The sequence below is a fragment of the Pseudoalteromonas sp. R3 genome (genome assembly GCF_004014715.1).
Lineage (GTDB): Bacteria > Pseudomonadota > Gammaproteobacteria > Enterobacterales > Alteromonadaceae > Pseudoalteromonas.
In genome coordinates this window covers 1,268,773-1,326,443 of the sequence record NZ_CP034835.1, presented here as the reverse complement: position 1 = coordinate 1,326,443, position 57,671 = coordinate 1,268,773, and the positions used below count along the sequence as shown (strand labels likewise).

Sequence of the window (57,671 nt, the reverse complement as noted above, 5' to 3'; positions counted from 1 at the left end):
CGTTGAGGAATTAATTACAACTAAGCAAATTAATGCCGGCTTAGAACTGCTAAACAAGCAGTATGACAAACGGCTAAAGGATGCGAAACACACAGTGAAGAGCATTCGAAAAAACAAGATCCGCTTCTTTGGCTGTTTTCTGGGCAAAAGACTGGTCGCAGTGTTTGGCTTGATACATCATTTCAGTATCCGGGAAAGCTGTTATGGACACCTGTTTGGACAAGATGAGCATGCACTCAGATATGTTGCAACCGTTGGCCAACTGGCTTCTATCAATCAGATCCGACCAAATACGCTATACAGTATTTTATTCGATACTGCACAACGACTGGGGATAAGCAAGCTTTATGCAATAATAACTGAGCATGAACCTTTCTATACGGATAATTTAGATGCTACAATTCATAAACAAAATTGCGACATACACGTGGGTTCTGACGTACCAGTGACAGCAATTAGTATGGATTGCCAGACGCTGGGCAAAGCTGCAGCCAGATTTATCCGCCGAAGCCCAAGTGCCACATTTAAATACTATGAAGGAAGCATGGCAACGTTAGTGAGAGAAACATGCAACAGTGATGCTGTCTGGGGGCCCTATCAGCGCTCCTTCACTGAAATTATTACCAGTGTGCAACAAGAGGTGTATCTGGATGTTGCAGAGCAACTCGACGGCCCTGTGTTGGATGTAGGCTGCGGCCCGGCAAACTTGCTTAAGTTTATACCAAACAGGCAGCTAGAGTATCACGGCATAGATCAAAACCCGTTGATGGTGCTGGGAGCGCAAACCCGGATCAACGAACTGGGTTTTACCCAGGCCTGTGCAGAGCAAGGACGGACTGAGCAGTTTTATGTGTCGGGGTTTGGTGTTAAAACCCTATGCTCTATCAATAGCTTATATGCTGCGCAGTATCCCTATGAGCAGCTTAAGCACTTGGCCAATCAGCTAAAAAAAGGGGGGACTTTATGGTTGGCAAATCCAAACCCAAATATGACAGAGGAAAAAATGGCCCAGTTGCTGGCAAATGAAAAAGGTCGCTGGGGACAGCACCCCTTGTTCGATGAATTTTGCAATAAAAACATCGAACTCGTTAAGACCTTCGGCGCGCACTTTTTCCCGCTGGAAGACTTGTGTGAATGGTTAACGTCATTGGGATTAGAGATTAAAACCCAAAGCAGTGATTATTTTGATGGCGCGGTAAACCTGATCCAGGCAGTCAAACAATAAAACCAAACCGGGCGGCTCTGCCGCCCTTTTTCAGTTCGGAAGTTAGTTTTGAAACAAGGCACGTTTTTACAAGATCTCCTCATGGCAACAGACACGCAAACGTGTCTTAAGAAGTTCTCTGAAGCAATCAGACTATTTGGCTTTGAGTCTGGCTTTTATTGTTTTGTGCCTAACTCCGCGCTTCATCCGGACGCTGAAAATCAACCCATCATAGAATTAACCGATCCCGCCAGAGCCAATTTTTTGCACCATTACAGTGCCGAAAACCTGATTGCCAATGACTTTATTTTCCATGCAGCCTTATCGGGTTATCGTAACCCCTTACCCTGGTGGCACGAAGCTCAGAGCAGGAACGTCAGCGCTGTTGAACGCAATGTTATTGAGGTGCCCCGTTATGACTACGATATACATAACGGACTGACTATTCCGGTTATGCAAGATCAACGCGGCTTTGCCTGCGTGACCGTTTTCTCCGACCTTAGCGACAGCCGCTTTACGCTTTTCCTTAACGAAGACCTCAATGCACTGACTCTGCTGGCCAATGCACTGCATGCGAAGTTGTTTTCAGATAATCAATTTATGACCATGTTATTCAACCGGATAGTCTCCATCAACCCGACAGAGCAGCAAGTGTTTCGCCACCTGATCTCAGGAAAACCAATGAAACAAATCGAGGATCACACCGGGATCAGCTACCGCTATGCCACTAAGGTACTTGATAAGTTTCGTAAAAAACACGGTAATATCAGTAAAGACCAACTGCTCTACAGCCTCGGCCATTTTTTCTTTTAGGCCTGCCACGTCACAGGCCCGCATTGTGTTGTATGCAGAACATTACTGGCTGTAGCTGTGCACCGATTCGCGCCCGACCCACCCCGTTTTTGAACGACACTCACCCGATAATACCCGTACCTGTTGCCAGGTCGATTCAGAACTCAGTATTTCCACTTCACTGCCTGCCAGTGCATAGCATACCGGCTCGGCAGTGAACTCGGCCTTATCCATGAGTAAGCTCACACCACTTGCCGGGTTCGCCAGATAGGAATCTGACACGCTGCAATTTTGCTGCTCGGGTAAATATAGCCCTTCAAACCAGACCCAGTACCGTGTCTGCTCAGGGCCTTCTTCGTCAATAGCAATTTGATACCAGCCAGGAACGGGCACGGTAGAATCTTCGGAAATAACCCGGGTAAGGGTCGCCTCAGTGCCGGCCTCCAGCTCAACATAAAACTCTGAGGACAAATCTGGCACCTCATAGGCCTTGATCCGGCTGCGACTGAACGCCTTATCGGGATGATCGCCTACAATCACCACGTCACGACATAACTCGCTAACGCTTAACAAAAAGCTCAGCCCGGGCATAAAACTTGGCTGGTAAAACGTATACAACTGTTGCTGCTCGACTTTCAGCGCAGCGGTATTGATGCCAACCTCCAGCATAGAGGACGACGCATCAAATGCGACATTATCTGGCGTAAAAGGGGTCAGTGACGCCGCTTCATTGTAAACGGCTGGGCCAGTATAGAATGCCAGATTCAACTTCCCCCCGGCCATCGCCTGAGAGTCTATAAAGGGCTTGAAGCTGTCGTCATGATCTATGGTCGTCGTCACAGCGAGTTGCTGAATGGATTTGTCGTTCAATAACTCAGGCTCGCGGGCTTTTAGGCTCTGCCCACGATACAGTGCATTGTGGTAGATTTCCTCCTGCCAGTCTTGCGCCCCCAGCTCGATGCTCACGCGAGTCAGCGCTCTGGCTAAATCTTCCCCCAGTCGCACCGACATATCTGCATCCACTGCAAAATCAGGGCTCTCTCCGCCTGCCAGATAGTGTTTTAACTGATAATTATGATTGGCTGCCTGAAGGTGTGATTGTGCAGAGAACTCGATGTCCAGCACCGAAAAAGAGCGTAATAGCAGTTTCGGCATAATGTAGCCATTAAGCTCAACACTGGCCTGAGTTGCAAAGCTATCCGGATTGTTCAGGTTATGGGTAAAGCGGCTGCTAAGCGTAGTGGTAACCGGCAAAGTATTACACTGGCTGCCACACTCTACCCCCAGATGGAGCTGGCCAGATAAATCGAGCTGGTTAACTACATTGATATCAGCCGTTGCTGAGGCTGCCCCGCCCACGCCAAATGCCAGTTGCACTCTGGGACTGATCAGCCTAAGCAAAGACGCATTTAATAACGGGATTTTAAAAGAGCGCGTCAGGAAATGGCAGGAAAAGTCCCCGTCTACCTGGCCATGTAGACTAAACTGGTTATGAAACCGCAGACCAAGCTCTCCCAGTAGTTCGGCCCTGAAATGACTATGCCTGAGACGAATAATGCTCCTGAGCGTTTTCTTTTCAACCGAAAAGCGCTGCTCCCCTGACCATGAAAATTGCTTACCATAAGACGATTCACACTGGGTAGAGATGGCCGGTGTAGCCGTTTTTTGCGCATCCGAGGTTTGCTGGGCAGCTCGGCTTTGCCCATCTGTTGCCGTAAAGGTTATGGTAAACCCCTGTTCATCTTCAATAATTTCGGCTTCTTCGCCAAAAGCCTCGCGCAGTATCTCTTTATCCAGTTCAAACGCCACTTCATCCTGGTAGTCCAGGTTTTCAATGGCATCGCTCAGCGGTACAGCATCGAGTACTATCTGTTCACCCGACTGTTCCGTTTGTTCGCCAACCCGACCCAAAAAGGGGGTTTCTCCCAAGTTCACCCACAGCTCACCCGGTTTAGCCTCTATGCCAGCCGTTGTATTTATGACGATTTTCCCCAGGTCATCTTGATGCAAAACCTCAGTAACAGCGCTATCGTCAATAAGCTGAACGTCGGATTTAAAGCCATAGCTATGCACCTGTACCGACGGCGACCGCACCTGCCCCCAGTAAGCAACAATGCTGGCGGTGCCCGTGCCGCCAAGACTGGTAATAGTGCCGCTACTATCAACAGCAATCAGCGACTCATCTGACACCTCATAACTCAGTGTCACTTCCTCCATGGGTTTGCCTTGCGCATCGTACACCTTAAATTCAAGCACAGCGCTTTGATCAGCATAATGCAACTGGATCTCTGGTTGCACAGGTGCTATCTGCGCAACCTGTTGAGACACTTTATCTACAGGCTGTTGAGCCTCGTTATCTGCCGGCTGCTGAGCCTCGGGTTGCTCACCAGAGCCACCACACCCCACCAGCATGCACAATAACAATGCACTTAATCCCTGTTTCATATTTCACCCCACTGTTTGGTTAAAACATCATGATGAAACAGATTTTGCCAAGCTCAAGGGTAGAAATTTCCACCCTGTTCAGATTCTGTTAAGCGATCCACAATCCATTGTGAAACTAACAAACACATAGAGGGAATCATGGAAACCTTATACACATCACATACTTTCAAAGTACAACGTGTACTGACTTTCGTTTTTGCACTGCTGGTTTTGTCCCAGCTGGTAGCCTGCTCTGCAATGCAAACAGCGGTAAAAAAACGAGACCTGCGAGTCGAAACCAAAATGAGCGACTCAATCTTTCTCGATCCCGTCGGCAGCGAAAAACGCACAGTCTTTTTACAACTGCGTAATACCTCAGATAAGCAGGAGCTCAGTATTGCTGAGGAAGTACGCAGCGCAATCAGCAGCAAGGGATATAAAATTGTCTCAGACCCGGACAAAGCCCATTTCTGGATCCAGGCCAATATTTTAAAAGCCGGCAGAACCACGGCTGATGAATCCCGCGGGATCCTCGCGCAAGGTTACGGGGGCGCGTTAGCCGGTGCTATGGTGGGTGCACAGTTTGGCGGTGGTCGTGGACAGGCAGCTGCCGGCATTTTAGGTGCCACAGCAGGCTTTGTCGCCGATGCCATGGTGGAAGACGTGTATTACAACATAGTCACCGACTTACAGGTCTCAGAGCGCGCCAAACAAGGCGTGGAAGTACAGGAAAACAACCAGGCCAAGCTCAAACAGGGGAATTCAGGCTACAAAGCGGTTACCTCCAATGAGGTGACCGACCGCAAAAAATATCAAACCCGCGTGATCTCTACCGCGAACAAAATGAACCTGGAATTTGCCGAAGCTCGCCCCAAGCTCATTGAAGGGCTGGTTAACTCAATCTCAGGATTACTCTGATAACCAAATAAACCAAGAGTTTATGTCCCTAAGCCGTACGCTGACTCCATGTAGTGCGGCTTATTTCACAACAATAATAACCTTTGCTCCGCAATGTTTTGCAGCACAAAAACATCAAACAGGAGATTTGATATGAAACAACTACTGCTGGTTGTCGCCGATACCAACATTAAGCTTATCGCGCAAACACTCAGTGCACTCAGGCACCGTGGACAACACATAGACACGTTAAAAGTGATCACCACCTTGCGAGGCTATCATGCCCTTCACGAAGCCGCATCCGATGGCGCACTGGCCGATCAGCTCCAGCTTGGCCCGGTTGAATTTGACCTGGCCGACATACAAGTGATCAGTGACGAACACGGCCAGGCGATGAGTGAACCCACCACCGCAGCTCAGCACGATGCTATGGCCGATTTTATCACCCGAGCTATTCAAAGCGAATGCACCATAGCAAGCCAGCAGGTGCATGCTTCTCTGAGCGGCGCACGCAAAACACTGACCTTTTTTATGGGTTATGCCATGAGCCTGTTTGCCCGCCTTGGCGACACGCTCAGCCATATATTACCGGGCAACACCGGCGATCCTGCCCCGGCTTTGGTCACCATACCTTTTGTCCGCATGCGCGATGAATTACCGGCCGCTTTGCTGGATCAACACACCAGTTATCAGGATGTAGTACAAAGTCTGAATACCGTTAAAAATGAGCATCTGTTGGTACTCGCTCCCCAAACACACAGCGTTCAGCTCGGCGAGCTCATTACCCGGCTAAGACCCATAGATCTGACCTTTTATATCTGGTTTATCAAACAGCAAATACAGCAACAGGGGAGCGTGCGGGCACCCGTTCGCAATCAACCGGAGCCTGAATATGCCAACACCTTTATTGAGGAATATCGAACCCTGGTTGACTGGCTCAGGGCAGACGAGGTGGAAGCCGAATTGAGGGCCAAGACGTTTTGTCACGACACAGGCTTTGGCATGGACGCCAATTTTTTTTCGGAGCGAAAATCGCGAATAAAGCGCAGTTTTTTAAGTGGCTTTGGCAAACAGCTTAGCGAACAAATTGCCATCACACTCTGTGCCAAACAAGGTCATCACCGGCGATACAAAGTGCCCCTGTCCTTATCACGCATTACCACTCAGTCTTAGGAGCTTGTTATGAATTACTTTGTCAGCCGCCATGCCGGAGCGATTGCCTGGGCAGAGCAGCACCTGTCCATCGACCATTTTCTGACCCACCTGGTGCCGGATATGCTGGTAGCGGGTGACAAAGTCTATGGTACGCTGCCCGTGCACCTGGTTGCTCAAATCAACCTCAGAGGTGGCGAGTATTACCACTTAACACTGGACCTGCCGGAACATTTACGTGGTCAGGAACTCAGTGCCAAAGAACTGGAACGCTTTGCCGTGCGGGTGCAGCTTTATCGCGTCTGCGACCCTTACTCATTCTGGTATCAAAAACACCTGCTCAGGATCCGGCAGACGCTGAGAACGCTGAGCCAGAGCATGCAGCGCTTTTACCTGCAATCGCTATCAGTGCGACGTTTAACCGCCTTTATGTTTGCTATGATCTCGCTGATCTGCATCGCCTGGCTGGGCGATCAGAGCTACTTTTTGTATCAGCAACTGGCCACCCCTGCCACCACGGCGGCATTCGACAGCCAGGCCAGTATAGTGAGCCTGCTCATCTTACTGATAAGCTCGGCGCTGAGCGCCTATCTGGGGTTCAGTTTTATCAAAGTGCGCCATCTGAACAGAACCCATGCCCTGCCAAGGTGCGAGGCGTTGATCCTCACCGCTTCGCCTCTGGGCGGCGGCTACCGCCTGACGTTTAACGACAGACAGTGCGAGCTGTCGCATCCGGACGGTGCAGAATCCTTAACACTGACCTCAAACCTGGCACATGACATTGAGGCCATCACCCGGTTTAAAACCCAACACGGGATCAGAGCCCCCTTTAACTGGCAGCAGGCGCTACGCGCAATACTGGCACACCACCCGACACTGCGCCATGTCGTGCTGATCTGCTCAGAACAACTGCACATCAGTCAGGATGGTAAGACACCTCATGCCGAACTGCTGGCAGCGCTGTTGCGGCATTATGTGGATCGCGAACACTGTCAGGTTGAAGTTGCCAGAGGGCGCTTAGATAAAGACTCCATTGCCAGTTATTACACTGAGATTGAACACCAGATCAACCGCCTGCAGGCCCTTGGCATATCGGAGCGCGCAATCTGTATTGATAACACAGCAGGCCAGGTGCCCGCGAGTATGGGCGCCTGTCTGGCCACGTTACACAACCAATGTCATGTCCAGTACTTTAACAACCAAGGTATCCCCCAGAGCTACCAGGTTACATTTAAACAAATCGACGCCTAGGAGGGCCATTGCAAACCCCTATTGGATGGCGGATACTCGCTTAACACCCGCACAGCGTTACCATAACGCAGGCGGGTGGTGATACTTTGCCAGCTCCGTTAAAAGGAGATTAATGCCCCTGATATTGTAATGACGTATTACGCCAAGTGAGGGATATGCAATGCCACCAGGCAAACACAAGAGAAGGAAACACCATGACGCATCCAACCAGTACCACACTGCTGGCCGTTACCGGACTGGCACCCCAGGTGATCACTGAAACCCTGTACGGGATAGCGCAGAGCCAGCTCGACTGGCCACACAAGATTGTGATCATCACCACTAAAAAGGGAAAACAGGCCGCTATCAAAGGCCTGCTCACCCCACGGCCAGATGGCACGCCGGGCCAGCTTAAACAGTTATGCGACGAACTTGGTAAACCCCCAGTTTACCTGACTGAAGACAACATACTGGCCGTATCGGATGCGGATAAGCAGGCAATGGACGACACCCGCAGCGAAGCCGATCAGCAGGCACTGGCCAATTTTATTGTTAAAGAAGTCGCGAAACTGTGCAGCGACCCAGACACCCGGCTGCATACCTCTATTGCTGGCGGGCGCAAAACCATGACCTTTTACCTGGGCTACGCTATGAGTATTTTTGGCCGCCCCTTTGACCGGCTCAGCCATGTACTGGTCTCAGAACAATACGAATACCTGCCCGACTTTTACTTTCCCACCAGCGCATCAAAACTGATTGAAAACCGCAATGGCGAGCAGTTCGACTGCCGGGATGCACAAGTCACCCTCTCGGAAATCCCGTTCGTCAGCCTGCGCAGCCTGTTCTCGCCTGCGCAGATCCAGCTGTTTAATGATATGGACTATGCCGATCTGGTCGCTCAGGTACAACTGGCCACCAATCCGGACAGCATCAACCTGACGCTTTATGCACACTTCAACGATGCCTGTTTAATGATCAATGACTTTAAAGTCGACTTTAGTGACAACCTGATGGAATACGTCTTCTTACTGATGTGTGCACATCAGGGAGAACAAAGCGAGATAAAACGCCCCTCAGCAGTCAATATCAAAGCAGATCCAGAGCTGCCGCAAAAACTGGCTGACAACTTTTTAAAAGCACTGGCATTGTTTGTCACCGACACCGACTATCGTGACAGCATGTCACCTGCCAACAAAGTAAACGCACTCACTCAAAATGACGCTGTCTGCAAAAAATTTACCCACAAAACGCTGAATGATTTAGTAAACAAGGGCATGACACTCTCCATGTTCGACAGTCGCAGGAATGATTTAAAAACCATACTGCAACGCCAGCTACCAATGACACTGGTTAATATTATTCTGCCACACCCAAATACCGATAGCGGCGGCGAAACCTCAGAAAAGCGCACCCAGGGTAGCTTCTATCGCATCCCCTTCATCATTATCGGATCCGGATAGAAACCAAGGCGCGTTATTAACCGACAATATCCACACGCTTACATATCTGCCAAAACCACACATACCGGCCATGCGCCGGTAAACCTGGTCAGCAAACCGCAGCTCCCTCAACAAATGCACTAACCCAAAGCTAAATCATCGCTATCACCAGCGCGAATCGCTGTTTTTGACGGTGCCTCACGTTCAAATGAGTCTTAATCCCCTATCAAATGGGGAGTGTCCAACCAGAGAATACAGGCTATTCAAGGAAGATGGGAAGGGTCTTAATCCCCTATCAAACGGGGAGTATCCAATAGCCTGTTCAAATGCCATTCCAAGTGGCACTTTTAGTCTTAATCCCCTCTCGCTCGGGGGTGCAGTTAAACAGTTCAATAATGTGCACATTGATTCGTCCGTGAAGCGCCAAGTGGCGCGTTCGCGAGAATCGGCGTCCATTGCCTCGCGCTTACACCTGGGAATATCAAACTGTAGGTAACAACCGTAGCCTCTTTGGCTTCTTGTCTTAATCCCCTATCAAACGGGAAGCATCCAACCGAGTTACTCCATAAATGGAGGAACTTTCCAAAAGTCTTAATCCCCTATCAAACGGGGAGTATCCAGTAGGTCAATAATGTGCACATTGACTCGTCCATGAAGCGCTAACCTGTTCGGCAATCCAAGGCCTCACCTTCGAGCCTGAAAAAGCGGTGCTTTTTCCGGGCGACTCTCAGCCTATCAAACGGGGAGTATCCAAACAAATTGACCTGACCCCATCTGCACAGTGGTTTGATGTCTTAATCCCCTATCAAACGGGGAGTATCCAAACAGATGGGAAGTTTAATCAAGAAGCCGCGGGAGTGGTCTTAATCCCCTATCAAACGGAGAGTATCCAAACAAACAGCTTATCATGAAATGGGCCACGCTTGGTTGCCTTAATCCCCTATCAAACTGGGAGTATTCAATAGTTCAATAATGTGCGCATTGATTCGTCCATGAAGCAGTATCCAGTTCCACCATCCAAGGCCTCACCTTCGAGCCTGAAAAAGCGGTGCTTTTTCCGGGCGGCTCTCAGCCTATCGGGGAGCGTCCACACACAGAGCCAGAAGTTTCAGCAGCTAAACCAATTGTCTTAATCCCCATTAAACGGGGAGTATCCAAACAAAGAAGTCCCGCCCCGGAGAAACCTACCGATAAGTCTTAATCCCCCATCAAACGGGGAGTATCCAAACCCTTACTTTCAGAGGCCTTGCCAGCCGTGGGCTCGGGCGGTGGGTAAGTCACTAGTATTGTTCAGTTTGTCAGTTAGTACCAATTGCCAAACCTTCGCACTGAACCAAATACCCCTCCTCTGTCATGCCGGACTTGATCCGGTATCTGCTTACAGGCAAAGAGATGTTCGGTTGAGACTGCCAGTCTAATCACAAAACTATTTCCGAGTTGCTTGCTTGTAGACTCCGCAGCGAGTGCGGAATGACTGTGAATGGTTGGTAATCACGATCCACAAGCAGGGAGTATCCAAACAATAAAGCTTTTGCTGTATACAGTAAAAACATTCGGTCTTAATCCCCTATCAAACGGGGAGCATCCAACCACTGCATTTGGTATGACCTGGAGTGCATTCATCGGTCTTAACCCCCTATCAAACGGGGAGCATCCAACCGGTTATTATCGTGTTGGGAGCCTGATAATGAAGTCTTAATCCCTATCAAACGGGGAGCATCCAACCTGAAAAGTTCAAGCACCATAGCTCTAACCTTTTTTGTCTTAATCCCCTATCAAACGGGGAGCACCCAACCAGAGGATGGCTTTGGGGTAGACACTAGTGGAAATGTCTTAATCCCCTATCAAACGGGGAGCATCCAACCAGAGAGCAGTTGGTAAGCATTTAAACAAAGCTTAGTCTTAATCCCCTATCAAACGGGGAGCATCCAACCAAGTGCACGAAATGCCTCAAAAACAAATAGCATCTGTCTTAATCCCCTATCAAACGGGGAGCATCCAACCGGCTTACTGGAATTCATGCGGCGAGCCGCTGAAGGTCTTAATCCCCTATCAAACGGGGAGCATCCAACCGGGACTCGATGTGGACTTGAAGCGTGGTACCGTGTCTTAATCCCCTATCAAACGGGGAGCATCCAACCAATAATTATTGCTTGGTTCGGTGGAGTAGAACATTGTCTTAATCCCCTATCAAACGGGGAGCATCCAACCCCTTACTTCCAGAGGCCTTGCCAGCCGTGGGCTCGGGCGGTGGATAAGTCACTAGTATTGTTCAGTTTGTCAGTAAGTGTCAATATCTTACAAAAAAATTGCGAGATTACTTACATCAATAATATATTTATAATTAACTTTCAATAAGTTGCATTATTGCCCAAAAAACCAACCCTGTCAGTACCGATGAGTTCGTCATATTCTTATCCACTTTTCTAACTATCCAATTGAAATTGATAAAAAATAATGATGACAATCTACAGCTTATTCTTTCCACTATCCTTTGGAACGATTGATTTGTGGATATCCGTAATGACTTACCCACTTCAGATACATAAACATTTGTCAGGTTTATGAGCTGATGCCGAGTAATCAGATTTGATTATTAATTCTGTAGATAACTTTTTACCCTGCTTGAGTTATTCAGTTAATGGCTTAACGGTGGTAGCAAATATCCGATAGGTCAGCGATGTGCACTTTGATTCGCCCATGAAGCGCTAAGTGGCGCGTTCGCCAGGATCGGCCATCCAAAGCCTCACCTTCGAGCCTGAAAAAGCGGTACTTTTTCCGGGCGGCCCTCAGCCTATCAAACGGGGAGTATCCAAACATAGAAGAGCTACTCTCTCATTCGTCAGGTATAGCGTCTTAATCCCCTATCAAACGGGGAATGTCCAATAGTTCAACAATGTGCACATTGATTCGTCCATGAAGCGCCAAGTGGCTCGTTCGCCAGAATCGGCGTCCATTGCCTCGCGCTTACACCCGGGAATATCAAACTGTAGGTAACAACCGCAGTCTCTTTGGCTTCTTGTCTTAATCCCCTATCAACCGGGGAGCGTCCAAACGAAAGAAAGTCAATTGGTAAAACCAAGAAAAGAGGTCTTAATCCCCTCTCGGGCGGGGAATGCAGTTAAACAGTTTGATAGTGTGCAGGTAATTCATCCATGAAGCTATAACCAGTTCGCCCATCCAGTGCTTCACCTTCGAGCCTGAAAAAGCGGTGCTTTTTCCGAGCGGCGTTCACCCTATCAAACGGGGAGCATCCAAACATTAATAGCTTACATAGAAGAGCTGGATAAGATCAGTCTTAATCCCCTATCAACCGGGGAGTATCCAAACTTCGAAAAAGGCTTCAACACCAAGCTACCTAATAAGTCTTAATCCCCTATCAAACGGGGAGTGTAGTGGTCAATGTAGTGGCATAGTTTAACTGCAGAAGAGTGGGGTCTCAATCCCCTCTCGTGCGGGGAACGCAGCCGGCATACCTATCACAAAAAACGATGACGTCATGTCTCAATCCCCTCTCGTGCGGGGAACGCAGCCACTATCGGTTATATATTGGCGATTATATTGTGGGTCTCAATCCCCTCTCGTGCGGGGAACGCAGCGGTCTGCTCCTCAGCCAACATGTCACAAGGCCAGAAACCTGCTTTTGCGCTAACCTCGGTCAATTTTGACCAAAGCAGACGCATTCTGCATATCAAAATTACACAATATGATAATAACCATGAGCTTACATGAGCGCTAACCTCCCGGGGTTTTAGTGAGAACCACAGGTTAGCGCAAATGGAGTTGTCTGAAGGTAGATTCCGCATCAAGTGCGGAATGACGGTGAGTGGTTAGCAAGCACTGTGTAAAAAGCTGGATAGTCAAACGGGGTGTATCTAAACCTTCGCCAAACACATGATACGCTTATTGCCTTATCGTCTTAATCCCCTATCAAACGGGGAGTATCCAAACCATACATGGCTAACAAGAATGGTTTCAATCAAAAGCGAAATGACAGACACCCAACCAAAAACTTGTCTGTCATACTCCCCTCGCCTATGCTTTTCATCTGATCCAAGGATAAGGACGAAGCAAATGCCAGCGGCACGGAAAAGCCAGGTCAGTTTGGTTGACACAAAATACTACCATTGCATCTCTCGCTGCGTAAGGCGTGCCTTTTTATGCGGCGAAGACCCATTAACAGGCCAATCTTATGAACATCGCCGAGGATGGGTTGAAGAAAAACTACTTCTGCTGGCAAGTATTTTCTGCATTGATATTTGCGCTTACGCTGTGATGAGCAACCATACTCACATTGTTATGTATGTGGACGATAAAAAAGCCAATCGATTGCATGACAAAGCTATCGTCATACGCTGGCACAAGTTGTTTAAGGGAAATTGGCTGACACACTAATTCGTGGAAGGTAACGAACTCACTCCATCCGAACGTATTATGCTCGACGATATTATCGACAAATACCGCGAAAGACTGGCCAGTATTAGCTGGTTTATGCGCGTACTGAACGAAGACATTGCTCGTCGTGCGAATAAAGAAGATTGCTGTACAGGTCGGTTCTGGGAAGGCCGGTTTAAGTCTCAGGCATTGCTCGATGAAGCTGCCCTTGCCGCCTGCATGGCCTACGTTGACCTGAACCCTATCCGGGCCAAAATGGCCGCCACACCGGAAACTTCTGAGTTCACCAGTATCAAAAAACGCATTGAACACGCACAGCATGGCAAACAACCAAATAGCCTTCTGCGCTTTGCTGGCAACCCAAGGCAGGATATGCCCAAAGGATTACCCTTTGAGCTTAAATACTATATTGAGCTGGTTGAGCTAACAGGCCGATGCATTCGTGCAGACAAGCGAGGTCATATCTGCGATGCCCACCCTATCCTCACCAGATTGCAAATAGAGCCTGAAAACTGGCTAAAACTCACCACACGATTTACCAAAGTGTTCCACGGTGCAGTCGGCAGACAGCAAGCCGTGACTGAATACTGTGAGCACCTGCAAAAAAAGCGACGACCCAATCTGGCTAATTGTGAGCGCTTATTGGGGTAGAACAAGCCATTATCTGAATTACATATGATGACTGCCGCGCTCTGGCAGAGCTTAATACCAATTTGATTAAATTTATGATCTAATATCAAAATCCAATTTTCATCGTTGTGATAGTGATTTTGCAGCCCTCTGAATTTATTAAGCTCTCCAAACAGACTAAAGACCCAAGAAAGAAAGTGCGTATACTCGCACTGGCTCATTTCTTTGAAGGTAAATCTCGCTATCAGATTGCTGAATATTTAAAGGTCAGTCGTACTAGCGTAAACAAATGGGTCAAAGACTATCTCGATTATGGATTAGAGGGCCTGGAAGACCTGCCTCGCTCGGGCCGTCCTTGCAAACTGGATGGTGCACAACTGAAGCAGCTTAAAGCATATGTACTCGACTCTATAGACCGCACGGAAGGTGGTCGGCTAACATTAGAAGATATTCAGCAGTATATATCTGAGTCTTTTCACATTGAGTACGAGTTATCAGCTGTTCACAGATTGTTGAAAAGACAAAACTTCTCATGGATCAGCAGCCGGTCAATCCACCCTAAAGGAAACCAGGCTCACCAAGAAGCTTTTAAAAAACTTCGAGCTGGAAACGATCCTTCACACCCCGGGACACCTGCTTCCTGAACGCATTGATGTGTGGTTTCAGGACGAAGCACGATTTGGTCAGCAAACTTCGACAACAAAAGTTTGGGCTGAAAAAGGCTCACGTCCAAGAGTTGTAAAGCAGCAACAATTCGAATATGCCTATCTATTTGGTGCAGTGTGTCCAAAAACTGGTGAAACAGAAGCACTCATCTCACCTATAGTGAATAAAGAAGTCATGTATTCTCACCTGGAGCAAATATCACAAAGGACTCAACCAGGAAGAATGGCTGTGGTCGTCATGGATCGCGCAGCCTGGCACTTCAAAGATGGTTTGGTAAAAGGCCTGGAGAATGTAGTGATCATTAGGCTGCCACCTTATTCTCCAGAGTTAAACCCCATAGAACAAGTGTGGAGTTGGCTCAGACAACATAAGTTATCAAACAGAACCTTTGCAAACTACGATGACATTCTGGATCAGGTCAGCGAAGCATGGAATGCGTTTATCTCATGTGCTGACAGGGTGAAATCATTGTGCTTCAGGGACTGGATAAATCTGACCAGTTAATTAGTCAAAATGGTATAACCATGCTCAAAAACACCAAATAACTACTGTTTCAGCTGGAGTTACTCATCCGTACAATCTGACTACTGAAACTTTTCGCTTTTTATTCGCAGAAGCAATCGTATTCATAGTCAATGGACCGGTAACTAGAACAAGTAAGGCTGGGTGTCTTTGTTTTTGTGTTTTTCTTTGTTTTTGTGTTTTTCTTTGTTTTTGTGTTTTTTCCGCGGGGAATGCAGCCGTATCGAGTGGGAGCACGTTGTCTCAGCGTGGGTCTCAATCCCCTCTCGCGCGGGGAATGCAGCATGAGTAATTTGATGACTGAAAAAAATAACCAGAGTCTCAATCCCCTCTCGTGCGGGGAATGCAGCTATATCATGGAGATCCTGACAGGTTGCGCAGTGTGTCTCAATACCCTCTCGCGCGGGGAATACAGCATTCTGCACTATTTGGCCTAATTCTTTATGGATGTCTCAATCCCCTGAAGTTGATAACAAATAACGATGACAATCTACAGCTTATTCTTTCCACTATCCTTTGGAACGATTGATTTGTGGATAGCCGTAATGACTTATTCACTTCAGATACATAAACATTTGTCAGGTTTATGAGCTGATGCCGAGTAATCAGATTTGATTATTAATTCTGTAGATAACTTTTTACCCTGCTTGAGTTATTCAGTTAATGGCTTAACGGTGGTAGCAAATATCCTATAGGTCAGCGATGTGCACTTTGATTCGCCCATGAAGCGCTAAGTGGCGCGTTCGCCAGGTTCGGCCATCCAAAGCCTCACCTTCGAGCCGGAAAAAGCAGTGCTTTTTCCGGGCGGCTCTCAGCCTATCAAACGGGGAGCATCCAACCAGTTCAACACTTTGAAGGCTACAGTTTTAAAATTGTCTTAATCCCCTATCAAACTGGGAGTATTCAATAGTTCAATAATGTGCACATTGATTCGTCCATGAAACAGTAAGTGGTGCGTTCGCCAGAATCGGCCGTCCAGGGCCTCACCTTCGAGCCTGAAAAAGCGGTGCTTTTTCCGGGCGGCTCTCAGCCTATCAAACGGGGAGCATCCAACCCCTTACTTCCAGAGGCCTTGCCAGCCGTGGGCTCGGGCGGTGGATAAGTCACTAGTATTGTTCAGTTTGTCATTAAGTGTCAATATCTTACAAAAAAATTGCGAGATTACTTACATCAATAATATATTTATAATTAACTTTCAATAAGTTGTATTATTGCCCAAAAAGCCAACCCTGTCAGTACCGATGAGTTTGTCATATTCTTATCCACTTTTCTAACTATCCAATTGAAATTGATAAAAAATAATGATGACAATCTACAGCTTATTCTTTCCACTATCCTTTTGAACGATTGATTTGTGGATAGCCGTAATGACTTACTCACTTCAGATACATAAACATTTGTCAGGTTTATGAGCTGATGCCGAGTAATCAGATTTGATTATTAATTCTGTAGATAACTTTTTACCCTGCTTGAGTTATTCAGTTAATGGCTTAACGGTGGTAGCAAATATCCGATAGGTCAGCGATGTGCACTTTGATTCGCCCATGAAGCGCTAAGTGGCGCGTTCGCCAGGATCGGCCATCCAAAGCCTCACCTTCGAGCCTGAAAAAGCGGTGCTTTTTCCGGGCGGCTCTCAGCCTATCAAACGGGGAGCATCCAACCAGAAACAGTAGAGGCAACTGAACGGTATATCTTTGGTCTTAATCCCCTATCAACCGGGGAGCATCCAGTAGGTCAATAATGTGCACATTGATTTATCCATGAAGCGCTAACCAGTTCGGCCATCCAGGGCCTCACCTTCGAGCCGGAAAAAGCAGTGCTTTTTCCGGGCGGCTCTCAGCCTATCAAACGAGGAGCATCCAACAAAAAAACTTGTGATAGCGGTGATAAAATTCAGTGTCTTAATCCCCTATCAAACAGGGAGCATCCAACCAGAATTTGTTTTTCTTTTAGTTCTGTTGTTTAAAGTCTTAATCCCCTATCAAACGGGGAGCATCCAAACCCTTGCTTTCAGAGTTCTTGCCAGCCGTGGGCTCGGACGGTGGATAAGTAGTAAGTATTATTCAGTTTGTCAATCATTATCAATTGCCAAACCTCAGCACAAAACCAAATACTCCGCCTCTGTCATACCAGACCTGATCCGGTATCTACTTACAGGCAAATAGAATGTTCGGTTGAGACAGCCAGTCCAATCACAACGCTATTTCCGAGTTGCTTGCTGGTAAATTCCGCAGCGAGTGCGGAATGACTGTGAATGGTTGGTAATCACGATCCAAAAGCATGGAGTATCCAAACAATAAAGCTTTTGCTGTATACAGTAAAAACATTCGGTCTTAATCCCCTATCAAGCGGGGAATGCAGCAAGCGCCGGTTGTCGGTGACTACATCGTCAGGCGTCTCAATCCCCTCTCGCACGGGGAATGCAGCGTGCGAGATTCGGCTACCCAGCGCTGGCACCTGGTCTCAATCCCCTCTCGCGCGGGGAATGCAGCCCATTTTTTTTCGATAATCGCCGCCCACTCATGGTCTCAATCCCCTCTCGCGCGGGGAATGCAGCACCCAACGCTTTCCTACTCTCAATACATGATAATGTCTCAATCCCCTCTCGCGCGGGGAATGCAGCGCTGGAGCAGGCCTATACCAATCACCTGGAAAATGTCTCAATCCCCTCTCGCGCGGGGAATGCAGCGGCCTGCTCCTCAGCCCATATATCACAAGGCCAGAAACCTGCTTTTGCGCTAACCTCGGTCAAATTTGACCAAAGCAGACGCAATCTGCATATCAAAGTTACACAATATCATAATAAACATAAGCTTACACGAGCGCTAACCTCCCGGGGTTTTCGTGAGAACCACAGGTTAGCGCAAACGGCGTTGTCTGAAGGTAGATTCCGCATCAAGTGCGGAATGACGGTGAGTGGTTGATCATCACTGTGCACAAAACTGGATAGTCACGAGGGAAGTATCCAATAGGTCTGTAATGTGCAGGTAATTCGTCCATGAAGCGCTAACCTGTTCGGCCATCCAAGGCCTCACCTTCGAGCCTGAAAAAGCGGTGCTTTTTCCGGGCGGCTCTCAGCCTATCAAACGGGGAGCATCCAAACCACCTGTCTCAGGGACTTTCAATACTGAGTTTAGTAAGTCTTAATCCCCTATCAAACGGGGAGTATCCAGTAGGTCAATAATGTGCACATTGATTCATCCATGAAGCAGTAAGTGGTGCATTCGCCAGAATCGGCCATCCAAGGCCTCACCTTCGAGCCTGAAAAAGCGGTGCTTTTCCCGGGCGGCTCTCAGCCTATCAAACGGGGAGTATCCAAACCCTTACTTTCTGAGGCCTTGCCAGCCGTGGACTCGGACAGTGGATAAGTCGCTAGTATTATTCAGTTTGTCAGTCCTTACCAATTGCCAAGCCTCTGCATCGAATCAAACTCCCACACCGCCGTCATACCGGACTTGATCCGGTATCTGTTTACGGGCAAATAGATGTTCGGTTGCGACTGCTAGTCTAATCACAACGCTATTTCCGAGTTGCTTGTTGGTAGATTCCGCAGCGAGTGCGGAATGACTGTGAATGGTTGGTAATCACGTTGCACAAAAGCAAGGGAGTATCCAAACAATAAAGCTTTTGCGGTATACAGTAAAAACATTCGGTCTTAATCCCCTATCAAACGGGGAGTATCCAAACTAACAGACATAACGCAATTCGACTGGCTGGTAGCGTCTTAATCCCCTATTAAACGGGGAGTATCCAAACTTAAACGCCGATACTCTCTAAGCCAAAAAGAGGTCTTAATCCCCTATCAAACGGGGAGTATCCAAACATACACCTGAAGAGGATAAGCAGTTCTTAAGACAGTCTTAATCCCCTATCAAACGGGGAGTATCCAAACTGGTATTGGTAAGATAAACATCAATTAAACGGACTACTACAACTGGCAAAGGCCACACAGCAACAATGAAATGATCGCGCCAGCTGCTGCGGAAGAAAAACTTTATTTACTGTCCGGGATTAGTTGACCACTACACAGCGAAGACCGTTGAAAGCTGGTTGTACGAAAAAACGTCTCAATCCCCTCTCGTGCGGGGAACGCAGCGGTCTGCTCCACAACCTATATATCACAAGGCCAGAAACCTGCTTTTGCGCTAACCTCCCGGGGTTTTCGTGAGAACCACAGGTTAGCGCAAACGGCGTTGTCTGAAGGTAGATTTCGCATCAAGTGCGGAATGACGGTGAGTGGTTGGCAAGCACTGTGTAAAAAGCTGGATAGTCAAACGGGGAGTATCCAACCAGACGATGTCTTTCGTAATGTTCTAAATAGCGGAGTGTCTTAACCCCCTATCAAACGGGGAGTATCCAAGCATGTCTCCGTACTTTTTAATTCAGGTTTATTTGTCTTAACCCCCTATCAAGCGGGGAATATCAAGTAGGTCAGTAATGTGCACATTGATTCGTCCATGAAGCGCTAACCTAGCTCAAACAGGACCCAAATAAGCGCATGCTGCGTATCTAAACCATACAATGTAATAATAAACATTAACTTACAAGAACGCTAACCCACCCGGGTTTTCGTGAGAACCAAGGGTTAGCGCAAAAAGGTATTGTATGCAGATAAACTCAGTTTCGAGTGCAATATGCACTGCTGAGGTGTTGTTCTGTTTAAGCTGTATACACCATATCAACTGAAAGTCTTCGAGACGAAGACTATGAAGAAGACCAAGACGAGTCTTAACTCCCTATCAAACGGGAATATCCAAACAATAAACACCTTGTTGCCCCAGTTAAGAAAAAGTCGTCTTAATCCCCTCGCGTGCGGGGAATGCAGCAAACTCTGTAGCAAAGGCGTTTCTTGGCTAAAAAGTCTCAATCCCCTCTCGTACGGGAAACGCAGCCGTAATTATCGAGATATGCCAGATGTGCCATGTTGTCTTAACCCCCTATCAACCGGGGAGCGTCCAACCGTAATAGATCAAAATTGGTCAAGAATCGCTGATGTCTTAATCCCCTATCAACCGGGGAGCATCCAAACTCTTATCCGACATACTGTCACGAATACCCAGAAACGTCTTAATCCCCTCTCGTGCGGGGAATACAGCCAATGATGACACGTTAGCCAAACGTTCAATTAGCAGAGGAGTGGAAAGCGACTCAAAAGTCTGAACCCCCTATCAAACGGGGAGTACAGCCGGTATGGCGCTGGTTATCGCGTTCATGGGGAGGTCTCAATCCCCTCTCGTGCGGGGAGCACAGCGTATACGTCGAATCAGATTGGTTTAGGGACGGTGTCTCAATCCCCTCTCGCGCGGGGAATGCAGCCGTATTTACACAACACACTGGTTTGAACGAGATGTCTCAATCCCCTCTCGCGCGGGGAATGCAGCTATCTCAATGCTGTCGGCGCCCACACCCAATAAATGTCTCAATCCCCTCTCGCGCGGGGAATGCAGCGGGTCAAGAACCTAAATAATGGTGAGGACCGTGATGTCTCAATCCCCTCTCGCGCGGGGAATACAGCAGTCTGCTCTAAAGCCCTTATATTACGAAGCCATAAACAGACTTTTGCGCTAACCTCGGTCAGTTTTGACCAAAGCAGACGCATTCTGCATATCAAAATTACACAATATGATAATAAACATGAACTTACTCGAGCGCTAACTTCCCGGGGTTTTCGTGAAAACCACAGGTTAGCGCAAACGGCGTTGTCTGAAGGTAGATTCCGCATCAAGTGCGGAATGACGGTGAGTAGTAGGCAATCATTGTGCACAAAGCAAAATGGTCAAACGGGGAGTATCCAAACTCGCGTTATATGCCTTTGTTGATGGTACCACTAACGTCTTAATCCCCTATAAAACGGGGAGCATCCAAACCCTTCCTTTCAGAATTCTTGCCTGCCGTGGGCTCGGGCGGTGGATAAATCACTAGTATTATTCAGTTTGTCAGTCCTTACCAATTGCCAAACCTCTGCACCGAATCAAACTCCCACACCGCCGTCATACCGGACTTGATCCGGTATCTGCTTACAAGCAAATAGATGTTCGGTTGCGACTGCCAGCCTAATCACAACGCTATTTCCGAGTTGCTTGTTGGTAGATTCCGCAGCGAGTGCGGAATGACTGTGAATGGTTGGTAATCACGATCCAAAAGCAGGGAGTATCCAAACAATAAAGCTTTTGCTGTATACAGTAAAAACATTCGGTCTTAATCCCCTATCAAGCGGGGAATGTCCAAATAGTTCAATAATGTGCACATTGATTCGTCCATGAAGTGCCAAGTGGCGCGTTCGCCAGAATCGGCGTCCATTGCCTCGCGCTTACACCTGAGAATATCAAACTGTAGGTAACAATCGTAGCCTCTTTGGCTTCTTGTCTCAATCCCCTCTCGCGCGGGGAATGCAGCAACATACCCCACCTGTTTTAGTTCCAGCGGTGTGTCTCAATCCCCTCTCGCGCGGGGAATGCAGCGGCAATTCTTTTTGACCTATAGCAACTGAACTGGTCTCAATCCCCTCTCGCGCGGGGAATGCAGCATTGCGACCAGCATTATTACGCAGAACGAAAGGTGTCTCAATCCCCTCTCGCGCGGGGAATGCAGCGGACTGCTCCTCAGCCCAAATATTACAAGGCCTAAAGCCGACTTTTGCGCTAACCTCGCTCAAAACCAACCCAAGCAGCAGCTCTCTAAGCAGCCAACTTCCATAATCTCACAATAAACATGAGCTTATACGAGCGCTAACCTCCCGGGGTTTTAGTGAGAACCACAGGTTAGCGCAAACGGCGTTGTCTGACGGTAGATTCCGCATCAAGTGCGGAATGACGATGAGTCGTTGGTCATTACGGTGCTCGAAGCTGGATAGTTAAACGGGGAGCGTCCAATGGGTCAGTAATGTGCACTTTGATTCGTCCATGAAGCGCTAAGTTGTGCGTTCGCCAGAATCGACCATCCAAGGCCTCACCGTCGAGCCTGAAAACGCAGTGCTTTTTCCGGGCGGCTCTCAGCCTATCAAACGGGGAGTATCCTAATGAAGATGGTAAAATCTGTATGGACGCGTTCAATCCATCTTAATCCCAGAAACAGGGATCACCAGGCCCTGCTTTCACAGCTTTGGGCCGGGTGACAATCCAATTTCCAAATTGTTAAAGAGCGTTGCGCCTTGGCGCTTATTCAAATGCTTATCAGGCGATTAACCGATAGCGGCCGAGGCCGAAGGTGGTTTTGCCGCCGATGCCGATGAGCTCGCCCAGTTGCAGCCAGGGGATGGCGTCGGCTATTTCGCCGCAGTAGCTGGATTGGCCTTTCATGCCGCCGAATGGGATCTGCGCCTGTTGTTTGTTTGAAAAACGCTGCCAGTTTTCAAAATACATAAAATCGCTGTGTTCATGCTGACCCAGCACCGGGAGTGACTGGTGTAACCCTTGCAGCAAAGTGTTGTCGTCACATAACCAGAAGCGGGTCAGCAAGGTCAGCCGCCGTTTTATTTGCTGGCACAAAATGGCCAGCGGTGGCGACTTGCGCAGCTGTTGTTGTGCCACTTTGAGCCTTAACGGGGTCACAAATTCCAGTGCCACTTCCTGAGAAAACCCGCTATCTATTGGCGTGAGCCAGCTGCCGAGGACGGATGGCTGAATGCCCGGTTTAAGCCCGCTGGGTGTTTGGCTGGCCACACTCAGTAGTTGTACCTGAGTACGGGCCTTGCCCAGCCCGAGGCGGCAGCCCGCCTGTAAGGCATCAACTATTCGCTCTGCCAGCTGGCATACCTCTGCGAACAAATACAGGGTAAAGTGGATAAGCTCGCCTTTACGCCAGTGACTGCGCTGATCATCTTCAACCACCACCGAGTAAGGTTTGGGCTGGCCTTCGGCATGTTCACCAAAGAGCACAAAAAAGGCATGCTCATCATGGCTTTTTAATGCCTGGCCCAGCCAGCCGTGCCACATACTGCCTTTAAATACCGGCAATTCGCAATCAGCCCCCAGCCTAAACGTCAGGCGCAGAGGTAAAATGGTAAAGTGCCCGGCTACCGCGTTCAGAGAGGCATTCATGTACTTTGCTCCACAAATTGCTGCGCCGCTTTGAGTCTTCTTTGATAGTCCCGTTGCTTTTTTTTCCCTACATTCAGGTAATCAGAGACATCTTCGTCACTGGCGATCGCTATCAGTTCCTGCGCGGCAATCAATGACATCTCGCCCTCAACAACTTGGCCCAGCAGCTCAAAAATCTTGCTATTTAAGCTAGGTCGTACATGTCTCTCCACCGTTTTGAGTGTTTCTCTCAGCGCCAGTACATCATCTAACCCTCGCTGATCTCCGCTTGAAGACTGCAACTGGGTGATTCTGTCGGCCTCTCGCTGACTTTCAAGTGCTTCATCACGCTCCCTTTCATAACGCTTTGACTTTAAGAGCTTATCTTTAAACCAAGTACTGGCTTGGGTCTTTTTATCGACCAGCTCACAGAGTCGGCCTTTGGCAAAACTCGCCGAGCCGGTGTCACTGACCTGAGTCGACTCCATCCGCCCTAACAGTTCGTCATTCACTGTCAACCCAGGTAGTGACGCCTTACTGTTCTGGATCTGTCTGTACTGACTGTCTTTCGCTTTTTGTTCATAAGGGATATAACGCAGGTTCCGCTGAGTATGCAGTGTCGGGTTTGCCATCGCCAGCAGGTGCTGTATCTGCGGGCTGTGCGTCCAGCTTTGCGTGTCTTGCTGTGGATGTCGTGCATTCATATGCTGTTCAAACCCATCTATTAGTGCCTCGGGCGATGCGCTTTGCTCCGCATAAGCATTATTCAGGGTCAGATCTTGTATTTTAACAAGGCCCGCTCCCAAGCTCCGACCATGTCCTAACTGATGGTATACATCCGCTTGCTTGCCAAACTTAATGGTCCACAACAGCGCCCCCAACTCCTCAGGGAGCAGGTTATGAAACACAATCCGGCCCCGAAATTGTGTGCCTACCGCTACAAATTCGAGCTGACTTTGTACCTCAGTGTTTTCCTCTTCATCTGCTGACTTTGGCCCGGTGTAGTTAGAGCTGAACCCAGGCTGGGCCACATAGCGCTTCCAGCCAGATAAGCGCGCGTACTTAGCGTTGTAATCTATGTACTCATTACTGCCTTCTTTTGTTCAACATAAGTTGCTAAAAAGCTCGGCTTTGGGCCACCCAGGGTCACCACAGGTGACATTTCGCTCTTGGTTTTATTAGCTAGCCTTGCATCCGAAAAGCTGATCCGGCTTTTCAGACTGAGTCCTTTGTCTCTGAGTGTGCCAAACATGCATTCTGCCAGGTCAAATACATGCTCGCTCAAGGCATCTTTCTGCCAGTTTTGGGCCAAACTATGAAAATCGTGCTGATACATTAACCGGGGCATTCTGGCCAACCCCAGTGATTTCAGTGTTTTCCCTTGTTTATCGAGCAAAGCAAACACCGGCATCCCAAACTCTGCATGGGCATGCTTTTGCAAATAGTTCACCTGCTTTTCATCGTGGCTTTTAAAACACTTCTGAACCAGCTCTTCCAAAATGCTATCAGCTACGGATACCGGCCTATGCTCTCCGTAAAAACAATAACTAAAATCATAATCTATCGGGTCCGCTCTGGTTGCATCAAAAACCCGATGATTACAAAACACCATATGCGCCTTGTATTTACCTTCTTTCAGATCGTCCGCCCAGTAAAAGTCTTTGCCCTTAATGGTTTTCTTATAGGGCGTAACAAAAACCTCCTTTGTCAGTGGAAACTTGCCATATTTAACGGTTGCTGGTTCTTCGTTCTTCAGCGCCACCCCCAACTGGGATTGAATAAGTCCGTGTCTGACCTTAGCAAACTGGCACAGGTGTAATTGCCACTTTTGCCTGTCGGTATCAAACCGCAACCAGGCTGCTTCGACTTTGCTTTTTTTGCTGACCGTGTCCAAATATTCGCTGTGGCTAGACACATCGCGATAGGACAGGTGGCTATTATCCACCTGTCCAAACTTTCCAAAGCTGGCGATTTCCAGCACGCTGCGCAGCATCCCTTTAATACTGCTGCCGGGGATGATCGGGTTGTTCTGAGGATCTCTGGCCCATTTTACCCCGGTCGGGGCGTTGTCTTGTTTTACGTGTTCCTGACCAACGCACAGGGGCGTTTGGTTCACCAGCGTATAATCAATGGTGCCGCTCAGGCCGTTCTCAAACGGCACGTCGTGGCTCACCAGATGTGCCCAGTCGGGCATATACACCCACTTAGACAGGGGCACAAAGTGATAAGGGGCATGTACCTGGGCCATTAGCTGTTCTCCTTCTGTAAGGCCTGGCTTGTGTGCCAGCCCATAAATTGCTGTGCCACCGGGCGCCAGGCCCACTGCTCTGTGGGCTCTGCGGTTTCACTCAGCAAGGGGGTGTTTTGTTTTTGGTACCACAGCCGGTAAATGGCATGCTGTTCGTCAAGGCCGTCGCGCAACAATACACGCTGATCGCGATATACCTGATCTGCGCCTGTGTCTGTCTCGCTGTGCATGCGCACCAGCCGATACTGCTGTGGTGCCACCAGCCGGGCGCTTAGCGACACTTGCTCGTTACACCACTGACCTTCGATCACATCCTGACGCGCGCTGTCCAGGGTGGTGCACAGCACCAGAGCATCGCGCCACATTGCCCAGCCTGCGTTTGCTTCTATCGACTGCACAGACTCCTGTAGCTGCTGTGCATCAACCAGCTGAGACTCAACTATCAGGCGTGCTGCTGTAAGCTCAGGGAGCTGACTGCCAAGGCGCTTTGCGCTGCCCTGCTGCGCTCGTAAGGTGTTATACACGGCTATGCTCATAGCGCTATCTCCTTTAACATCTGTGAATCTTCCCGGCTTTGTGCGCCAGGTTGCAGCAGGCTGGTGCCTCTTCCGCTGCCAGCCCCGAGCGGCAGTAAGCCCTGCTCAAGATCATTGAGGGTGGCTTTGAGGGCTTGTTTGGTGGTTGTGTCCAGTTGCTTAAATCTGGCCTCATTAGCCAGCCAGACTCGTATGGTCAAAGTCGGCTGATACAGCAGCTCTTCGGTATACAGTGCGCCCTTGCGAACCCCGCCGGTAAAACGGTCCAGGCTGGTGTGGCTGCGCACCTGAATATCTTTCGCCTGGTACACCACTTCGCAGTCATCCACCATCAGACAGCCGGCAAATGAGTTGTCGTGTTCTTGCTCATCCAGGTGGCCAAACAACTCATCCACGCCGGCAACGCGTTTTTGCCAGTCTTCATGGCTGTCCTGTGCTCGGGCTTCGGCGTATAGCTTGTTCAGGCGGCAATAATGAAATGCCACCCGGTGCGCCAGTATGCCTTTAATGGCACTGCCGCACAGCACCACGTGCTGACCTTTAAGTTGTGGCCCCGATTCGTCCCATGTCACCCTTGGCTCGCTGTAACACAAAATATCCGGGCTACGAGCTGCGCTCCCCTCAGCCGGTGATTTAAGTCGACTCACCCCGGCTCCAAAGCGCCAGTAATCCAGCCCTTTTACCGTCATTTCGCACAGCGCCCTGGTGGCTGCGGGTAACTTGCCGTCTGGCAGCCAATCTTGTACTTCTGAAAACGGCTTTGTTTGTGCAGCGAGGTTGCAGTCTGGCTGATAAAACGCACGCAGTGCCGTGCGCGGGTCATGTTCGGGGGTTTTTTGCAGCGGTACGTGCTTAACGTCCAGCCCCAGCAACGCCATTTGCCCCAAACCGTTGCGAGTCGAGCCACCCAGTGCAAATTGCCTTTGTTGCCAGACAGATAGCACCTGAGCAAAATAACGCTTTGCTTCGTTCTGCGCGAGGTGCGCCGAGTCAAACTCATACTTAACCGTCAGAACAAAGCGGACTCCGGCGGGCAACAATAGCTGATCGAACTTAGCGTTATGTTTGGCTACTCCCCGGTCGTTGATGGCAACTCGCTCGCGATGGTGAGGCCTGGCCAGCAACAAGCTGGCCAGGTAATCATCCTGCTCCAGCTGCTGCTGGCTCTGACAGGCCCGCACTGGCTGATGCTGTTTATCCACCACCACACCATGACTGACAGTCAGTGACGAGCGCAGTTCTGAACTGCCAAAAATGGCATCGCACTGTGCTTTACCCAGTTCGCGCAAAACTAACGAGCGCCATACCCCTGTAACACTGGTTGCGGGCAAATAAGGTAAGCCATTGGCATCGCGTGCCAGCTGCGTATCAAAATTATGCTCACGTCCGCCTGAGCTTATGGCCATCGGCGCGACATTACTGACCAGTAATCTGGCTAATAAATAGTGCTTCATTGTGTGACCTCCTCGTTACTCTGTGCCTTTTGCTTGTCCAGCAGTGCCTGCATGTCCTTTAACCCGCCGGGCGTAGCCAATTCGTAGCGGCAGATCTGCTCCAGCAGCTGGCGAGCCAGTACCAGCTCTATGGCTGAACCATCAGCGTTACAAAACAACGACTTGCTGGCTTCAGCAAAATGAGTAAAACCATCCACGCCCTGCCAGCGAATGCCCCAGCCGTATTCATCGTTGCTGGCTTTGCAGATGTGGCCGCTGTCTTTGTCGGCAACGCCGTCACGACCAAACGCCCGCTCAAACCAGTCATCGGAGGCATGATTAAGCAAATCCGCAATACGCCGCCACTGATTCTGCGACGGGCCAGCCTGGTAGCTGGGTAACACATGATTGTAGCTGCGTGCCTGACGATAGTAAGTCAGCAAGGTCGTGACCTGATCACGAACCCACATGGCTCGCTCACGCAATTGTTGCTCTCGGGTACCTTGCGCGCGCAGCCAGTCGATTAATGGCGTTGACAAGTTGCTGATGGCTTCATCGCTAAGTGACTGCGCGCCGGAGGTCGGGATGTCATCACAGCAGAACACCGCTTCGCGACACGGATTACTCTGTGTTGCCCACGCTGGATTGACCATCACCCAGCCCTGGCCAAATTGCTTGTCTGTCCCTATTCCGTTTTGGCTGATCTCATGCAATACCTGCCGGGGCACTGCGCTGGATAAACGAAAACTCAGCACACTGCCACGGGTGATCACCCGCTGCTCACTGTCAAAGCCGCCGCGCTTTTGATTGAAGCGGCTCAGGGTATGGGCACGAATAAAACTATGGCGCGTATCCAGGCTGGCACCTTTAAGCTGAGGATGAATATCTTCTCCACAGGGCATCACATGGTGCATCCCCTGCGCGTCTACAAAAGCGCAATCACTTAAACACCAGAGCGTCAGCCTGTCTGGCGCATCGCTTGCTTCTGGCAACGCATACTCAATAGTCTGTATGCGCACCCGGCCATATTCATTTGAGCGTGCCCGGCCAATTCGGTATTCACCGTTGAGGGCATTCGTCACGCGCTGTTGTAATTCAGTGTCTTGCGGATCCATGGCAACAAACCCCACAAACTGCTGTCCGGGGTCGATGTGCCCGTAAGTAAACAGCTGACCTGGGGCTACTTTACCCGTTTCAGACTCAAGCGCCGTCTTGGTGTTTTGTCCGCGACTTACCCTGATCCGCTGCGCATCTGCAGTTACGTAGTCGGCACTCATTTGCACATACTGGGTATTCGCCTCGCGCACAAAACCTGTGTGAGCATGGTTGGTGATGTGCTCTGCAAACTGCGATGTTTGTGGTTCCACAACCGGCGCATGCTTTTGATGATGCCAGGACAATGGCACAGGCAACGCCAGTCGGTTATCCTGGAGCGGATAACACGGACCAAAACGCCAGGTACCACTGTGAAATAACGCCCAGCTTTGTTCGCCACTCAGTTCGCGATACAGCCGTCCCGCCAGCGCACCCAGCAGTGCACTACCGGGAATAAAGTCCAGGCTCATCTGGTTATTCACGGTTGCATTGCTTTCACTGACCACAATGGGGTCGAGTGTGGTGAGCACAAAATATTGAATGGTCATGCCGCCTCCTTATTCAGGGTCACTGTTACCTGACCAAACCCACGCTGACGCTTACCTCCAAGCTCAGTGATCAGCAATAACGCATCGTCAATACACTGCACCAGCTCAGCTTCAGTGAGCAGTGTCTGTAATCGCGCCCAGTTGGGGTGCTCATGATTAAAAGTGAGCTCACACACCAAAGTAACGGGGACCACAACTTGCGTGGCTCTTAAGCTGGTGTTTCTGGCAACACCACGCTCGTTGACTGCAGTACTTTGAAGCACCCGATAAAGGTATTTCTGATGAGACTTGTGAAAAGTCAAAAATTGTTGCTCCGCCCTACTAAGTTCGGCACTGCTGAGCTGGATCACGCCCTGACTGCACTCGGCCTGTTTGCCTTCATGCCCGAACAGGTAAGTCGCAACGTCTTCGCCATGTTCACCAAACCAGTTATGCTGCGCAGCCGTCTCAAAAGCATGACGCAGCAACCCTTTAATGCTTTTACCCGGAATATAGGGCAACCCTTGTGCTGATTTGGCCACCAGCGCATCGGCATAGCTGCCGCCCTCTTCACCGCTGCCAATATGCCAGTCACTGTGTAAGGTAAAGGTCAGTTCATAAGTCATCACGACACCTCCGGTTGTTGCTTTGCCTGAATACTTTTCACGCTCAGGCGATTGAGCTTTTCGAGCACCATCAAGTCGCTAAGTGGCGTAACCCAGCCGTTTTCGCCCTGCCAGTGCCAGCTTTCCTGTGGCTCTTTGTCCCGCGCGCTGAGCTGCGCAAAAGCCTGCGCCAGTTTTTGCTGCTGTGCTTTGTTGCCATTGAGCGCAAAGTCGCGATAGATCACGCGCTGCACCTCAGCCAGGTCGCCCATGCCAAGATACGTTAATACCTCTCGCCACTTACTCAGCGTCATAGGTGTGCACGCCTGTGCCAGTAAATCAAACAAAGCGTTCAGTGCTTTTAAGGTCGGATACGACCCATACTCACTTAACAGGTAAGCACCCAGGCTGGTATGCAGAACGTCCTCACCACTGTGCAGCTCAAATGACGGGCCCTGAAAGTATCTAGTCCATCACTGACCGTATTGGAGACCTGAACAAAGGCCAGTGCCGCTGTGCCATTGGCCTGCTTGGTCAGTACCTTGGCCTGTTTACACAACTGCTCGGTCATTTCATGGCTGTGCGTGAAAGGATGTTTGGCCTTTTGGATTAAGACCCCGGCACTGGCTGTGAGCTTGCCGCCAAATGTGCTTTCAGCGTTGGCCGCTTTGATAACCTCATAGGTTGGTTTAAGTGCAATCCGCGACGTTTGCTCAAAAGCCGCACAAAACTGCTCAGTGTATTCCAGAGCCAGGTCAGCACGGCACAGTAAGGTAACGTCGTCGCCCCTAGCACCAGCGGGCGCATTGGCAGCAGTAGCTCAGTCAGTTCGCTGTTTTCTGCTTGCTCTGACAATACCCGTTTGGTGAGCCACAACGTTGCCTGCTGAGCCGCTTGTTGTGTGGCAGTGGCCATAGCCTCAGAAAAATCCCTGAATGCGCTGCAATACACGTCATCACCTGCACCACTCAAAGCCTTATCCAGATCCTGTAACACCTGGCCCATGCCATTGCCATCTATGTGCAGCAGTGCAATGTCCATGTGCAGCTCAGACTCTGAGTCATCTGCTGTCGCGCGAGGGGTTAAGGGGAACTCAGACTCCAGATCAAGAGGAAAGGCGATTTTGTCAACCAGTTTGGGATCCAGTAACTCCCCGGTCGGTTTAAAGCGCGCCTGCAACGCACCGTCTTTATCGCGCAGGTCCCAGTGATTATATGCCTGCTCGTTGTACCAACTGGGCAAGTCCACCAGCTCTTCGTGGCGCAGCTTTACTGCCAACGATCCGGTGCGCTGCGCCCGGGCACACAGGGTTGTTGCAACCGGCAAGCTTGCAGGCTGAAAATTACGCGCCTGTGCCAATAAATAAAGCGCGGCCTGTTTAGCATGTGCAACGCTTTGCCCCTGCGCCAGCGCATCACAATATTCCAGCCCCGGATAAAGCTGAGCAAAAGTTAAGGTCCAACTGTCGCGCAAAGTTTGCAGCGTTTCCTTGTCGTCGCTGCAAGCATAAAACGCACCGCCTTTACAGCGAAAAAAGCGTACCTGAGGGTCGGGGTCTGGGTGTTCAGTCAGCAAATCGTGGCGCAGTTGCGTAGCTTGTAACACCTGATAGAGCACGCTGTGTTCAGAGGAATCAATTAAGCGGTCAAGCCGCTCACTGGCGGCGACCACGTCGCGCAGTTTGCCGGTGCGAAACAGATAATGCTGGATCGACCTGGCTTCAAATAAGTAGCAATAAGTCATCTCGGCTCCTTGTGAATGGAAAACCCGCCGACTTCAGGGAGAAACCCACAAAATTCGGCCATAACAACAAGGTAGCGGTTTACACACAAAACAGGGGATGACAAATTTGTCGCTTTAGAGTTTAAGCTCTAAAGGTGTGGGGCATCACTATATCCACACAACTTTTATTGCAATAAGCTGCATTATTATTTATTTAAAAAACAACATACTAGGCGTTGCATCTGTATAATTTGTATGCTTTATTAAGTGTCGCAATTCATATAATTGCGCTTTAAATATGGAATAACTGGAAATAATAAGCAGTAAAAGGAACGCAAAATGGACGAAATTTATGAGGGTGATCAGGTCGATTTAGATGGCGATGGTTACAGTGATGGTGTTGCCGCTGACTTAGATGGCGACGGCATTGTCGACAGCGTCGTCATTGACAGTGATAACGACGGTTATATTGACGCCGTTGCTATCGATACAGATGGGGATGGATACATAGACACGGTTGCGGCGGACACCGACGGCGATGGCTATATTGATGCGGTAGCCGTTGATACCGATGGAGATGGGTTAGTTGATACCGTTGCGATTGATGCTGACGGCGATGGCCTGGTTGATGCGGTAGCGGTGGATGCTGATGGCGACGGTGTGATTGATACTATTGCTATGGACACAGATGGCGATGGTGTGATCGATACGATGGTCATGGACACCGATGGCGATGGCGAAGCTGATACAGTGATAGCCGATACCGATTTTGACGGTGTAGCCGACGTAATGGTCACGGAAGTTGATGATTTTTAAAGAGACAAGGACAGGAGAATTAAAATATGTTTAATAAAATAAAAGACACAGCAACCAAAAACTTTGCCAATACAGGCGAAGAGAGCAACGAAGCGCCAAAAGTGAGTTTAAAAGAAAAAGGCGATGTGCTCAGTGCGACCATTAAACAAAAAGCCAACGATGCCAGAGGCAGCCTGAAAGAAATCTCTGTGATGGCCAAAGTGAAGGAATTTACTAAAGCTTCGGTCAAAACCGTTGAAGACATTGACGCTGAGTTATTGGTAAGTAACTCACAGTACGAAATCAATAACTTCCGCGTATCGGCCACCGCAGGGGTCACCGCAGGTATGACGCTGGATATTCACTTTGTGAAGAATCAGGGCGCCAAAGAAATTGCCCAGCAGGCCTCTCGATTCCTGATTGTGCATAACCCAGATACAGGCAGTAAAATTCAGGTACCCAGAAGTGCACTGGTGAACAAAGAAATTGCCAAAATCAAAGATCCAAAAACAGAAGCCATTTTAACCATCAACGCCAAAACAGGTGCAATTCTGGGGTAATTCGACACCCTTACATCTCGTGTCATTGCCAGCCAAACAGCCAGGTAATGACACTTCCTGCTTACCGCTGCTGTCACACGATACCTGCTCTCCCTTTATTCAGCACTCATCAACTCTTTCCTTTGCGCGTAACACCCTGTAATAGTCACCGTGCAGCTTTGCATCTAGAGTTTATGCGGGCCTTGATCGGCGCAGCTATACTCAGACAGGGCAGGCACAAAATCCCCCTGCCCGGTCGGGACAGGTAAACGACGGATGGTTAATACATTCGTCATTGCAGTTACCTGACAAGGAAACACTTTAAGCGGAAACCGTTATGAGCGATAAGAAAAAACGTAATAAGCAACAACAAGGTGAACTGGTAAACCCTAAGTATTTGAAAAAGAATATGAAGAATGCACCGACGGCCAATAATGTAAAATGTTGGACAGGTGATGATGACTTCCAACCCATTGAACTGGCAACCCAGCGCCTGAAAGAAATGTTTGTGGAAATGGGCCAGAAAACCCGTATTGAACGCGGGCAGCAGCCCGCAGAGCGCGCTGTATTTCGTAAGCAGCACGGCATAGCCTATGGTAAATTCGAGATCCACAGCAAACTCGATAAAGCGCTACAGGCCGGCGTATTTGCCAACCCCGCCAGTTACGACTGTGTGGTGCGCTTTTCCAGCGATACCACGCCGAATAGTCCAGATCTGCATACCACTTTAGGGGTCGGGATCAAATTGTTCGGTGTGAAAGGCAAAAAGTTGCTGGGTGACAGCGACAATGTCGACTTTATTATGCAGAACATCGACCGCTTCTTTGTTCGCGACGCCTCACAAATGTGTGCCTTTACCACTGCCGGCGTCATCGACCGCGACTACCCGGCTTACCTTAGCGAAAATAAAGAAACAGCCGACATACTGGACGAGATGACCAAACCCGAGGCCAGTTGCCTGAGTACTCACTACTGGGCAATACTGCCGTTTAAACTTGGCAAGCAGAATGTCGTTAAATACCGTATTCGTCCGGTTGATACCTATCGGGGCTCACCTGCACAAGGGAATGACTATCTGGCGGAGGACTTGCAAATTCGCTTGCGTCAGGGAGAAGCCAAGTTTGTGTTTGAAATCCAACGTCGCCCACCCAATGCTTCCGAGGAAGACTTCCCAATCGACAACGCCATGGTGGTGTGGCCAGAACAGGATGCACCGTTCGAACCAGTTGCAACCCTGACACTGCCGCAGCAAGATATCTGTGCCATCGGCCAGGCCGAGTTTGGTCGCAACCTGGCTTTCAATATCTGGCGAACCCTGGCCGAAAACGAGCCACTGGGATCTATTGCTCAGGCCCGAAAAGTCGTTTATCAGGCCAGTGCCAATACCCGCCACCAGGCCAACGGCCAGCAGATGAACGAACCCAATGCCATCGACCCAAAGTTCACCCCGAACAGCGATGAAGACAGCAATTGTATTGTCCGTGCCGGTATTTACCCGCCCATTGGCGTAATGCGAGTAGGCAGCAGTAAAGAGTACTTTATTGGCCCACAGGTACCTAACCCCAAGCCGCGACTTGAAGAAGATGCCTATCGCGATGACCAGGGCCAGCTTAAGCGTCAGGCAGCTGAGTTTCGTATATACGGCTTTAACGCGGCGGGCAAGCCCGTAAAAGAGCTGACTATGGATAACGCCAAGATTCAATGGCAGGTACACCTGGCCAATCAGAAGTCATCCTGGTATGAATTTCAGTTGGCGCTGGATGTGCCGGAAGCCGCCGACGCGCCGCCCAGTCTGCTGCGTAACAATAATGTAGCAGATCGCAACCGTCTGCTAATTGATGGTGGTACGCACAAGCTGAATAAAGCCAAAGTGAAAGAGGGCCCGCAATTCCAGGGCGAGTTTATGGGCGAGGAAGTCTACCTAGGTGAGCTTAAGTCAGATAAACAGGGCCGCCTGATTGTACTTGGCGGCAATGGCGTATCGCGTAATATTAATGGTGACATTGCCATTACCTTTGCTAATAACCAGGGCTGGCACGACGACATTTCTGATGGTCCGGTTACCGCCGAGGTTGAGTATGAAGGCGTTAAATTGCAGGTTGACCCGGCCTGGGTGGTCTGCGCACCACCTGATTATGCACCAATGCAAAAATCCGTGCGCACTATGTGGGACCTTATGCGCTCTGTTGCCGTTAACGCTGGTATGCTAACCCGACCGGCCCGTCCGTCTTTTAAGCACGATATTTTACCCATTTTCGAGCGAATGACCGACTTGCAATGGGTCAACGCTGGCTTTGCCGCCGGATTTGGATTTAAAGCACCTTTTAACTACACCAGTGAAGAGTGGAAAGCAAAACTGGGTAACCCCTCTCCCGCCTATAAAGAGCTGCGCCGTACCCTGTCGAACAATTTCCGCCGTTATGGCCAGCCAGGTGCGCAGGCCGCACAGCTTTGGCCCTGGCTATATGGCGATGCGCTGTCTATTCCACCAACAGGTTCGGAGCGTCAGCACTCCACACTGTCAGCACTGCAACTGTCTTTCCTGGACCAGTGGGTTGAAGGAGACTTTACCGCCGACTATATAGACCCAGCTATTTGCCCGCATGCCGCTGAACCCGACGACATAGATAAAGTGCCAGTGGCGGAGCAACCGGATATGCTGACCCGAGGGGCATTAGATTTCTGTCTGGCCGACGCTTTCCACCCAGGCTGTGAAATGACCTGGCCAATGCGTACTGCCGGCATGTATATGGCACCGTTTCGAATTAAACATGCCGATAAAGGGATCTGTAAAGACACCACCTATTATGGCGCCCAGATCAACGGCGATACCATTACGCTGGCGCAGGGCCCGATCCTCGGTGGTCAGGTTGCCGGCGGCATTACACGCTGGATGGCAATCCCCTGGCAAACCGACACAGCCAGCTGTCGCGATGGCTACACGCCTGATTACGACCCGTACCTACCGACCTTCTGGCCGGCACGAGTGCCGAACAACATCCTGAATGTGGCGCGCTATGAAGAAGCCATCAACCCGGCTCTGGATCCGCAAACCCGAGTTGAGGCTTTCAATTACCGCAGCGACTGGCTCGATGCCCTGCCCTTGTATGGTCAACCCGCCACCTATACCGCACAGATCAACAGCATGATCACCAACTTCGATAAGCTGGCTGTGGTACAAGGCCGACCGGGTGCAGCAGACGATGCAGATCTGCCGGATACCATGCAAGTTGGGATCACCGCTGAAGACCACCGTAAAGGCCTGGCCAGTGAAACCGAAACCACAGCGCAGGGCAAGCTGCAAACCATTGCTGAGCTGGCAGCCAACCTGGTACCCAGCCCGGATGGCCGAGATGCGGCACGACCTGTGATGGCAACGTCACGCTCGCGGGTCGACCTCGGGGTCATTGAAAAGGTCAGCCGCTTTGCCGTAAATTTCCCTAAGGACTTGAAATAAGGCCATACGCAATGACACAGGTAAAACACTGTCAGATTGCGATTGTTGGCGCCGGGGTGGCAGGCTGTATTGCCGCCCTGGCGCTGAGTCGTCACTTTCAGGTATTGTTGATTGACAAGCAATCGGCCTGTCCCGAAAAAATAGGTGAATGCCTGCCGCCGGCTGCAGCGCGGATCTTGCGCAACTTAAATCTGCTCAAGGGCTTTGAACTGCAACAGGATTTACATATTCCAAACTATGGCATAAAAAGCCGCTGGGGAGCTGAGCAAAGCGTTGTCAACGACAATCTCAGTAATCCCGATGGCATGGGCTGGCAACTCAATCGGGCCGGATTTGAAAACTGGTTGCGCGAGCAGGTCGTCGCACAAGGTATTGAGACACTCTGGCCCGCCAAATTACTGGATGCGCAGCCAGGCAGCGACGGCTGGCTGCTGTATCTGGCAACACATGGTTCAGGGCATGCACAGGACAACCAGCAAAGCATCGCGGTCCCCTGTCACTTCGTTATTGACGCAACCGGACGCCACAGCGCATTTGCTACTAAGCTTGGCCTGAAACGCAAAGTGCTGGATAAACAAATAGCGCTATGGGCAAGCATGACATGTAATGAATCAAATCAACTCGCACACATAGAAACCAGTCCAAATGGTTGGTGGTATAGCGCTAAATTACCAGCACAGCGACGCGTCCTGGCGCTACAAACCGACAGCGATCTGCTCGAAAAAGGTCTGCAACATGACCTGGCTCAGTTTTGCCGCCAGGCCCGTATACAACCTGGGCTGCTGGCATTACTCCCACCGGGTATTGAGCAATCGGGCACCATACAGCTGCATAAGGTGGTCTCTGCCAACAGTACCTGTCTGACTCAAGTTGCCGGACACCGCTGGGCTGCGCTGGGTGATGCCGCCTGCAGCTTTGACCCTTTATCGTCTCAAGGTATGTTCAATGCCATGGCAACCGCGATGCAACTGGCCAACAGTCTAACCGAGCACGGCCTGACCGACGCCAGCGCTGCAATAGAGGTTGCACGCCTTCATCAGACACAGATTAAATCAATCTGGCAACACTATCTGACTCATCGCACCCACTACTACGCACAAGAACAACGCTGGCCCGATTCACCCTATTGGCAACGGCGCCAGACACACAAAAACGCCGAGCTCAGTTGAGCCCGGCGTGAGGTTCGCAATTCAAGTTCGTTTTATGGTTGCTCACCTGCGGTGAACAATCTGGCCTTACTTGACGATAAGCTGATCTTCATAAGTATAAATGCTGTTTGGATCCGTCAGATTAAAGACCTTCACCGCCATAGTTTTACCCACTGCGTTTTCACATTCCAGGATTTGATACAGCACAGGATGCTTCGCCTTGTTCTCAACCACAGTATCCAGAGTAAACACGTCTGAATGGAATGGACCCTTGCGGTCTTCACCATGGAACAAGCCCAGAGATACACCGCGATCTGCCAGGACGCTGCAGCGTGCATCATTATTCTGGTTGTCCACAGTCAGGCGACTGCTGATGTGATACGCGGTGTGATAGCCATACGAGTATGGCTGATGAACAAAATCACCGGCAGGTGTCAGCTCAATCTGCCAGTCGACAACAGGCGCGCCCGGTACATTAACCAATACGTTGTACCAGTCACCCGCAGCGTTATAACAGCTGACGTGCAATACTTTTTTGTCTGTCAGCGCCGCTTCTGGAATGGCAACCCCCATTTCCACCGTGTTACGGTCCGCAATCGTCTTCACACCCAGGTTGGCAACATGGCTACCGTCTTTTGCTGAGTACAGGTTTGCAGAGTCACAGTAAGCACCTTCACCACGTAGTACAAGTTGCGCTTCAAAGTTGTGCGCAAACTCACCTGTCAGCAAAGCCGAGCTAACCGGACCTGATGTGTAGTTAGTCAGGCGCTCGTAGCCGTCTGTATCAAATACATTCTGATACGCGGTAGCCTGGCTACCAAAAGCACTGAATAATGCAGCGGCTGCTAGTGATAAAGATAAGGTTTTCATGTTTATGTCCTTTTAGAAAGTAACGAGTAAAAATAGTGATGTTTAAACTTCGCAGTGCAGAGCCGATATTCACGTGAATGCCGAACACTTGCTTGCTAACTGAGGTCACCATAGCAAGAGAAATTCACGTCCGACAAATTTCAAAAACAAGTAGGCTTACTTGTTTAACTCATAAAAATATCCAATTAATTCAATATCATAAAGAGACTTATAACTAGCACCCTAAGCATTGCACAGTTTTGCTTAGTGTTTCAAAACTCGCCCCTAAGAGACCCTGTTTTATTCTGTTCAAAAAATAATGAAACTTCATCGAAGGTGATTTTTTCTCTCTTTCATAAGCGGGCAAAGCTTGATCCACAACAAATAAATTTGTCACTCAGAAGCAAAATTTCTCGTCGAAATGAGACTTGCACAACAGCAACATGCCCCCTACTATTTGCGTGTTTTCTGAAGATAGCCAATCCGAGTACATCGCGGTGGTGTGTTTAGCATGACGGTCAATGAGCCGGTCATGATGTGGTCACCCCGTGGCAAGGCGATAGAGCAACTATCCAGGATCTGTAACTGGTTCGGGTAAAGGTAATACGCTGATGCGTCGTCAATACCTGAGTCGCTTTGCTCAAGACCTGAAAGGGTGATCCCATGCACCACAAACAAGCACGGATCACACATAGAGCCTGCAGGTCGTTATTCGCTGATACTATTTGGAGTCGCTATGCCTATTCAGCCTCAAGTACAAAATTTTGATATCGACGCTACCCTTGTAACCGATTTGGTTGCGCAGTACGGATCACCCCTGTTGATGCTCGACTGCGAGCAAGTACGTGATCAATACCTGGCACTTGCCGAAGCGTTGCCTGGCGTACGTTTACACTATGCGTTAAAACCTTTACCTCATCCGGCAGTAGTACGCACTTTGCTGCAACTGGGTGCCTGTTTTGACCTGGCAACCAGCGGTGAAGTCGACCTGGTCCGTGAGCAAGGGGTTCCGGCTGAGTGCACGATTCATACGCACCCAATTAAACGTCGCAGTGACATTGCTGATGCACTGGAGTACGGCTGCCAGGTGTTTGTGGTCGACAACCAAAATGAATTGGCTAAGTTTCGCGAATTTGCCGAGCAGGCCGAAGTGCTGATCCGACTAAGCTTTCGTAACAGCGAGGCCTATGCTGATCTGTCGAAAAAGTTCGGTTGCAGCCCGGCCGATGCAATGAACCTGATCCGTCAGGCACAGCAATGGGGTATTCGGGTGAAGGGCCTGTCGTTTCATGTTGGCTCGCAAACCGCCAATGCCGACAAATATGTCGCGGCTATTCAGGCGTGCAAGCAGCTGATGGACGACGTAGTAGCTGAAGGACTGCCTGCGCTAAGCTGCCTGGATATCGGCGGAGGTTTCCCGGTATCTTATGCCAGCAACCAGGTAGATATTCGTGCTTTTTGTGCGCCAATCAACGCAGCACTGGCCGAGCTACCAGAGACGGTACAGCGTATTGCCGAACCAGGTCGGTTTATTGTTGCCGGTGCGATGACCTGCGTTGCGTCGGTGATGGGACAGGCACAGCGTGAAGGCCGTACCTGGTATTATCTGGACGACGGAATTTATGGCTCTTTCAGTGGGCTGATGTTCGACATGGCATGTTACCCGCTACGTACGCTGAAAACCGCTGATGTGCTTTACCCAAGCGTACTGGCTGGGCCAACCTGCGATAGCATAGATGTGATCTGTGACGCCGTTGAACTGCCGCAACTGGAAGATGGTGACCTGGTCATCACTCGCATGATGGGTGCGTACACCAGTGCAACAGCCACCGACTTCAATTTCTTCAAACGTGCTACGACTGTGGTACTCAATGAAGTGTTCCAACTTCACCAGGCCGAATTCGGCAGCTAATCGCCCACCATACGGAGGCCCACTCGGGCTTCCGCTCCTCATTACTTCACTAATTTACGCACAAAAACGCACACTGAAGTCGGAAAAACGTCTCAGGTAGCCAGTCCGATAGATACTTGCACTAAACGCGCAATAATTTACGCAGACTTATTCAAAATTGGGTTATAAACCGACGTATCATCTGCGGCAGCTACCTCCACCCTGTGTCAATATTTAAAAATCTAAGCGAAATTAGGGACTGTAAAAGAAAGTATAATCACTTCTATAAACACTAATGCTTAGAATGATATATACCACATATCCGACCAGATGAGATTTTTTATTCAACCTGTTTGACTTTTATTCATTTAAATCTAACTTTTAAAACAACTCGACACATAGAGTTAACCAAATAAAAACAATTACCTTTATGACAACAGGAAAAACGAATGAAACATTCTTTAATTTGCTTATCGATTGTAAGTGCTCTATCCAGTGCCACAGTATCAGCGTCTGAACCCGATTATCAGGGAGCAGCCGCTCAGCTGGCTATCAACAATACCTGCATCGTCAGATTTGACGATAAAACAGAAAAGCTGGATGTTGAGGGTAAGGCCAGAGGATTGCTGGCTCGTGCAAACGCTCAGGCAAAACACATTTATAAACATGCAATGAAAGGCATGGCAGTCAATATGAGCTGCGAGCAGGCACGTGCAACGTTTGCCGCTGAGTCTGCTTCAATGCGCTTTACCCCAGACGGCGCCGTGTATGCCAGCCCGGCAAAAAAACTCGGAAAGCCAGGCGGTGGTGGTTCGCAAGGCCAGACCATTCCATGGAGTGTCAGCCGAGTAGGTGGTCCAATTGATGGCAGTGGCTATACAGCCTGGGTCATAGACACAGGTATTGATGTTGACCATAACGACCTCAATGTGGACAGCAGCCGAGGCTTCAGCGCATTTAGTAAAGGAAAGAATGCCGGTGTGGACGATGGGAATGGTCACGGTACCCATGTCGCAGGTACCATTGCAGCGCTAGATAATGGCATCGATGTTGTCGGTGTCGCTGCAGGCGCCACCGTCGTTCCAGTCAAAGTGCTCGATTCCCGGGGCTCTGGTAGTTGGTCAGGTGTCTTAGCCGGTATTGACCATGTTGCAGCCAACGCATCACCCGGTGACTGTGTCAATATGAGCCTTGGTGGCGGCTTCAACCAGGAGCTAAACGATGCTGTTGAAAGCGCAGCACAACAATCAGGCGCCTTCTTTGTGATTGCGGCGGGCAATGAAAGCCAGCATGCCAGCAATGTCTCACCAGCCAGTGCTTCACACCCGCGTGTTTATACTATCTCGGCCACAGATGCTAATGATCGCTTCGCGAGTTTTTCAAACTATGGTAACCCTCCGGTAGATTACGCCGCACCTGGTGTCAGTATTTTATCTACACGCAGTGGTGGAGGCACAACCACAATGTCAGGTACCTCGATGGCATCACCCGCTGCTTGTGCCGTGATCATGATGAGCAATGGCAACCCCAGAACAGATGGCCGCGCATCCGGTGATCCGGATGGCAATGCCGACAGCATAGTACACTTATAAGTGACTGGCAGTGGTTCGGTCTGTGCACTGAACTGCTGCCAACACCCTGTGGGCAGCAGCAATCATTAACCGTGTTAAACCACTCTTCCCTGTGCTTGCATTGACCTGACACCTGCAATCGCCTGCATAATATCCATAAAGTAAACATCCTCCAGCAAAGAAATGACATCATTCCACCTTGGATTAAATTCATTGTTCTCCCAGCGTCTTAAGGTGCGCTCCTCGATACCATAACTCGCGGCTGATTCAGCCTGAGTATACCCCCTTAATTTGCGTGCATATTTCAATAACTGGGCACCACGAGGCGCTCTTAAAAGATCAAACTGCTCGGTATTGTCTGCGTGCTGCGACGGCATGGACCCTCCCATTGCGAACGGGTTGATCACTGTTTCTGTTGGGATGTTGCAGGTTACTGTGCTGGTCATATCCACTTCCTTACTTTTTTACGCAATCTTGTCATGTGCCCCGTGCAAATCAATGCAACTGGGTCATTATCTACTATCAGCAAAGGCCGTTAACGCGGACTGAATCCTTAAAACACCGCCAATGCGTAATTTATGAAAGATAATAGTGTAATTATTTACGCAGATCAATGCGTAAAATTCAAAATTTTGCGTAAAAATTTGAATTGCCTTTTCTCAGCCAAGTTCCTATAATGCCATATTGCTTAAAAATGGGACATCCTAGGGCGTGGTATAAAACAATGGAAAAACAACTTAATACCGAAGCTGACATCTCAGCATTTGCAGAGCGCGTTGAATATGCAATTAAGCCGCATAGCATTCGCGCCTTCGCGTCAAAAATTGATATTTCGGAAGGAACTTTACGACGCATATTAAAAGGAGAGGATCCTAAGCTCAGTATTGTTGCACGCATTGCTCAGGTTGCGAATGTAGATCTGATGTGGCTTATCCAGGGCGAAACAACCACAGATTGTCCACAATCGCCCATCATCACTCAGCCTCTGGTTAAACTGGATGAATTTAACGAAGCCTTTGTGTTAGTACCTGGCTACCATGTGTCTGTCAGTACCGGCCATGGCGCGTTTAATGACAACGCTCAGGTTGCCCGCCACCTCGCTTTCAGAAAGAAGTGGATAGACTATAAAAATCTCGATAAGAGTGAGCTGGCTGTGGTATTTGCAAAAGGCGACTCGATGGAACCCACCATCCACAACAACAATACTATTTTGGTTGACTTGAGTGACAAAAAACTCAGTGAAGGCCTGATCTATGTAGTCAGGCTCGGTGAAGAGTTATATGCAAAACGGCTACAACAGTATCTGGATGGCTCTGTCAGATTGATCAGTGACAATAAAGAATACGTCGAACAGGTGGTGCGCGCTGACGAGCTGGAACAGTTAGAAATCATCGGCAAAGTGGTGTGGATAGGTAAAGATTTGGCTTAAAAGCAGATTTTTTAGCTATCCATATATTAACCGGTGGTGTTACCAGGCTTGTTGAGATGCCGGCGCTCAGTACTGTGCCCCCTGCTCTTTTGCGCTGGTTACTATGTCTCCCTGAAAGAGCTGATTGCGTCCGCTGCCGCCATTAAGTATGTCATAGCCTGTACCACCAGCAAGAATATCATCCCCATCTCTGCCTTCGAGCACATCTTTATCACCACCGCCGATCAACACATCATTTCCAGTACCACCAACGAGCTTATCACGACCAGCAAAGCCTCTCAGTTCATCATTACCGACACCACCAAATAACCGATCCGCACCGCGCCCCCCCATCACCTCATCATCGCCGCTACCGGCCCAGACATGTTGCTCGATGGCCATAGCGCGACCGTCGTAGCTGTCGTCGCCTTCGCTCAGATAAACGTGAATTTGCTCAACCTGATTGGCATAGATAAACACGCAGCTCGCGCTGTCCGAGGTCGCTCTCATCACTTTAATGCGCCTACCGTCCAAGGTTAGCCGGTACGTTTCTGCCTCCGTCGTGCCAACAATATTAAGCACCACGATGTGTCTGACAGATTTCACTGCACGCAAAGACATGCGCTTTAATTCGACTACAGCGCCTCCACCTAACCCGACACACACGCCATCGGATGCAATCGCACCGCGCGCACCGACCAAACCCAAAAGACCTAATAAAAACACCACTAAGACCCGCTTAACCATATCCCTACACCCTTTTGAAAGCGTTGTTTAATCTGGCTGAGTGAAAGCTGAGGTGCTGTACTGACCAGATCACCTACTGTCACTCTAGCGACACAGTGTGGACACAATGTGCAGATGTAACACAGGGAGCTCATTTAAGTTTAGCTGCTTAATACAAATGGTGAGGTGTAATTGTACAGAGAATATTGCTGGAGTGCTTCGATATACGCCAGTTCTACTTTTCTGGGGATGCTGGAACCAAAGAAGAGCCCTAATCAAGCGGGCTCAGATAAAACAGTATGCAGTTTACATCATGCTATTAGCACATACATGCCCAGAAACGGTTACCAGTTTCAGATTCAGCAGGGCGACAACGATAAGTATATGGTGCACCGCCTGCTACATTAGGAGTCTGCTGCTGTGCCAGCTGTTGTGTGTCGGTAAGGCGCTTTAGTGCTGACTTTTTAATTTGTAATTTCATTTTCTTTTCCTTGAGTTGAATATTTTATGATCGCTGAATAAATCAACAAGAATAACGTGCCATTTCAAAAACAATAAATCAACAATTATTTTACTTTAATTAAGAATCGTCCGTCATCCATTCCGACATTCTCGCCATAATTTCATCTTCGCTTAAGTCTTCAAGGTGCGTTCCAATTGTCCAGACATGACCAAACGGGTCTTGCAGCGTCCCGGCTCTGTCACCGTAAAACTGGTCAACGACAGGACGAAGCTCGGTCGCCCCGCAGTAACAGCCTGAGCAAACGTACTGTCGACATCAGGTACATACAGCATCAGACTAACTGGTGTCCCGCCTAACTGTTGCGGGCTTTTAAAGTGCATATCAGGGCACATATCAGATAACATCAGATGAGAGTCGCCAATTTTCAGCTCTGCATGCGCTACACCACCATCAGGCATGGGCAGCTGCATAACCAGCTCGGCAGAAAAAGCCTTACGATAAAATTCTATAGCTTGTGCAGCATTTTCGGTGATTAAATAAGGCGTCAGGGCATGGTAGCCATCGGGTATCGCTGAAACTGTCATGGTGATTTCCTCACAGATTGCAGGCAGCGCCACCCTACAAAACGGCATAGGTACATGCCCTTCTTTAAAGTGGTACTGCCGTCAGGCATTTGCATCTCTTAAAGCTAGTCCAGTTCAGTCAAATGTCGAGTGTCGGACGTCAAGACGATGATTGTGAATTTGGGTTAACGCTTTTTCGCCACTGTAAAAAACGCTAAACTAGGTCTTTTTGATGTCCGACAGTGAGAGCATGATGCAACGTAAAAAGCTGGTAAATCACCTCAATGAATATCTAAAGCCTTTTCAAATCAAAGATTATTGCCCAAACGGCTTACAAGTTGAAGGCAAAACCGAGATCCGCAAGGTGATCACCGGTGTCACTGCCAGTCAGGCACTGATTGACGCAGCAATCGACAGACAAGCCGATGCCATACTGGTGCACCATGGCTATTTCTGGAAAGGCGAAGACCAAACAGTAACCGGTATGAAAAAGCGCCGCCTGCAAAGCTTGCTCGCGCATGACATAAACCTGTTGGCCTATCACCTGCCTCTGGATGTGCACCCTGAGGTGGGCAACAACGCACAACTGGGTAAGCTGCTGGGCCTGACACTTGAGCGTCCATTGGAACCCTGGAACAGCAACAGCGTGGCAGTAAAAGGCAAACTGAGCGAGCCCATGGCTGCGACCGACTTTGCCGCTTTGATTGAACAGAAGCTGGGCCGTAAACCACTACTCAACCAGGCGGGCGATCACCTGATCAAGACCATTGCCTGGTGCACAGGGGGTGGACAGAGCTTTATTGATCTGGCGGCCAGTCAGGGGATCGATGCTTATCTGACAGGAGAAGCGTCGGAACAGACCATTCATTCTTCAAATGAGCAACAGATCCACTTCTTTGCAGCGGGACACCATGCTACCGAGCGCTACGGTGCCAAAGCTTTAGGAGAATACCTGGCTGCGCAGTTCGGTCTGGATGTCGAATTTGTTGATATCGACAACCCGGTATAATCGCACCATGGCAAGACATAAACAGCGCACCCTCAACAGAAATGAGGATCGCAATTTCAGCGAGTTAACCGGTAAATTTAAAAATAACATTTATGGCACATCAAAGGGCAAACTGAGAGAAGCAGTGCTCCAGCGAGACCTAATCCAACATGTGCCCTGGCTGGGTGTCGACTGCGAAAAAACGGTGCTTGATGTTGGTGGCGGCCAGGGCCAGCTGGCGATGTTTTTGGCACAGCAGGGCCATCACGTCACTCTGATAGATATCTCAAAGGAGATGCTGGCTCAGGCTCAAACACAGGCCGAAACCCTGGGCGTCAGCGACCGTCTTACCCTGATCCATGCCCCATTACAGGCACTGCCGGATCTGAACCTGGGTCAGTTTGATTTGGTACTTTGCCATGCTGTACTGGAATGGCTGACTGAACAACAAAAGGCGTTAAAACTGCTGTCAGACAGGTTAACCACTGAGGGCTATCTGTCTTTAATGTATTACAATCGTGCAGCTCAGCGCATGGCCAACATGGTGTATGGCAATTTTGACTATGTGCTTAATGGTTTACAGGTCAAGCAGAAAGTCGGGCTAAGCCCCAACCGACCACTGGAGCCGGATGATGTAAACAATTGGCTCGGCGCTTTACCCCTGCAAAAATTGAGTCAGTCAGGTGTACGTTGCTTTCATGATTATTTGCGGGAATCAGATAAAGCGAACAGTCAGTTTGACGCACTATTGGCACTGGAACTCAAATATAATCAGCAAGAGCCCTACGCCTCACTTGGCAGGTATACACATTTAATGATGCAATGCCATCACACAACTTGAAGGTAACAATAGCCATAAAAAAAGACCCTGGCACCTATAATCCAGTGCCAGGGCCGAGACATGTGTTCAGGTCTTTAATCCTGTCGCCATACACCCACATTGCTCAGCGAATGTATGTCAATGCCAAAGGTCGGGAGAGCAACAATTTAACCGTGGCACAGCGCAGCGAAAAAGTCATCACCTGTCCTTTGAATCATTTTGAAAAGCATTATTTTCAATCACTTAAGTCTATATTTTTTGTAGCAAAGTGAGATAATATTTTACCATAGAGCTGTGGCCGCTGAGTCGCAACCCCTTGTCCGCCACTGTTTTCGATCACCTGCAGCATCTCCTGACTGTCGATCAGCGTGTAGAAATAATACGGTGTGTGATTACCGGATGCTCTGAGCTGCTGCAACAATTTCAACCCCGCCAAAGGCTCCTGGGCCCTGCCCATATCAGAAATAATCAAGTTGTACTCATACATTTGTAACAACAATAAGGCTTCTTCAGTGGTTTTCACGGGATAGACACCAATATGGTGGCGCTCAAAGTAGCGCTTTTCCTGCAGATTATTCTGTGGGTTGTCGTCCACCCAAAGTATCCGCCCGATAGCATCCACCGGTTCACCATGACGCAATATTGGCGTCTGTTCAGTGCTATGCGTCATCAGGCCAACGAAGCACAGACAGGCGATCACCAATACAGGTAACCAATATCGGGCAGGCAAGGCATTGTGCTCTCGCAAAGACATCATTTGCATCGGCTGAGCCGTCATCGTTGCGGTATCAGTACTGCCCACCGTCCCCATTAAAGAGCCTGTCGCCTGATGCTCGGTGACCTCGATGGCAGGTGCGAAACGATAACCCTGACCACGTACGGTAACGATGCAATTTTGTTGTATCCCTGCGCGGTTTAACTGGCTGCGCAGATCTGAAACCAGTTTAGGCAATGACCAATCTGAAACCACAGTATTTGGCCACAATAACTTGACCAATTCGGCATGCGAGCAAACCTGTGGCCGGCGCTGTATTAGATAATTGAGAAGCAAAAAGGCGCGGTCATCCAGCTGCGTTGACCGCTGATTGATGATGACGCACTGCGTAGCAACATTCAAACGCGCGTTGGCGAATTGAAACTCCATAACCCTGACAATATTCTTGTTATTATCGCACCAGCGTAGCGGATTTTTTATTCACATACCAGATACAAACACTTGAATACTTATCAACTTTGGTCTTACTGGTGCAATACTTTGTTTCGAATTTTCGATTTATAAATAATAAAATCAAACAATTAAACTTATTTATCCAACCAGTCAAATGCCCGTTGTAAAAAGGCAACCGCGTCTTCCTCTATGATGAGGCCATGTGCCATCACCAACCGCTTTGGCGCCCAGCTTAACATCTTGTGTAAATGCACCCTCGCCGTATCGTGATGGAAAATAAAACTCAGTCGCCAGTCTAGTGGAGTCTGGCCTTCAGGTGCGACCACACCCGCGCCTTTTGCCACAAAGCGCTGGAAGGTGTTCAGGCTCTGGGGATCAAAATTTTCAATCAAATCGGTGACCAGTAACGTGCCACTTTCAGGGTGATAGAACACCGCTTCTTCCATTGCCGGTGAGCCCGTAAAAAGCAGCGTTTTCAGTGTATTATCCCAGGGGTAATGATGGTCGTTATCAAGGATATCATCAAAACTGAGTGTCTCACACTTGTCTTTGACTTCCTGTGTACCAAAGGTTTGCGCTTGTGGATAGGCCTCCTGCCAGGGTGCCATAAACAGGTGGTGGAGGTGATTGGGTGCAATCAGATAGGTCACGGGCCCAAGCGAATCGACCTGCTCACGCAGCTCAGGTGTCAGGCGAATTGGACTGTGTACCCACAATCCGCCGCAAGGTAAACGTACTATCGTCATTCGGGTAGTGAAAGGCATGGTGAAAAAAGATACCGCTTCACCATCGAAGATCCAAATATTGTCGTCCAGCTGTCTCATGGTCATCTCCCTGGGGATCTCACTTCCCCTTAGCCAATTAATTAAAAATAAGAAAAAGTAATGAGATTTGAGACTAGCATACTTGCTGATAATTTATCCAATTCGCCACAGAGCCCGCCAAACTGACACGTACACTTTAGTTTACTGACAAACGTCTTTGAGTATTTGCGCACCCAAATCACGCATAACCTGAGGCTCTGGGTGCGTATGAGCAAAGGTACGCAACCCGTAAATACTGACAATGAGGCCGCGCGCTCTGTCCAAAGGAGAGCGCGTACCTGTCAACTCACCTTGCTCGGCAATACGCTCAAACACTGCACACAAAGCATTACGCCACATGGCACATTGCTCACTGAGAATAGCCTGGGCCTCCGCATCCTGCTCGGCCAGCTCGTTCAGCGCTTTTTGCGTCAGACACAACTTTTGTGGTTCGCAACTCACACATTCATCCACGACATGAGTCAGGTAGGCTGAAAGCCCTGCTCTGGCAGATGAGTGCTGTGAAAACAACGCCTGTAACTCATCACCACGATCCCGGTTGTACTGCTCCAGAGCCGCCAGCAACAGACCGCGCTTATTCTGAAACGCGCAGTAGATAGACCCCGGGTGTAAACCCGTTGCAGCTTTGAGATCCTGCATACTGGTTTTTGCATACCCCTTTTCCATAAATGCCGTCATCGCGGCCCTGAGCACCTGCTCTCTGTCAAATTCTGCACTGCGCATTTCTTTCTTCTCCTGTTCAGGCATAGTGCATTTTACTCATTTTTGAATAAATGTTCAAAATATACTTGAACGCTCGTTCAAATGATCATATCTTGAATAAGCATTCAAAAACTAACCGGGTCCTATTATGATGAGCAAACTGTTTGAAACTTATGCATTAAATGACAAAATCTCACTGAAAAACCGTATTTTAATGGCACCACTCACTCGCTGTATGGCTGATGATCAGTTGGTGCCGACCGACGCCATGGCACAATATTATGCGCGTCGCTCAGAGGCTGGTTTAATCATTTCTGAAGCCACAATTATTCGACCCGACGGGCAAGGCTACCCAAATACACCGGGCCTGTTTACACCTGAACAAATAATTGGGTGGCGCAAAGTGACAGATGCTGTTCACGCCAACGGCGGCAAAATATTTGCTCAGTTGTGGCATACCGGCCGGGTTGCGCACCCGCATTTCTTTGACGGTGACAAAGTGTTGGCTCCCAGCGCAGAAAAAGTAGAAGGTACAGTGCCACGCATGCGCGATTTGAGTTACATCACCCCCACGCCAGCCACGGTTGAAGAGATCTCAGTGCTCGTCGCAGATTATGCACAGGCAGCCAGCAACGCCATCGACGCGGGATTTGATGGTATTGAACTTCATGCCGCCAATGGTTACCTGATTGACCAGTTTTTGCATCATGACAGCAATAAGCGTACTGATGAGTATGGTGAAACGCCGCAAAACATGAGCCGCTTTGCGCTGGAGGTTATCGACGCCATCAGTAACCGCATTGGCGCTGAGCGAACAGCTGTCAGACTGACACCGGGTGCCTATTTTAATATGCAGGCAGATCCACGCGACAAACCGGTCTTTGACTATTTGCTGGCACAACTGGAACAGCGCACACTGGCTTATGTGCACATTGGTATTTTTGACGACGCCATGGAGTTCGATTTTCTGGGTGGCAGAGTCTCGGACTATGTCAGAGCAAATTACAGTAAAACCCTGGTCGGTGTGGGTGGCTTTACACCACAAACTGGCGAGCAGGCGCTACGTGACGAACGCTTTGATTTACTGGCAATTGGCAGACCTTTCATTGCCAACCCAGACTATGTGGAAAAAGTCAGACAAGGTGACGCGCTGACCCCTTATTCCGAAGACATGCTGACAAGCCTGGTGTAATACCATATAAATTCGATGCGGGTGAAAGGCGCCCGCACACTTGCTCTGGTGCGCACTACTGCCCGGCAGGCTCTGTCGGTGTTATCACCGGAAGTTGCTCGGCCTGCCAGCTAAGATAATCGCCGCTAAGGTGCAACAGGCTGAACCCCTGCTCCATCAGTGCTTGCTCAAAAATGGCTGCCCGGCGTCCCGAGCGACAATAAACCACCAGCGTCTGGGGTTTTAGTGTTGCCAGCAAAGACTGGTGCTGAGTGATTTGATCAAAAGGGATGTTAATCGCGCCTTTCAGGTGCCCGGCCTCAAACTCTTTTTCACTTCTTACATCTACAATGACATGGGGCTGAGCCGACATCTGATTTCGCAATAACGCCTGCTGGGTGATGCTCTCTGTGGCAGCCTGAGCAAATAAACTCACCAGAGCAAACAACAAAAATAAACCTTGTTTAATCATATAACACCTTATGTCTTTTAGAATTTCTGCTAATCGCAAGCATAGCAAAGCCACGGTATGTTTACCCAAAGGAATAATTTACCATCAAAACAATCAAAACAATCAAAACCAAGGAATACCCCTCCCGCAAGGAGGTTAATTCCCCACATCAGAAACACCATTCAACTTGGCAATTTTTCACTTTGAAAACTTACCATTTATTTTACAATTACTTATTTATTTGATCTGGCTCATTGGTCAGACAACTGCGGCTATAGTCTAATACCCACCAGCATAGTTTGCATCTATTACTGGTTATTGGATGAGAGTGTTCGCTCCGACTATAAGTAAAAAAGGAACACCAACTCAAAACTTGAGCTTTTACTCTATTTTGCTATATTTTTTATCAGGCTTTGCGTTGACGAGCATTGCCCCCTTACAAGGAACGCGCTAATAACAACGAATAAACAGATGCAAATTTGTCTTGAGAATTAAATATATCGGTTATGAATTCGTCACAATGACGAATGACAATAACATCAGTTCGTAAACCTTTCGGTTGGTGTAAACACAACCGGAAACGTGGCTTAGAAGTGCGATAGTTGAGCCGCCTTAAGTTCGGAAGAGCAATATGGAAAGCAAAAAAATCGCAGTCGTCACTGGTGCACTGGGTGGCATCGGTTCAGCTATCGTCAAAGAGCTGGTAAATGCAAACTGTTTTGTTGTGGCTGTTGCCAGTCCGCGTCGTACCTCAGCGGATATTGACGCCTGGCTCAATGAGCAGTCGATCAACCCGGCAGCCGTGCATGGCATCTTTTTGGATGTCACAGATCATCAGGCCTGCCAACAGCAGCTCGATGATGTTATTGATCAATTTGGTCGCATCGATATTCTGGTCAACAATGCAGGCATCACACGGGATACCTCATTCAAAAAGATGACCCTGGCACAGTGGCAGGAAGTTATCGACACTAACTTCAATTCCATGTTCAACATGACCCACCCGGTTTTTGCACACATGTGTGCAAACAAGTCAGGTCGTATCATCAACATTTCGAGCGTAAACGGCCAAAAGGGTCAGTTTGGTCAAGCGAACTATTCAGCTGCTAAGGCCGGCATGATCGGCTTCAGTAAAGCACTGGCTTACGAAGGCGCCCGCGCAGGCGTGACCGTAAACGTGGTTGCCCCTGGTTATACGGCAACACCTATGGTCGAAAAAATGCGTGAAGATGTGCTTGAAAGCATCAAGGCACAAGTGCCGATGCAGCGCTTAGCCACGCCACGTGAAGTGGCTCAGTCGGTCGCTTATCTGGCGTCTGATCAGGCAGGCTATATCACAGGTGAAACGCTGGCGATTAACGGCGGACTTTATATGAACTAAGCGGCGTATATCAGGATTGAGCATACGCTCTGAAGTACCTGGGCTGTAACGCTACCTATACGGACTTTTTTGATAAACAGGAAGCACACCATGTACAACGATCTAATGAAAACTTTTACTGAGCAAAGCGAGCAGTTTTTCTCTCCGGCAATCAAGTTCAACCAACTGGTTGCTAAAAACATTGAGCAACTGGCGCAAATCCAGCTTGATGCAACAGAAAGCTTCACTAAAACCTCTGTTGAACAACTGAAAACTGCCGCTGAAGTAAAAGATGTTAAGTCTTTCATCGACTTCAATGCCAGCCAGCTTACTGCGATGAACAAGCTAAGCCAGCAAATGATCGACGACGGTCAAAAGCTGACTCAACTTGGCAATGAGTTCAAAGAGCACCTTGACGCTATCTCTAAAGACAGTGTTAAAGCCACTGCTAAAGCTTAATCGCTGTCGTCTGCCCCTGCCTGTTGCGGGGGCATTTTTTTAGCCTGTTTTTTGTAGTGGCTGATCCGCTATACCAAACACGACACAAGACACGTGCAATCAATTTGCCTATTAGGACACGAGTAATGGATACCGATAACACAGATCTTAATAAAACGCTGACTGCCTGGTGGCAGTACAATCAAGATCTCTACACCATATTCAGTAATAACCTGCTCAAAGAAAACCCCGTTCAACAAGCCCTGAACGAGCAAAGTGCCCGGGATTTTGGTGTCTGGTTGAACGAAATAGCGAAGCAGCCAGAAACCTTTGTTCAACATCAGTTTGACTGGTGGCAGGAACAAATCAAAATCATGCAACAAACCTGGGGTCAGGGATTCGATACCGAACAACCTGATATCATCGAAACAGAGCGCGGGGATCGCCGCTTCAAAGCCGATGAATGGCGTGACAACCCCTGGTTTAATTACATCAAGCAAAGCTATTTGTTGTTTGGTCAGTCTTTACTGTCGTCTATCCGTGAAACACCGGGACTGGACGACAAACTCAAAGAGCGCCTGGAGTTTTTTGCCCGTCAGGTCGTCAACTCAATCTCCCCCAGCAACTTTATCTCCACCAACCCTGAGCTACTTAAGCTGACTTTGGACTCCAAAGGCGAAAACCTTATTAAAGGGTTGGAAATGTTTAAAAAAGATCTGGCCAAAAGTGGTGACATGTTGCGTATCAGCATGACTGACGAACACGCCTTTGAGTTAGGTAAAGACATTGCCACCACCCCGGGGCGCGTGGTATTTCAGAACCACCTGTTCGAATTGATCCAGTACGAGGCAACCACTAAAGAGGTGTTTAAAACGCCGCTGCTGATAGTACCCCCGTATGTCAACAAGTACTATATTCTCGATCTGAAACAACAAAACTCACTGGTAAAATGGTCTGTCGACCAGGGCCATACCGTGTTTATGATCTCGTGGAAAAATCCGGATGCCAGCATGGCTGAAATCGGCTTTGAAGATTACGTTGTAGATGGCGTGATAGCCGCGCTGGATGCCATTGAAAAGCAAACAGGTGAAGCCTATGTCAATGCAGTAGGTTACTGTATTGCAGGAACGTTGGTCACAACCGCCATGGCTTACTTTGTTTCGAAACGCATGAAGCATCGCATCAAGAGTGCCACGTTATTGACAACGCTGCTGGATTTCTCACAGCCCGGCGAGATTGGGGTTTTCGTCAATGAACCGACCATTTCTGCGCTGGAGAAATACAACCTGCAAAATGGCATCATGCACGGTCACCTGCTGGGTGTGTCTTTCAGCATGCTGCGCGAAAACAGTTTGTACTGGAATTACTACGTTAATAATTACCTCAAAGGTGAAGCGCCCATGGATCTGGATCTGCTTTACTGGAATGGTGACAGCACCAACCTCACTGCAAAATGTCATAACTTTATGTTGCGCGATCTGTATCTGGAGAACCGCCTTGTACAACCACGCGAGGTAGAAGTCAGAGGCACAAAAATAGACCTGAGCAAAGTGAAACAACCGATATACATGTTATCGACCCGGGATGACCATATTGCGCTGTGGCAGGCGACCTTTCAGGGGATTCAACACACCAGCGCAAAAACCACTTTTGTACTAGGTGAATCGGGTCATATTGCCGGGGTTATCAATCCTCCAGCCGCTGAAAAATATGGTTTCTGGTATGGTCCGGACGCAACTGGTGACGCCAATGCCTGGCTCGACAAGGCCAAGCACGAGAGCGGCTCCTGGTGGCCACACTGGGGCAAGTGGTTAAGCCAATATGTGGATGAAAAAATCCCTAAGCGGGCCACCAGCAAAAAAGATAACCCAGGTATCTATGCGGCACCCGGTGAGTACGTCAAAGTTAAGATCTAGTACCAATCCAGGCTGCACTCGCGCAATCTCTCATGTTATAAGCCATTCGGAGTAGCGGATGGCTTATATCAATCACTTTTGCCGGGTGAACTCTCTGTGATTGGCCGACACCATATGTAAACCACTCAACCTGACGGCCTGTTTACTTAACCTTGGAAAGTCTTTCCTCAGTTTATAACTGTGATAGAGGTTGCTAAAAATACTGCTGCGAGACAAGCTGTCTAGTTGGGCAAGAAACACTTTTGCACTGTCGGGCTGACCATCCGGGGCACTCGCTCTGCAACAGGCCTGATAGCGCTTGAGCAAAGCGACCAGGGTCAGGCTGGGATCTTTTTGCCGCAGAGCCAGCTCTGCTTCGATAAAAAATGCTGCCCCGCTCCAATATACCCGAGCATGTGCCCTGCGCCGCCACATATCTTCACTGACTCTGGCCAGAGGGCCCGGTGTATCCCAGGTACCCAGGCGGCCACGCTCCAGCCCAGCCATAATCCGCTGCACATATTCATCGGCATCTATGACTCCAGAATGCAGCATAATGACGTTTTGCAAATAAGTGGCCAGCCCTTCCGCCAGCCAGAAATCGGGATAATCAAATAATGGATGATATAAATGCGCCAGCTCGTGATACAAGGTCCAGTCACGGATCAACTGCTGCTCTGTCGCAAATGCACTGACATGTAATTCGATGCCATCCACATTCCCGCGGTTAACCGCTCCCCAGGGCACCGGCTCACTACTTAAATAGACGTTTTGAAGCCTGACGGGCAGCTGGGATTGCGCAACAGGTCCTAAGGTCTTTTCGGTAGCTTCAAGGCCCTGCGTTAGCCAACTAGTGACAACGGCTTGTCGTTTTTCACTCAGTTGCTCAAGCTGCTGATAGACCAGTTCTGTGGCCCACCCGGGTGAGCACAATAGTAAAGCACCTATTAATATCCGCATGACCCCTCCTGAGCTTCTCTCAGTCCACCATAACATATCAGACCCAGTTGTAATGCACTGTAATAGTCAACAGAGCGCGAAGCACTACACTTTCTCGCAACATAACCAACAGCGTAAGGAACTAATTATGGGGCAAGGTGGATTTATTACGCTCGTCAATAGTACCGATTCGGACTGGACTCGTACGGGCCAGCACGCATACCAGATGAATGCCTGGGAGTTTCCCGACACCATTGCGGCCAAAACCAGTACCAGGGTCTATGTCGAATGGGATCAGGGTATTTTTCATGACCAGCAAGATGACGCAGCAGAAGTCTATTACACCATCAACGATGGCCATCACTCGTGTTTTCAGATTCAGGCCCGGGCGAAAAAGGGCTTTGAGCTTCAGGTGGTGTTCGATAATCTGGTCTCCAGTGGCAATCCCGCCGGGTCAACGCTCAGGCTGGGTTGGCAGCACAACGGCATGGTGAGCTTTATTCTTGCCGGGCGTTACGGCGACTACACGGGTTCTAACCTGCAAAGCGCAAGCTGGATGAGTCAAAACCTGGCCTTGCTTGGCGATAAAAAGCTGCGCGACCTGTGCATTAGCGGCTCTCATGACTCGGGTATGAGCGTGTATACCTCAGGCACTGCATTTGCCCATAGCTGCAATACACTGACACAAAGTGCCAACCTTCAGGGCCAGCTGATTCTGGGTGCACGTTATTTTGATATACGTCCGGTGATAAGTGATGGTGACTACTACACAGGGCACTATAGTGAGATTAGCCAGATTGGTTCCTGGCAAGGCGCCAATGGTCAGTCTATTGCTTCGGTTGTCTCGGACATCAACGCGTTTGTTGCCCACAACAACGAGCTGGTGATCCTGAATCTCTCCCATGCATTAAATACAGATGTGGGGAACACACATTATCGCCCATTCACTCAAACTGAGTGGGATGGCCTGTTTGACGCCTTGTCGGGTCTGACTCATCTCTATATGGCAGATGCCAGCAGCGACCTGACTCAACTGACACTCAAGCAGTTTATTTCAGGCAGTGCCGCCGTGTTACTGATTGTAGAAGACAGTAATGTAGAACTCGGAAAACGTGCAGGCAAAGGCTTCTTCCCGGCCAGCAGTTTACCTGTGTACAACAGTTATGCAGACAAAAACACCGTTGCAGCCATGGCTGACAATCAGCTAGAAAAAATGCAGCAACATGCGCCTGAGGACTATTTTTTACTGTCCTGGACGCTGACACAAGATGCCACTCAGGCCACAACCTGTGCGCTGGGAGTAACTTCCAGCATTAGAGCGCTGGCCGATGAAGCCAATCAAAACCTGGCCTTCCTGCTCTATCCGGCAATCACGCCACAGGCCTACCCTAACATCATTTATACCGATAACCTGCGTAACAGCGATGCCGCCGCTATGGCCATGGCTGTAAACTGGACCGTGTTGTCCTGATGGCCCGTTTCAGGGTCTGGCTCAGGCCCTGCTTCATTCAGTTAAAAGCTCACTCGTTAAGAGCAAAATTTCTTGTTAGACACACATGCCGATTGCCCGTTTAATGCGCCCTATACACGATACTTGTTTAAATTACTTTTACCCGTTAAGGAACGTTAATGACAGATTTGATCTCTTCTGAGCAGGCACGTGAATGCTACAACGTGCGCCACTGGAGCCAGGGCTTCTTTGGTATCAATGATCAGGGAGAGGTAACCGCCATGCCGACAGTAGATAACCCGGGGCACGCCGTTACTTTGACACACATTGCCGCGCAGATTAAAGCGCAGGGCTATGGCTTACCGGCTTTAGTGAGGTTCCCACAGATCCTTGAGCAGCGCGTCAATGACATCTGTCAGGCGTTTAATACCGCAATTGCAGACTACCAGTATCCCAAAGACTACCTGTTGGTTTACCCCATCAAAGTGAACCAACAAAGAGAAGTGGTTGAAGGGCTGAT

Annotated in this window: 43 protein-coding genes, 2 pseudogenes and 4 CRISPR repeat arrays (2 of these 49 only partly in view); of the genes and pseudogenes, 23 read left to right on the top strand and 22 right to left on the bottom strand. The window is 49.2% G+C overall.

The features are described from left to right. Positions 1-1,225: the 3' portion of a class I SAM-dependent methyltransferase gene (locus ELR70_RS10585; protein ID WP_054014216.1), read on the top strand. Its footprint begins 20 nt before the window's first position; 1,225 of the gene's 1,245 nt are visible here — the last part of the coding sequence; its start codon lies off the left edge, out of view; it ends in the stop codon at positions 1,223-1,225. 81 nt (positions 1,226-1,306) lie between these two features. Continuing rightward, positions 1,307-2,017: an autoinducer binding domain-containing protein gene (locus ELR70_RS10580; protein ID WP_054014217.1), complete on the top strand. Its 711-nt coding sequence runs from the start codon at positions 1,307-1,309 to the stop codon at positions 2,015-2,017. A gap of 42 nt (positions 2,018-2,059) precedes the next feature. On the opposite strand, the gene ELR70_RS10575 is transcribed toward ELR70_RS10580, so the two are convergent. Beyond that, positions 2,060-4,441, bottom strand: coding sequence for a hypothetical protein (locus ELR70_RS10575; RefSeq protein ID WP_054014218.1), 2,382 nt, complete (start codon positions 4,439-4,441; stop codon positions 2,060-2,062). A gap of 138 nt (positions 4,442-4,579) precedes the next feature. Between ELR70_RS10575 and ELR70_RS10570 the strand changes: the two genes are divergently transcribed. From ELR70_RS10570 to ELR70_RS10545, 6 genes and pseudogenes are all read left to right on the top strand, one after another. Then, positions 4,580-5,338: a complement resistance protein TraT gene (locus tag ELR70_RS10570; protein ID WP_054014219.1), complete on the top strand. Its 759-nt coding sequence runs from the start codon at positions 4,580-4,582 to the stop codon at positions 5,336-5,338. Between the two features lie 132 nt (positions 5,339-5,470). Next, entirely contained in the window at positions 5,471-6,490 is a 1,020-nt protein-coding gene (gene csm6, locus ELR70_RS10565; RefSeq protein WP_054014220.1) for a CRISPR-associated ring nuclease Csm6, read from the top strand. Between the two features lie 9 nt (positions 6,491-6,499). After that, on the top strand, positions 6,500-7,720 hold the full coding sequence (csx16, locus tag ELR70_RS10560; protein ID WP_082353113.1) for a CRISPR-associated protein Csx16: 1,221 nt from the start codon (positions 6,500-6,502) through the stop codon (positions 7,718-7,720). 194 nt (positions 7,721-7,914) lie between these two features. Further along, positions 7,915-9,159 carry a CRISPR-associated ring nuclease Csm6 gene (gene csm6 / locus ELR70_RS10555; protein WP_164881445.1) on the top strand — a complete coding sequence of 415 codons (1,245 nt, stop codon included), beginning with the start codon at positions 7,915-7,917 and terminating at the stop codon, positions 9,157-9,159. Between the two features lie 3,204 nt (positions 9,160-12,363). Beyond that, positions 12,364-12,737: a CRISPR direct-repeat array (repeat unit 34 nt; unit sequence GGGTCTCAATCCCCTCTCGTGCGGGGAACGCAGC). Between the two features lie 475 nt (positions 12,738-13,212). After that, a pseudogene (locus tag ELR70_RS10550) lies at positions 13,213-14,184 on the top strand (transposase). 119 nt (positions 14,185-14,303) lie between these two features. Continuing rightward, positions 14,304-15,333, top strand: a protein-coding gene (locus ELR70_RS10545; RefSeq protein ID WP_128064426.1) for an IS630 family transposase whose coding sequence is annotated in 2 segments (ribosomal slippage) — positions 14,304-14,753 and positions 14,755-15,333 — 1,029 coding nt in all. Because the reading frame shifts where the segments join, the coding sequence is not laid out codon by codon here. A gap of 2,348 nt (positions 15,334-17,681) precedes the next feature. Then, a CRISPR array of direct repeats spans positions 17,682-18,040; the repeat unit is 32 nt; unit sequence GTCTCAATCCCCTCTCGCGCGGGGAATGCAGC. Positions 18,041-20,413: 2,373 nt separating this feature from the next. Beyond that, positions 20,414-20,866: a CRISPR direct-repeat array (repeat unit 34 nt; unit sequence ATGTCTCAATCCCCTCTCGCGCGGGGAATGCAGC). Positions 20,867-21,714: 848 nt separating this feature from the next. Then, a CRISPR array of direct repeats spans positions 21,715-21,943; the repeat unit is 33 nt; unit sequence TGTCTCAATCCCCTCTCGCGCGGGGAATGCAGC. A gap of 580 nt (positions 21,944-22,523) precedes the next feature. Here ELR70_RS10545 and cas6 read toward each other — a convergent pair. From cas6 to ELR70_RS10495, 10 genes are read right to left on the bottom strand one after another with little or no spacing between them, the layout of a single operon-like run. After that, positions 22,524-23,390: a CRISPR system precrRNA processing endoribonuclease RAMP protein Cas6 gene (gene cas6 / locus ELR70_RS10540; protein ID WP_054016564.1), complete on the bottom strand. Its 867-nt coding sequence runs from the start codon at positions 23,388-23,390 to the stop codon at positions 22,524-22,526. After that, on the bottom strand, positions 23,387-24,400 hold the full coding sequence (locus ELR70_RS10535) for a hypothetical protein (RefSeq protein ID WP_128064570.1): 1,014 nt from the start codon (positions 24,398-24,400) through the stop codon (positions 23,387-23,389). The genes cas6 and ELR70_RS10535 overlap by 4 nt, the downstream gene beginning before the upstream one ends. Positions 24,401-24,444: 44 nt before the next feature. After that, a complete protein-coding gene (locus ELR70_RS10530) occupies positions 24,445-25,617 on the bottom strand; it encodes a TIGR03986 family CRISPR-associated RAMP protein (RefSeq protein ID WP_128064569.1) in 1,173 nt (390 codons plus the stop codon). Further along, positions 25,617-26,153 carry a hypothetical protein gene (locus ELR70_RS10525; protein WP_054016562.1) on the bottom strand — a complete coding sequence of 179 codons (537 nt, stop codon included), beginning with the start codon at positions 26,151-26,153 and terminating at the stop codon, positions 25,617-25,619. Before ELR70_RS10525 ends, ELR70_RS10530 begins: the two co-directional genes overlap by 1 nt. Then, the gene (locus ELR70_RS10520) at positions 26,150-27,607 is read right to left on the bottom strand and encodes an RAMP superfamily CRISPR-associated protein (RefSeq protein ID WP_054016561.1); all 1,458 of its coding nucleotides are present in this window, start codon (positions 27,605-27,607) and stop codon (positions 26,150-26,152) included. The genes ELR70_RS10525 and ELR70_RS10520 overlap by 4 nt, the downstream gene beginning before the upstream one ends. Then, the gene (locus tag ELR70_RS10515; protein WP_054016560.1) at positions 27,604-29,229 is read right to left on the bottom strand and encodes a hypothetical protein; all 1,626 of its coding nucleotides are present in this window, start codon (positions 29,227-29,229) and stop codon (positions 27,604-27,606) included. Before ELR70_RS10515 ends, ELR70_RS10520 begins: the two co-directional genes overlap by 4 nt. Continuing rightward, positions 29,226-29,834 carry an RAMP superfamily CRISPR-associated protein gene (locus ELR70_RS10510; RefSeq protein ID WP_054016559.1) on the bottom strand — a complete coding sequence of 203 codons (609 nt, stop codon included), beginning with the start codon at positions 29,832-29,834 and terminating at the stop codon, positions 29,226-29,228. Before ELR70_RS10510 ends, ELR70_RS10515 begins: the two co-directional genes overlap by 4 nt. After that, positions 29,834-30,160 (bottom strand): hypothetical protein, encoded by a 327-nt coding sequence (locus ELR70_RS10505; RefSeq protein ID WP_128064568.1) that lies wholly within the window; start codon positions 30,158-30,160, stop codon positions 29,834-29,836. Before ELR70_RS10505 ends, ELR70_RS10510 begins: the two co-directional genes overlap by 1 nt. 41 nt (positions 30,161-30,201) lie before the next feature. Beyond that, positions 30,202-30,384 carry a hypothetical protein gene (locus ELR70_RS10500; protein WP_128064567.1) on the bottom strand — a complete coding sequence of 61 codons (183 nt, stop codon included), beginning with the start codon at positions 30,382-30,384 and terminating at the stop codon, positions 30,202-30,204. A gap of 38 nt (positions 30,385-30,422) precedes the next feature. Further along, complete coding sequence (locus ELR70_RS10495; protein WP_128064566.1) at positions 30,423-31,556, bottom strand: hypothetical protein; 1,134 nt, start codon at positions 31,554-31,556, stop codon at positions 30,423-30,425. A gap of 318 nt (positions 31,557-31,874) precedes the next feature. Here ELR70_RS10495 and ELR70_RS25075 point away from each other — a divergent pair, with 318 nt between their 5' ends. The 4 genes from ELR70_RS25075 to ELR70_RS10475 all read left to right on the top strand — a co-directional run bounded on the left by ELR70_RS25075 (position 31,875) and on the right by ELR70_RS10475 (position 37,495). Then, on the top strand, positions 31,875-32,351 hold the full coding sequence (locus tag ELR70_RS25075; RefSeq protein WP_128064565.1) for a hypothetical protein: 477 nt from the start codon (positions 31,875-31,877) through the stop codon (positions 32,349-32,351). A 26-nt stretch (positions 32,352-32,377) separates the two neighbouring features. After that, positions 32,378-32,890 carry a hypothetical protein gene (locus ELR70_RS10485; protein WP_054016557.1) on the top strand — a complete coding sequence of 171 codons (513 nt, stop codon included), beginning with the start codon at positions 32,378-32,380 and terminating at the stop codon, positions 32,888-32,890. A 316-nt stretch (positions 32,891-33,206) separates the two neighbouring features. After that, a complete protein-coding gene (locus ELR70_RS10480) occupies positions 33,207-36,326 on the top strand; it encodes a LodA/GoxA family CTQ-dependent oxidase (protein ID WP_082353274.1) in 3,120 nt (1,039 codons plus the stop codon). Positions 36,327-36,337: 11 nt separating this feature from the next. Continuing rightward, positions 36,338-37,495, top strand: coding sequence for a tryptophan 7-halogenase (locus ELR70_RS10475; protein WP_054016556.1), 1,158 nt, complete (start codon positions 36,338-36,340; stop codon positions 37,493-37,495). A gap of 66 nt (positions 37,496-37,561) precedes the next feature. On the opposite strand, the gene ELR70_RS10470 is transcribed toward ELR70_RS10475, so the two are convergent. Next, entirely contained in the window at positions 37,562-38,344 is a 783-nt protein-coding gene (locus ELR70_RS10470) for a hypothetical protein (RefSeq protein WP_054016555.1), read from the bottom strand. A 432-nt stretch (positions 38,345-38,776) separates the two neighbouring features. After that, the gene (locus ELR70_RS10465; protein ID WP_128064564.1) at positions 38,777-39,016 is read right to left on the bottom strand and encodes a hypothetical protein; all 240 of its coding nucleotides are present in this window, start codon (positions 39,014-39,016) and stop codon (positions 38,777-38,779) included. Positions 39,017-39,059: 43 nt separating this feature from the next. Here ELR70_RS10465 and ELR70_RS10460 point away from each other — a divergent pair, with 43 nt between their 5' ends. Beyond that, entirely contained in the window at positions 39,060-40,235 is a 1,176-nt protein-coding gene (locus ELR70_RS10460; RefSeq protein ID WP_054016554.1) for a type III PLP-dependent enzyme, read from the top strand. Between the two features lie 428 nt (positions 40,236-40,663). Next, entirely contained in the window at positions 40,664-41,806 is a 1,143-nt protein-coding gene (locus ELR70_RS10455) for a S8 family serine peptidase (RefSeq protein WP_054016553.1), read from the top strand. Positions 41,807-41,880: 74 nt separating this feature from the next. Here the strand turns inward: ELR70_RS10455 and ELR70_RS10450 are convergent, their stop codons facing one another. After that, on the bottom strand, positions 41,881-42,231 hold the full coding sequence (locus ELR70_RS10450; RefSeq protein ID WP_235577125.1) for a helix-turn-helix transcriptional regulator: 351 nt from the start codon (positions 42,229-42,231) through the stop codon (positions 41,881-41,883). A gap of 278 nt (positions 42,232-42,509) precedes the next feature. Between ELR70_RS10450 and ELR70_RS10445 the strand changes: the two genes are divergently transcribed. Further along, positions 42,510-43,214 (top strand): helix-turn-helix transcriptional regulator, encoded by a 705-nt coding sequence (locus ELR70_RS10445; RefSeq protein ID WP_054016552.1) that lies wholly within the window; start codon positions 42,510-42,512, stop codon positions 43,212-43,214. 66 nt (positions 43,215-43,280) lie between these two features. Here the strand turns inward: ELR70_RS10445 and ELR70_RS10440 are convergent, their stop codons facing one another. From ELR70_RS10440 to ELR70_RS10435, 3 genes and pseudogenes are all read right to left on the bottom strand, one after another. Beyond that, positions 43,281-43,940, bottom strand: coding sequence for a calcium-binding protein (locus ELR70_RS10440; RefSeq protein WP_054016551.1), 660 nt, complete (start codon positions 43,938-43,940; stop codon positions 43,281-43,283). 298 nt (positions 43,941-44,238) lie between these two features. Continuing rightward, positions 44,239-44,400: a hypothetical protein gene (locus ELR70_RS24840; RefSeq protein WP_164881444.1), complete on the bottom strand. Its 162-nt coding sequence runs from the start codon at positions 44,398-44,400 to the stop codon at positions 44,239-44,241. Between the two features lie 99 nt (positions 44,401-44,499). Beyond that, positions 44,500-44,966, bottom strand: a pseudogene (locus tag ELR70_RS10435) (VOC family protein). A 232-nt stretch (positions 44,967-45,198) separates the two neighbouring features. Here ELR70_RS10435 and ELR70_RS10430 point away from each other — a divergent pair. Then, on the top strand, positions 45,199-45,954 hold the full coding sequence (locus ELR70_RS10430) for a Nif3-like dinuclear metal center hexameric protein (RefSeq protein WP_054016571.1): 756 nt from the start codon (positions 45,199-45,201) through the stop codon (positions 45,952-45,954). A gap of 7 nt (positions 45,955-45,961) precedes the next feature. Next, positions 45,962-46,774 carry a methyltransferase domain-containing protein gene (locus tag ELR70_RS10425; protein WP_054016549.1) on the top strand — a complete coding sequence of 271 codons (813 nt, stop codon included), beginning with the start codon at positions 45,962-45,964 and terminating at the stop codon, positions 46,772-46,774. A gap of 214 nt (positions 46,775-46,988) precedes the next feature. Here the strand turns inward: ELR70_RS10425 and ELR70_RS10420 are convergent, their stop codons facing one another. The 3 genes from ELR70_RS10420 to ELR70_RS10410 all read right to left on the bottom strand — a co-directional run bounded on the left by ELR70_RS10420 (position 46,989) and on the right by ELR70_RS10410 (position 49,468). Then, positions 46,989-47,897, bottom strand: coding sequence for a winged helix-turn-helix domain-containing protein (locus tag ELR70_RS10420; RefSeq protein WP_054016548.1), 909 nt, complete (start codon positions 47,895-47,897; stop codon positions 46,989-46,991). Positions 47,898-48,055: 158 nt separating this feature from the next. Continuing rightward, entirely contained in the window at positions 48,056-48,745 is a 690-nt protein-coding gene (locus ELR70_RS10415) for a DUF4336 domain-containing protein (protein WP_054016547.1), read from the bottom strand. Between the two features lie 141 nt (positions 48,746-48,886). After that, complete coding sequence (locus ELR70_RS10410; protein WP_054016546.1) at positions 48,887-49,468, bottom strand: TetR/AcrR family transcriptional regulator; 582 nt, start codon at positions 49,466-49,468, stop codon at positions 48,887-48,889. A 127-nt stretch (positions 49,469-49,595) separates the two neighbouring features. On the opposite strand from ELR70_RS10410, the gene ELR70_RS10405 reads away from it, so the two are divergent. Beyond that, the gene (locus ELR70_RS10405) at positions 49,596-50,639 is read left to right on the top strand and encodes an alkene reductase (protein ID WP_054016545.1); all 1,044 of its coding nucleotides are present in this window, start codon (positions 49,596-49,598) and stop codon (positions 50,637-50,639) included. A 55-nt stretch (positions 50,640-50,694) separates the two neighbouring features. On the opposite strand, the gene ELR70_RS10400 is transcribed toward ELR70_RS10405, so the two are convergent. Further along, positions 50,695-51,090, bottom strand: a complete 396-nt coding sequence (locus ELR70_RS10400) for a rhodanese-like domain-containing protein (protein WP_054016544.1) — start codon at positions 51,088-51,090, stop codon at positions 50,695-50,697. Between the two features lie 610 nt (positions 51,091-51,700). Here ELR70_RS10400 and ELR70_RS10395 point away from each other — a divergent pair. The 3 genes from ELR70_RS10395 to phaC all read left to right on the top strand — a co-directional run bounded on the left by ELR70_RS10395 (position 51,701) and on the right by phaC (position 54,783). Continuing rightward, the gene (locus tag ELR70_RS10395) at positions 51,701-52,450 is read left to right on the top strand and encodes an SDR family oxidoreductase (protein ID WP_054016543.1); all 750 of its coding nucleotides are present in this window, start codon (positions 51,701-51,703) and stop codon (positions 52,448-52,450) included. 90 nt (positions 52,451-52,540) lie between these two features. Beyond that, on the top strand, positions 52,541-52,888 hold the full coding sequence (locus ELR70_RS10390) for a phasin family protein (protein ID WP_054016542.1): 348 nt from the start codon (positions 52,541-52,543) through the stop codon (positions 52,886-52,888). A 125-nt stretch (positions 52,889-53,013) separates the two neighbouring features. Next, entirely contained in the window at positions 53,014-54,783 is a 1,770-nt protein-coding gene (gene phaC / locus ELR70_RS10385) for a class I poly(R)-hydroxyalkanoic acid synthase (RefSeq protein ID WP_054016541.1), read from the top strand. A gap of 72 nt (positions 54,784-54,855) precedes the next feature. On the opposite strand, the gene ELR70_RS10380 is transcribed toward phaC, so the two are convergent. Further along, complete coding sequence (locus tag ELR70_RS10380) at positions 54,856-55,722, bottom strand: hypothetical protein (protein ID WP_054016540.1); 867 nt, start codon at positions 55,720-55,722, stop codon at positions 54,856-54,858. 127 nt (positions 55,723-55,849) lie between these two features. On the opposite strand from ELR70_RS10380, the gene ELR70_RS10375 reads away from it, so the two are divergent. Together ELR70_RS10375 and speA are read left to right on the top strand one after the other, a co-directional pair. Then, on the top strand, positions 55,850-57,172 hold the full coding sequence (locus tag ELR70_RS10375; protein ID WP_054016539.1) for a hypothetical protein: 1,323 nt from the start codon (positions 55,850-55,852) through the stop codon (positions 57,170-57,172). Positions 57,173-57,330: 158 nt separating this feature from the next. Then, on the top strand, positions 57,331-57,671 hold the start of the coding sequence (gene speA, locus ELR70_RS10370; RefSeq protein WP_054016538.1) for a biosynthetic arginine decarboxylase. It continues 1,573 nt past the right edge of the window; 341 of the gene's 1,914 nt are visible here — the first part of the coding sequence; the start codon lies at positions 57,331-57,333; its stop codon lies beyond the right edge, outside the window.

Excerpts from the sequence above, each read along its gene's own strand:
- ELR70_RS10440 (WP_054016551.1), bottom strand. The coding sequence starts at position 43,940 with ATGGTTAAGCGGGTCTTAGTGGTGTTTTTATTAGGTCTTTTGGGTTTG.
- csm6 (WP_054014220.1), top strand. The coding sequence starts at position 5,471 with ATGAAACAACTACTGCTGGTTGTCGCCGATACCAACATTAAGCTTATC.
- cas6 (WP_054016564.1), bottom strand. The coding sequence starts at position 23,390 with ATGAATGCCTCTCTGAACGCGGTAGCCGGGCACTTTACCATTTTACCT.
- ELR70_RS10420 (WP_054016548.1), bottom strand. The coding sequence starts at position 47,897 with ATGGAGTTTCAATTCGCCAACGCGCGTTTGAATGTTGCTACGCAGTGC.
- ELR70_RS10400 (WP_054016544.1), bottom strand. The coding sequence starts at position 51,090 with ATGATTAAACAAGGTTTATTTTTGTTGTTTGCTCTGGTGAGTTTATTT.
- ELR70_RS10410 (WP_054016546.1), bottom strand. The coding sequence starts at position 49,468 with ATGCGCAGTGCAGAATTTGACAGAGAGCAGGTGCTCAGGGCCGCGATG.
- ELR70_RS10450 (WP_235577125.1), bottom strand. The coding sequence starts at position 42,231 with ATGACCAGCACAGTAACCTGCAACATCCCAACAGAAACAGTGATCAAC.
- ELR70_RS10425 (WP_054016549.1), top strand. The coding sequence starts at position 45,962 with ATGGCAAGACATAAACAGCGCACCCTCAACAGAAATGAGGATCGCAAT.
- csm6 (WP_164881445.1), top strand. The coding sequence starts at position 7,915 with ATGACGCATCCAACCAGTACCACACTGCTGGCCGTTACCGGACTGGCA.
- ELR70_RS10500 (WP_128064567.1), bottom strand. The coding sequence starts at position 30,384 with ATGACCGAGCAGTTGTGTAAACAGGCCAAGGTACTGACCAAGCAGGCC.
- ELR70_RS10580 (WP_054014217.1), top strand. The coding sequence starts at position 1,307 with ATGGCAACAGACACGCAAACGTGTCTTAAGAAGTTCTCTGAAGCAATC.
- ELR70_RS10510 (WP_054016559.1), bottom strand. The coding sequence starts at position 29,834 with ATGACTTATGAACTGACCTTTACCTTACACAGTGACTGGCATATTGGC.
- ELR70_RS10445 (WP_054016552.1), top strand. The coding sequence starts at position 42,510 with ATGGAAAAACAACTTAATACCGAAGCTGACATCTCAGCATTTGCAGAG.
- ELR70_RS10395 (WP_054016543.1), top strand. The coding sequence starts at position 51,701 with ATGGAAAGCAAAAAAATCGCAGTCGTCACTGGTGCACTGGGTGGCATC.
- csx16 (WP_082353113.1), top strand. The coding sequence starts at position 6,500 with ATGAATTACTTTGTCAGCCGCCATGCCGGAGCGATTGCCTGGGCAGAG.
- ELR70_RS10405 (WP_054016545.1), top strand. The coding sequence starts at position 49,596 with ATGATGAGCAAACTGTTTGAAACTTATGCATTAAATGACAAAATCTCA.
- ELR70_RS10530 (WP_128064569.1), bottom strand. The coding sequence starts at position 25,617 with ATGGCCCAGGTACATGCCCCTTATCACTTTGTGCCCCTGTCTAAGTGG.
- ELR70_RS10520 (WP_054016561.1), bottom strand. The coding sequence starts at position 27,607 with ATGAAGCACTATTTATTAGCCAGATTACTGGTCAGTAATGTCGCGCCG.
- ELR70_RS10570 (WP_054014219.1), top strand. The coding sequence starts at position 4,580 with ATGGAAACCTTATACACATCACATACTTTCAAAGTACAACGTGTACTG.
- ELR70_RS10515 (WP_054016560.1), bottom strand. The coding sequence starts at position 29,229 with ATGACCATTCAATATTTTGTGCTCACCACACTCGACCCCATTGTGGTC.
- ELR70_RS24840 (WP_164881444.1), bottom strand. The coding sequence starts at position 44,400 with ATGAAATTACAAATTAAAAAGTCAGCACTAAAGCGCCTTACCGACACA.
- phaC (WP_054016541.1), top strand. The coding sequence starts at position 53,014 with ATGGATACCGATAACACAGATCTTAATAAAACGCTGACTGCCTGGTGG.
- ELR70_RS10460 (WP_054016554.1), top strand. The coding sequence starts at position 39,060 with ATGCCTATTCAGCCTCAAGTACAAAATTTTGATATCGACGCTACCCTT.
- ELR70_RS10480 (WP_082353274.1), top strand. The coding sequence starts at position 33,207 with ATGAGCGATAAGAAAAAACGTAATAAGCAACAACAAGGTGAACTGGTA.
- ELR70_RS10525 (WP_054016562.1), bottom strand. The coding sequence starts at position 26,153 with ATGAGCATAGCCGTGTATAACACCTTACGAGCGCAGCAGGGCAGCGCA.
- ELR70_RS10415 (WP_054016547.1), bottom strand. The coding sequence starts at position 48,745 with ATGAGACAGCTGGACGACAATATTTGGATCTTCGATGGTGAAGCGGTA.
- ELR70_RS10380 (WP_054016540.1), bottom strand. The coding sequence starts at position 55,722 with ATGCGGATATTAATAGGTGCTTTACTATTGTGCTCACCCGGGTGGGCC.
- ELR70_RS10470 (WP_054016555.1), bottom strand. The coding sequence starts at position 38,344 with ATGAAAACCTTATCTTTATCACTAGCAGCCGCTGCATTATTCAGTGCT.
- ELR70_RS25075 (WP_128064565.1), top strand. The coding sequence starts at position 31,875 with ATGGACGAAATTTATGAGGGTGATCAGGTCGATTTAGATGGCGATGGT.
- ELR70_RS10495 (WP_128064566.1), bottom strand. The coding sequence starts at position 31,556 with ATGACTTATTGCTACTTATTTGAAGCCAGGTCGATCCAGCATTATCTG.
- ELR70_RS10475 (WP_054016556.1), top strand. The coding sequence starts at position 36,338 with ATGACACAGGTAAAACACTGTCAGATTGCGATTGTTGGCGCCGGGGTG.
- ELR70_RS10485 (WP_054016557.1), top strand. The coding sequence starts at position 32,378 with ATGTTTAATAAAATAAAAGACACAGCAACCAAAAACTTTGCCAATACA.
- ELR70_RS10430 (WP_054016571.1), top strand. The coding sequence starts at position 45,199 with ATGCAACGTAAAAAGCTGGTAAATCACCTCAATGAATATCTAAAGCCT.
- ELR70_RS10575 (WP_054014218.1), bottom strand. The coding sequence starts at position 4,441 with ATGAAACAGGGATTAAGTGCATTGTTATTGTGCATGCTGGTGGGGTGT.
- ELR70_RS10465 (WP_128064564.1), bottom strand. The coding sequence starts at position 39,016 with ATGTGTGATCCGTGCTTGTTTGTGGTGCATGGGATCACCCTTTCAGGT.
- ELR70_RS10375 (WP_054016539.1), top strand. The coding sequence starts at position 55,850 with ATGGGGCAAGGTGGATTTATTACGCTCGTCAATAGTACCGATTCGGAC.
- ELR70_RS10455 (WP_054016553.1), top strand. The coding sequence starts at position 40,664 with ATGAAACATTCTTTAATTTGCTTATCGATTGTAAGTGCTCTATCCAGT.
- ELR70_RS10390 (WP_054016542.1), top strand. The coding sequence starts at position 52,541 with ATGTACAACGATCTAATGAAAACTTTTACTGAGCAAAGCGAGCAGTTT.